General features: G+C 71.6%; 51 protein-coding genes and 1 pseudogene (1 of these 52 running past the window's edge). 32 read left to right on the top strand and 20 right to left on the bottom strand.

What is annotated here, in order from left to right; translation table 11 throughout:
- From MXD62_RS03585 to pcrA, 3 genes and pseudogenes are all read left to right on the top strand, one after another.
- Window positions 1-308, top strand: a pseudogene (locus MXD62_RS03585) (hypothetical protein); the annotation flags it as partial.
- Between the two features lie 730 nt (window positions 309-1038).
- Window positions 1039-2475: a pyridoxal-phosphate dependent enzyme gene (locus MXD62_RS03580; protein WP_248827984.1), complete on the top strand. Its 1437-nt coding sequence runs from the start codon at window positions 1039-1041 to the stop codon at window positions 2473-2475.
- A gap of 173 nt (window positions 2476-2648) precedes the next feature.
- On the top strand, window positions 2649-5204 hold the full coding sequence (gene pcrA / locus MXD62_RS03575) for a DNA helicase PcrA (RefSeq protein ID WP_248827983.1): 2556 nt from the start codon (window positions 2649-2651) through the stop codon (window positions 5202-5204).
- A gap of 43 nt (window positions 5205-5247) precedes the next feature.
- Here pcrA and MXD62_RS03570 read toward each other — a convergent pair whose 3' ends face one another.
- On the bottom strand, window positions 5248-6420 hold the full coding sequence (locus MXD62_RS03570; RefSeq protein ID WP_248827982.1) for an FAD-dependent oxidoreductase: 1173 nt from the start codon (window positions 6418-6420) through the stop codon (window positions 5248-5250).
- Between the two features lie 151 nt (window positions 6421-6571).
- Between MXD62_RS03570 and MXD62_RS03565 the strand changes: the two genes are divergently transcribed.
- Complete coding sequence (locus MXD62_RS03565) at window positions 6572-7237, top strand: TetR/AcrR family transcriptional regulator (RefSeq protein WP_248827981.1); 666 nt, start codon at window positions 6572-6574, stop codon at window positions 7235-7237.
- Window positions 7238-7277: 40 nt separating this feature from the next.
- On the opposite strand, the gene MXD62_RS03560 is transcribed toward MXD62_RS03565, so the two are convergent.
- The 3 genes from MXD62_RS03560 to MXD62_RS03550 all read right to left on the bottom strand — a co-directional run bounded on the left by MXD62_RS03560 (window position 7278) and on the right by MXD62_RS03550 (window position 10766).
- A complete protein-coding gene (locus MXD62_RS03560; protein WP_248827980.1) occupies window positions 7278-8132 on the bottom strand; it encodes a M23 family metallopeptidase in 855 nt (284 codons plus the stop codon).
- A 110-nt stretch (window positions 8133-8242) separates the two neighbouring features.
- Window positions 8243-9184, bottom strand: coding sequence for an alpha/beta fold hydrolase (locus MXD62_RS03555; protein ID WP_248827979.1), 942 nt, complete (start codon window positions 9182-9184; stop codon window positions 8243-8245).
- On the bottom strand, window positions 9171-10766 hold the full coding sequence (locus tag MXD62_RS03550) for a carboxyl transferase domain-containing protein (RefSeq protein ID WP_248827978.1): 1596 nt from the start codon (window positions 10764-10766) through the stop codon (window positions 9171-9173). Before MXD62_RS03550 ends, MXD62_RS03555 begins: the two co-directional genes overlap by 14 nt.
- A gap of 267 nt (window positions 10767-11033) precedes the next feature.
- On the opposite strand from MXD62_RS03550, the gene MXD62_RS03545 reads away from it, so the two are divergent.
- The 6 genes from MXD62_RS03545 to MXD62_RS03520 all read left to right on the top strand — a co-directional run bounded on the left by MXD62_RS03545 (window position 11034) and on the right by MXD62_RS03520 (window position 18421).
- Window positions 11034-12731, top strand: a complete 1698-nt coding sequence (locus MXD62_RS03545) for a protein kinase (RefSeq protein WP_248827977.1) — start codon at window positions 11034-11036, stop codon at window positions 12729-12731.
- Between the two features lie 466 nt (window positions 12732-13197).
- Entirely contained in the window at window positions 13198-14364 is a 1167-nt protein-coding gene (sucC, locus tag MXD62_RS03540; protein WP_071066100.1) for an ADP-forming succinate--CoA ligase subunit beta, read from the top strand.
- A 22-nt stretch (window positions 14365-14386) separates the two neighbouring features.
- On the top strand, window positions 14387-15259 hold the full coding sequence (sucD, locus tag MXD62_RS03535; protein ID WP_248827976.1) for a succinate--CoA ligase subunit alpha: 873 nt from the start codon (window positions 14387-14389) through the stop codon (window positions 15257-15259).
- Window positions 15260-15469: 210 nt separating this feature from the next.
- On the top strand, window positions 15470-16165 hold the full coding sequence (locus tag MXD62_RS03530; protein ID WP_248827975.1) for a hypothetical protein: 696 nt from the start codon (window positions 15470-15472) through the stop codon (window positions 16163-16165).
- Window positions 16166-16208: 43 nt separating this feature from the next.
- Window positions 16209-16838 carry a hypothetical protein gene (locus tag MXD62_RS39605; RefSeq protein ID WP_248827974.1) on the top strand — a complete coding sequence of 210 codons (630 nt, stop codon included), beginning with the start codon at window positions 16209-16211 and terminating at the stop codon, window positions 16836-16838.
- Window positions 16839-17002: 164 nt separating this feature from the next.
- Window positions 17003-18421 (top strand): DUF6350 family protein, encoded by a 1419-nt coding sequence (locus MXD62_RS03520; RefSeq protein ID WP_248827973.1) that lies wholly within the window; start codon window positions 17003-17005, stop codon window positions 18419-18421.
- Here MXD62_RS03520 and MXD62_RS03515 read toward each other — a convergent pair.
- Window positions 18322-18885 carry a hypothetical protein gene (locus MXD62_RS03515; RefSeq protein ID WP_248827972.1) on the bottom strand — a complete coding sequence of 188 codons (564 nt, stop codon included), beginning with the start codon at window positions 18883-18885 and terminating at the stop codon, window positions 18322-18324. The two genes, MXD62_RS03520 and MXD62_RS03515, sit on opposite strands and share 100 nt — an antisense overlap.
- 171 nt (window positions 18886-19056) lie before the next feature.
- Here MXD62_RS03515 and MXD62_RS03510 point away from each other — a divergent pair, with 171 nt between their 5' ends.
- Window positions 19057-19743 (top strand): helix-turn-helix domain-containing protein, encoded by a 687-nt coding sequence (locus MXD62_RS03510; RefSeq protein WP_248827971.1) that lies wholly within the window; start codon window positions 19057-19059, stop codon window positions 19741-19743.
- A gap of 167 nt (window positions 19744-19910) precedes the next feature.
- Window positions 19911-22388: a bifunctional phosphoribosylaminoimidazolecarboxamide formyltransferase/IMP cyclohydrolase gene (gene purH / locus MXD62_RS03505; protein WP_248827970.1), complete on the top strand. Its 2478-nt coding sequence runs from the start codon at window positions 19911-19913 to the stop codon at window positions 22386-22388.
- 136 nt (window positions 22389-22524) lie between these two features.
- Here the strand turns inward: purH and MXD62_RS03500 are convergent, their stop codons facing one another.
- A complete protein-coding gene (locus tag MXD62_RS03500; protein ID WP_018505057.1) occupies window positions 22525-22845 on the bottom strand; it encodes a hypothetical protein in 321 nt (106 codons plus the stop codon).
- 282 nt (window positions 22846-23127) lie between these two features.
- A complete protein-coding gene (locus tag MXD62_RS03495; protein WP_248827969.1) occupies window positions 23128-23829 on the bottom strand; it encodes an FHA domain-containing protein in 702 nt (233 codons plus the stop codon).
- A gap of 337 nt (window positions 23830-24166) precedes the next feature.
- Here MXD62_RS03495 and MXD62_RS39065 point away from each other — a divergent pair, with 337 nt between their 5' ends.
- From MXD62_RS39065 to mdh, 3 genes are all read left to right on the top strand, one after another.
- Window positions 24167-25132, top strand: a complete 966-nt coding sequence (locus MXD62_RS39065; protein WP_248827968.1) for a DUF3017 domain-containing protein — start codon at window positions 24167-24169, stop codon at window positions 25130-25132.
- Window positions 25133-25330: 198 nt separating this feature from the next.
- Entirely contained in the window at window positions 25331-25537 is a 207-nt protein-coding gene (locus tag MXD62_RS03485; protein ID WP_071066092.1) for a hypothetical protein, read from the top strand.
- 8 nt (window positions 25538-25545) lie between these two features.
- On the top strand, window positions 25546-26478 hold the full coding sequence (mdh, locus tag MXD62_RS03480) for a malate dehydrogenase (protein ID WP_071066091.1): 933 nt from the start codon (window positions 25546-25548) through the stop codon (window positions 26476-26478).
- A gap of 183 nt (window positions 26479-26661) precedes the next feature.
- Here the strand turns inward: mdh and MXD62_RS03475 are convergent, their stop codons facing one another.
- Window positions 26662-27885: an NAD(P)/FAD-dependent oxidoreductase gene (locus MXD62_RS03475; protein ID WP_248827995.1), complete on the bottom strand. Its 1224-nt coding sequence runs from the start codon at window positions 27883-27885 to the stop codon at window positions 26662-26664.
- Between the two features lie 69 nt (window positions 27886-27954).
- Here MXD62_RS03475 and MXD62_RS03470 point away from each other — a divergent pair, with 69 nt between their 5' ends.
- From MXD62_RS03470 to MXD62_RS03460, 3 genes are all read left to right on the top strand, one after another.
- Window positions 27955-28833 carry a serine hydrolase gene (locus MXD62_RS03470; protein WP_248827994.1) on the top strand — a complete coding sequence of 293 codons (879 nt, stop codon included), beginning with the start codon at window positions 27955-27957 and terminating at the stop codon, window positions 28831-28833.
- A 203-nt stretch (window positions 28834-29036) separates the two neighbouring features.
- The gene (locus MXD62_RS03465) at window positions 29037-29567 is read left to right on the top strand and encodes a 2'-5' RNA ligase family protein (RefSeq protein ID WP_248827967.1); all 531 of its coding nucleotides are present in this window, start codon (window positions 29037-29039) and stop codon (window positions 29565-29567) included.
- Window positions 29564-30727, top strand: a complete 1164-nt coding sequence (locus MXD62_RS03460; RefSeq protein WP_248827966.1) for a YihY/virulence factor BrkB family protein — start codon at window positions 29564-29566, stop codon at window positions 30725-30727. Before MXD62_RS03465 ends, MXD62_RS03460 begins: the two co-directional genes overlap by 4 nt.
- An 81-nt stretch (window positions 30728-30808) precedes the next feature.
- On the opposite strand, the gene MXD62_RS03455 is transcribed toward MXD62_RS03460, so the two are convergent.
- Window positions 30809-32731, bottom strand: a complete 1923-nt coding sequence (locus MXD62_RS03455; RefSeq protein WP_248827965.1) for a D-alanyl-D-alanine carboxypeptidase family protein — start codon at window positions 32729-32731, stop codon at window positions 30809-30811.
- Window positions 32732-32776: 45 nt separating this feature from the next.
- Window positions 32777-33667, bottom strand: a complete 891-nt coding sequence (locus MXD62_RS03450; RefSeq protein WP_248827964.1) for a DUF1003 domain-containing protein — start codon at window positions 33665-33667, stop codon at window positions 32777-32779.
- A 548-nt stretch (window positions 33668-34215) separates the two neighbouring features.
- Here MXD62_RS03450 and MXD62_RS03445 point away from each other — a divergent pair.
- Window positions 34216-35421 carry a putative zinc-binding metallopeptidase gene (locus MXD62_RS03445; protein ID WP_248827963.1) on the top strand — a complete coding sequence of 402 codons (1206 nt, stop codon included), beginning with the start codon at window positions 34216-34218 and terminating at the stop codon, window positions 35419-35421.
- Between the two features lie 76 nt (window positions 35422-35497).
- Here MXD62_RS03445 and MXD62_RS03440 read toward each other — a convergent pair whose 3' ends face one another.
- The gene (locus MXD62_RS03440; protein WP_020463405.1) at window positions 35498-36595 is read right to left on the bottom strand and encodes a glycerol dehydrogenase; all 1098 of its coding nucleotides are present in this window, start codon (window positions 36593-36595) and stop codon (window positions 35498-35500) included.
- A gap of 216 nt (window positions 36596-36811) precedes the next feature.
- On the opposite strand from MXD62_RS03440, the gene MXD62_RS03435 reads away from it, so the two are divergent.
- A complete protein-coding gene (locus tag MXD62_RS03435; RefSeq protein WP_248827962.1) occupies window positions 36812-37201 on the top strand; it encodes a GPP34 family phosphoprotein in 390 nt (129 codons plus the stop codon).
- Here the strand turns inward: MXD62_RS03435 and MXD62_RS03430 are convergent.
- Window positions 37174-37869: a MerR family transcriptional regulator gene (locus MXD62_RS03430; protein WP_285223939.1), complete on the bottom strand. Its 696-nt coding sequence runs from the start codon at window positions 37867-37869 to the stop codon at window positions 37174-37176. The genes MXD62_RS03435 and MXD62_RS03430 overlap by 28 nt on opposite strands.
- A gap of 307 nt (window positions 37870-38176) precedes the next feature.
- Between MXD62_RS03430 and MXD62_RS03425 the strand changes: the two genes are divergently transcribed.
- Window positions 38177-38398: a type II toxin-antitoxin system HicB family antitoxin gene (locus MXD62_RS03425; RefSeq protein ID WP_248827960.1), complete on the top strand. Its 222-nt coding sequence runs from the start codon at window positions 38177-38179 to the stop codon at window positions 38396-38398.
- Window positions 38395-38622: a type II toxin-antitoxin system HicA family toxin gene (locus MXD62_RS03420; protein ID WP_248827959.1), complete on the top strand. Its 228-nt coding sequence runs from the start codon at window positions 38395-38397 to the stop codon at window positions 38620-38622. Before MXD62_RS03425 ends, MXD62_RS03420 begins: the two co-directional genes overlap by 4 nt.
- A 203-nt stretch (window positions 38623-38825) precedes the next feature.
- On the opposite strand, the gene MXD62_RS03415 is transcribed toward MXD62_RS03420, so the two are convergent.
- A complete protein-coding gene (locus MXD62_RS03415) occupies window positions 38826-39311 on the bottom strand; it encodes a carboxymuconolactone decarboxylase family protein (protein WP_018501429.1) in 486 nt (161 codons plus the stop codon).
- 330 nt (window positions 39312-39641) lie between these two features.
- On the opposite strand from MXD62_RS03415, the gene MXD62_RS03410 reads away from it, so the two are divergent.
- The 3 genes from MXD62_RS03410 to MXD62_RS03400 all read left to right on the top strand — a co-directional run bounded on the left by MXD62_RS03410 (window position 39642) and on the right by MXD62_RS03400 (window position 43085).
- Window positions 39642-40580, top strand: coding sequence for an RNA polymerase sigma-70 factor (locus MXD62_RS03410; protein ID WP_368862304.1), 939 nt, complete (start codon window positions 39642-39644; stop codon window positions 40578-40580).
- A 365-nt stretch (window positions 40581-40945) separates the two neighbouring features.
- The gene (locus MXD62_RS03405; RefSeq protein WP_248827957.1) at window positions 40946-41221 is read left to right on the top strand and encodes an SCO4848 family membrane protein; all 276 of its coding nucleotides are present in this window, start codon (window positions 40946-40948) and stop codon (window positions 41219-41221) included.
- A 997-nt stretch (window positions 41222-42218) separates the two neighbouring features.
- Window positions 42219-43085 (top strand): nucleotidyltransferase, encoded by an 867-nt coding sequence (locus MXD62_RS03400; protein ID WP_248827956.1) that lies wholly within the window; start codon window positions 42219-42221, stop codon window positions 43083-43085.
- Window positions 43086-43106: 21 nt separating this feature from the next.
- Here the strand turns inward: MXD62_RS03400 and MXD62_RS40030 are convergent, their stop codons facing one another.
- The 5 genes from MXD62_RS40030 to MXD62_RS03380 form a co-directional block, all read right to left on the bottom strand.
- Window positions 43107-44030 carry an S-4TM family putative pore-forming effector gene (locus MXD62_RS40030; protein WP_368862308.1) on the bottom strand — a complete coding sequence of 308 codons (924 nt, stop codon included), beginning with the start codon at window positions 44028-44030 and terminating at the stop codon, window positions 43107-43109.
- 79 nt (window positions 44031-44109) lie between these two features.
- Window positions 44110-44817, bottom strand: coding sequence for a creatininase family protein (locus MXD62_RS03395; protein ID WP_248827955.1), 708 nt, complete (start codon window positions 44815-44817; stop codon window positions 44110-44112).
- A 9-nt stretch (window positions 44818-44826) separates the two neighbouring features.
- A complete protein-coding gene (locus MXD62_RS03390; RefSeq protein WP_248827954.1) occupies window positions 44827-46110 on the bottom strand; it encodes a hypothetical protein in 1284 nt (427 codons plus the stop codon).
- A gap of 200 nt (window positions 46111-46310) precedes the next feature.
- Window positions 46311-47696 (bottom strand): replication initiator, encoded by a 1386-nt coding sequence (locus tag MXD62_RS03385; RefSeq protein ID WP_248827953.1) that lies wholly within the window; start codon window positions 47694-47696, stop codon window positions 46311-46313.
- Window positions 47693-47908 carry a hypothetical protein gene (locus tag MXD62_RS03380; protein WP_248827952.1) on the bottom strand — a complete coding sequence of 72 codons (216 nt, stop codon included), beginning with the start codon at window positions 47906-47908 and terminating at the stop codon, window positions 47693-47695. Before MXD62_RS03380 ends, MXD62_RS03385 begins: the two co-directional genes overlap by 4 nt.
- A gap of 516 nt (window positions 47909-48424) precedes the next feature.
- Between MXD62_RS03380 and MXD62_RS03375 the strand changes: the two genes are divergently transcribed.
- Window positions 48425-48649 carry a hypothetical protein gene (locus tag MXD62_RS03375; protein WP_248827951.1) on the top strand — a complete coding sequence of 75 codons (225 nt, stop codon included), beginning with the start codon at window positions 48425-48427 and terminating at the stop codon, window positions 48647-48649.
- Window positions 48646-49098 carry a hypothetical protein gene (locus tag MXD62_RS03370; RefSeq protein ID WP_248827950.1) on the top strand — a complete coding sequence of 151 codons (453 nt, stop codon included), beginning with the start codon at window positions 48646-48648 and terminating at the stop codon, window positions 49096-49098. Before MXD62_RS03375 ends, MXD62_RS03370 begins: the two co-directional genes overlap by 4 nt.
- 62 nt (window positions 49099-49160) lie before the next feature.
- On the opposite strand, the gene MXD62_RS03365 is transcribed toward MXD62_RS03370, so the two are convergent.
- A complete protein-coding gene (locus MXD62_RS03365) occupies window positions 49161-50660 on the bottom strand; it encodes a recombinase family protein (protein ID WP_248827949.1) in 1500 nt (499 codons plus the stop codon).
- 33 nt (window positions 50661-50693) lie between these two features.
- On the opposite strand from MXD62_RS03365, the gene MXD62_RS03360 reads away from it, so the two are divergent.
- From MXD62_RS03360 to MXD62_RS03340, 5 genes are all read left to right on the top strand, one after another.
- Complete coding sequence (locus MXD62_RS03360; protein ID WP_248827948.1) at window positions 50694-50906, top strand: SCO4848 family membrane protein; 213 nt, start codon at window positions 50694-50696, stop codon at window positions 50904-50906.
- Window positions 50907-51615: 709 nt separating this feature from the next.
- A complete protein-coding gene (locus tag MXD62_RS03355) occupies window positions 51616-52038 on the top strand; it encodes a hypothetical protein (RefSeq protein ID WP_248827947.1) in 423 nt (140 codons plus the stop codon).
- Window positions 52039-52130: 92 nt separating this feature from the next.
- Window positions 52131-52583, top strand: a complete 453-nt coding sequence (locus tag MXD62_RS03350; protein ID WP_248827946.1) for a helix-turn-helix domain-containing protein — start codon at window positions 52131-52133, stop codon at window positions 52581-52583.
- 39 nt (window positions 52584-52622) lie between these two features.
- Window positions 52623-53051, top strand: coding sequence for a VOC family protein (locus MXD62_RS03345; RefSeq protein ID WP_248827945.1), 429 nt, complete (start codon window positions 52623-52625; stop codon window positions 53049-53051).
- A 100-nt stretch (window positions 53052-53151) separates the two neighbouring features.
- Window positions 53152-55386, top strand: a complete 2235-nt coding sequence (locus tag MXD62_RS03340; protein WP_248827944.1) for a RecQ family ATP-dependent DNA helicase — start codon at window positions 53152-53154, stop codon at window positions 55384-55386.
- A 123-nt stretch (window positions 55387-55509) separates the two neighbouring features.
- On the opposite strand, the gene MXD62_RS03335 is transcribed toward MXD62_RS03340, so the two are convergent.
- Window positions 55510-56761, bottom strand: the 3' portion of a protein-coding gene (locus tag MXD62_RS03335; RefSeq protein WP_248827943.1) for a lysine N(6)-hydroxylase/L-ornithine N(5)-oxygenase family protein. It continues 140 nt past the right edge of the window; the window shows 1252 of its 1392 coding nt (coding positions 141-1392); its start codon lies beyond the right edge, outside the window; the stop codon is at window positions 55510-55512.

Here is a 56761-nt window from a genome sequence, read left to right as displayed (position 1 = left end):
CCGGCCGCCCCGGGTGCGACCGCCGCACCAGTGCTTGCGGGGCGCTCGGCCGCCGAGGGCCCCCCGGCGGCGTTGTCGGCGGGCTACAGGGCATCGTGCCCGCCCCGTGGGTACCGGGGCCCGCCCGGGCCCGGGCCCCCGCCCCCGCCCACGGCGCCGTGCCGTGCTACGGGCCGTCCGCGCTACGGGGTGGGCGGCCCGGCCGGCGTCCGTCGTCGGCCGTCCGCCAGGGCGTCAGCCGCCTGCCGGAGCGTCCGCCGGGACGTCCTACCAGGCTCTCCGTCGCCCGTCGGGGTGGCGTTGCGTGATTTGTGTCCGGGTATTGCCGTGAGATGGTGTCGGGTGCTGATTCGCCTCCTGGGGAATCGCGTCAGCCACCCGTCAGAAAGTTGCTGGTGCCTGCGCGGGGCGGGTCGTATTGCGCCCGTCGGCGGTTGTCCGCGCACGCCGGTGCCCTTCCCGTGCACCGGCCCGGCGGCATCGAGATGCGCCGCCCGTTCCGGGCGGACATGTCGTCACATCTGGTCGGACTTCGTGCTCCCGCATCTCGCCAGACGCCATTCGCTGCCGTTCCCGGTGGCACCGCACCGGTGACTTCCCGGGCGACTTCCGTACCCGTCGAGATCTCTTGCGGGACATTCTTGTTGGCGGGTTGTGGGCCGTACGTCTTGTTTGTGGAGCAAAAAGACGGCGAACGCCACCCGAATCGGGGCATTTAGGGTGTTCCCGTGCGTGGTTGACGGGTCGTCGGCGCCGCGCCCGCCGGTGATCTCCCCGGCGCCGCGGACCGTGGAAGCCGGGCGGCCGGTGCGCCGCTACACCTGCCGCTGCGGTGGTTCCCCGGTGGAGGGGCCGGTTTGACTACGCCCGAGCCACGGAGCACGCTGGATGAGTGCCGCAGCACCTCATGGTGATTACGTAGGCGCGTGACCGTCCTCGAACGGGTCGCGCGCCCAGCCCTTCCGCCCTACGGCGGGGGGCTTTTTTGTTTGCCGCGGCCACAGCGAGGTGGCCGCCGAGCCACCCAGGAGATCTTCGATGACATCACCATCCGTGAGCGGGCCCTCGGCTACCGGCGCCTCGCCGTCCCGGGTGGGCGACACGGCTGACGCTGACGACACGGGAGATCGCGAGGCCGTGGCAGCCCCGGCCGTAACTCCGGTCACCCCGGCCGCCGCCCGGGTCGGAGCGCGGCCGGGGCTGCTGCGGCCAGGCAGCGCGCGCAGGGCGTCCACGCGACGCACGTTCGGCCCCCGAGCGGCCGTGTCCGGCCGGGAAGCAGGATGCCGCCCAGGCAACGGCACCCCGCTGCCGCCCGATGCCACGGTGCCGGCAGGAACGCTGGCTGCTGAGGCGCTGGCTGCTGAGGCGCTGTCGGTCGGCGCGCTGGCGGTCGACGTCGCCGACGTGGTGGCCGCCGCCGACGGGCTGCGGGGGGTCGCCCGGCGCACCCGGGTCGTGGCCGACGCCGACCTGACCCGGCTCACCGGCTCGCCGGTCTGGCTCAAGTGCGAACACGAGCAGCACACCGGTTCGTTCAAGCTGCGCGGCGCATATCACCGAATCGCGGCCGCTGGCCCGCGCGCCCGCGAGCGGGGGGTCGTGGCCGCGAGCGCGGGTAACCACGCGCAGGGCGTCGCCTTCGCCGCGGCCCGGTTCGGCGTCGAAGCGACGATCTTCGTGCCGGAGAGCGCCAACCCGTCGAAGGTCGCCAGCACCCGGCGTTGGGGCGCCCGGGTCGAGTACGTCCCGGGCGGGGTCGACGCGGCGCTCGCGGCGGCGGCCGCGTTCGCGAACGAGGGCGGCCGGCTGCTGGTCCATCCCTTCGACGACGCCGCCGTCATCGCCGGGCAGGGGACGATCGGGCTGGAACTGCTCGAGCAGGTCCCGAACCTCGCCACCGTCATCGTCGGAGTCGGCGGTGGTGGTCTCCTGTGTGGCCTTGCCGTAGCGATCAAGGGCCTGCGCCCGGACGTCCGCGTCATCGGCGTCCAGTCCGCCGCCGCGCCGGCCTTCGCCACATCCTTCCGCACCGGTCGCCGCGTCACGGTGCCCCCGGGCAGCGCCGGCACGACGGAGGCGGTCGGCCAGCCGGGAACCGCCGCCGGCACCATCGCCGACGGGATGGCCGTGGCCGCGCCCGGGCGGCTCACCCTCGAGCTCGCCACCCGTCTCGTCGACGACGTCGTCACGGTCGACGAGAGTGCGTTCTGGGAGGCGATGGTCCTGCTGCGCCGGTCGGGCCAGCGGGTGGAGCCCGCGGGCGCGGCGGGTGTCGCCGCGTTGCTGCGGACCCCCCGGCTCGCGGTCGGGCCCACCGCGGTGGTGATCTCCGGCGGCAACCTCGACCCGGCCGTCGACGCCAGGGTCGCCGCACTCGCCGGTGCTGGTGCTGGTGCTCTCAGCGCTGCCGGTACCGGCACCGTCGGTGCCGACCCGGCCGGCTCGGCCGCGGGCCGTCGGACGGTTGCCTGACCGACCACGGCACCGACCGGCGGGCCTGTGCCCGGAGGTTGGGGCAGGCGAGACCCGGCCGCGAGGGCTCGGGCGGGGCATGGAAGTGTCGGACCCGCCCGGCAGCATGGCGTGGCGGTCGGCGTGGCCGCGGCGCCGGGTGGTTGGCCCGTCGAACGTACGATCGAGGTCTGATGAGCACTCTTTTCGACGACACCTTCGGCCCCGGGGCCCTGGTCGACGGCGGTGCCCCGGCCGGCTCCGGCGACGGCCCCGAGCCGCACGGTGATCTTCCCGGCGGCGGTCGGGCGTCCCGTGGGGCCTTCGGCCCGGCGGTGCTCGAGCCGGGCGGCGCCACCCGCGCCCGGGCGCCCAGGCTCGACCCGGACGAGCTGCTCGAGGGGCTCAACCCGCAGCAGCGTGCCGCGGTGGTGCATGCCGGCTCGCCGTTGCTGGTCGTCGCGGGTGCCGGGTCCGGCAAGACCCGCGTGCTCACGCACCGGATCGCGTACCTGCTCGCGGCGCGCGGCGCGCGGCCCGGCGAGATCCTCGCGATCACCTTCACCAACAAGGCCGCCGGCGAGATGAAGGAGCGCGTCGAGGCGATCGTGGGCGGCCGCGCCCGGGCGATGTGGGTGAGCACCTTCCACTCCGCCTGCGTGCGCATCCTGCGCTCGGAGGCGAGCCGGCTCGGCTTCGGCTCCTCCTTCTCGATCTACGACGCGGCGGACGCCCAGCGCCTCATCACGCTGGTCACCAGGGATCTCGACCTCGATCCGAAGCGGCACACGGCCCGTGGGCTCGCCGCGGCGATCAGTGCGCTGAAGAACGAGCTGGTCGACTGGGAGACGGCCCGGGACAGGGCCACGAACCACATCGAGCGCACGGTCGCCGAGGTCTACGCCGCCTACCAGCAGCGCCTGACCCAGGCGAACGCGCTGGACTTCGACGACCTGATCATGACCACGGTCAACCTGCTACAGGCGTTCCCGGACGTCGCCGAGCACTACCGGCGCCGGTTCCGCCACGTCCTGGTGGACGAGTACCAGGACACCAACCACGCCCAGTACGTGCTCATCCGTGAGCTCGTGGGCCGCTCGGTGTCCTCGGCTGACGAGCCGGCTGCGGGCTCCGGCGAGGCTGTGTACTCCGGCGGTTCCGCGGAGCCCGACGGGGCGGGGTGGCCCGCGAAGGCGGTGCCGCCGTCGGGTGCCGTTCCGCCCGCGGAGCTGTGCGTCGTCGGTGACGCGGACCAGTCGATCTACGCCTTCCGTGGCGCGAACATCCGCAACATCGTCGAGTTCGAGCAGGACTTCCCGAACGCGGCGGTCATCCTGCTGGAGCAGAACTACCGCTCCACGCAGACGATCCTCTCCGCGGCGAACGCGGTCATCGCCCGCAACGCCCAGCGCAAGCCCAAGCGCCTGTGGTCGGACGCCGGTGACGGCGAGCGGATCGTCGGCTTCGTCGCCGACAACGAGCACGACGAGGCCGCGTTCGTCGCGGAGGAGATCGACCGCCTCGGCGACGAGAACCTGGCCAGGCCGGCGGACGTCGCCGTCTTCTACCGGACGAACGCGCAGAGCCGCGTGTTCGAGGAGATCTTCATCCGGGTCGGCCTGCCGTACCGGGTCGTCGGCGGCGTCCGGTTCTACGAGCGCCGCGAGATCCGTGATCTTCTCGCCTACCTGCGGGTGTTGGTGAACCCGACGGACACGGTGAACCTGCGGCGCATCCTGAACGTTCCGCGGCGCGGCATCGGTGACCGCGCGGAGGCGATGGTCTCGGCCTTCGCCGAGCGGGAGCGGATCGCCTTCTCCGAGGCGCTCACCCGGGTGGACGGGGTGCCCGGCGTGGCGACCAGGTCGGCCCGCTCGATCCGAGATTTCGTCGCCCTCCTGGAGGGCCTGCGCGAGCAGCTGCCCGCTGGCCCGCTGGCCGTGATCGAGGCGACGCTGGAACGGACGGGCTACCTCTCGGAGCTGGTCGCGGAGGACACCATCGAGGCACAGGGCCGGGTGGAGAACCTGCGCGAACTCGTCGGGGTCGTCCAGGAGTTCACCGAGCGGCGCCCGGACGGCACCCTCGCCGAGTTCCTGGAGCAGGTGGCGCTCGTCGCCGACGCCGACCAGATACCCGACGACGACGGCTCGGACGGCGTGGTCACGCTGATGACCCTGCACAGCGCGAAGGGCCTCGAGTTCCCCGTCGTGTTCCTGACCGGGCTCGAGGACGGTGTCTTCCCGCACATGCGCACGCTTGGTGACCCGACCGGGCTGGAGGAGGAACGCCGGCTCGCCTACGTGGGCGTCACCCGGGCCCGTGCGAGGCTGTACCTCACCAGGTGCCAGGTACGCAGTGCCTGGGGGCAGCCGGCCTACAACCCGCCGTCCCGGTTCCTGGGGGAGGTGCCGGACTCGCTCGTGGAGTGGCGGCGGCTGCCCGAGCCTGCCCCGGCCGCGGGCGGTGGGCGGTTCTCCGGCGGTGGGTCGGCGGGCGCGGGCAACGGTTCCGGTGGGTCCGGCGGGAAGCTGCCGAGCTCCCCGTTCGGGGCGAAGCCCGGCCGCCCGGCGGCGCGTCCGATCATCGAGCTGACCCCCGGCGACCGTGTCACCCACGACACGTTCGGTCTCGGTGTGGTCGTCACGACGAGCGGGGTGGGGGACTCGCGCCAGGCCAAGGTCGACTTCGGCGCCGAGACCGGCACGAAGGACCTCCTCCTGCGCTACGCCCCGGTCGAGAAGCTCTAGCCCGGAGGTCTGGCGGCGCGGCGGCGTGGGGCGTGGGGCGTGGTCAGCCCGCCTCGGCTGTCGCCGACGCCGCGGTCGGCAGGCTACCGAGGTCGTAGTCGTAGAGCCAGCCGGTCGCCCGTTCGTACATCCGCGGGAAGACGATCGGCATGATCAGGTCACGCAGCCGGGCGGCCACCGGGCCCGCGGTCTTGGCATCGCGGTTCGCGATGGCGGCCTTCACCATTTTCCCGAGCCGGTCGCCGCGCAGCCGGTCGTAGACCGCCAGTGCGTCGCTCGTAGTGGTCCGCCGGCCGAGCTCCTGCGCGAGGACGACGGCGTCCTCCAGCGCCATCGACGCGCCCTGCCCGGCGCCCACAGGATGGGCTGCGTCGCCGATCAGGACGATCCGGCCGTCATGGTGACCACGCACGAGCGGCAGGGTGTGCAGGAGTGTGCCGCCGTGCACGCGGGTCGTCGCGCGCAGGACGGCGACGGCCCGCTGCTCGGTGCCGAAGATCTCGGCCAGATCGTCGACCCCCACCGTGCGCGGGTCGGGCGGGGTCCGTGCCGAGACCTGAGCTGACCACCAGACCCCGCCGTCCGGCGCCGGCACGTGGAGGAAGGCACCCCGCCGTCCGAAGATCATGTTGAACGCGTCGGGTTCGATGTCAAGGCCGTGGGACTCGCCCGACACGGTGTAGAGCCCGGCGTACCCGGGTTCCGGCGCGGTGGGGTGCAGGAGCCGCCGGGTGGCGGACCAGATCCCGTCCGCGCCGACGATCAGGTCGGCGACGTCGGCGGCGTGGAGCCGCTCGAGCGCGGTGGTGTCGAGTCGTTCGCCGGTGCGGATCCGCGCGCCCAGCCGCGCCGCCTCGGTGCGGAGCACGGAGACGAGGTCGGCGCGCATGAGGGTGACGCTGTGCAGGGGATCGCCCGAGCGGCGGCCGCGGGGCACGTCGCCGAGCAGCCGGCCACCACCGGACCACATCCGCTGCCGCTCGACGGCACGGCCCGCGGCCTGGACCGGGGGCAGGCAACCCAGCGCGTCCAGCGCGCGCAACCCGTTGGCGGCCAGGCTCACGAACGAGCCGACGGGGCCGGCCGGCTCCGCGTGCGCCTCGTACACGGTGACCGCCGCGCCGGCCTGCGTCAGCGCGATCGCGCTCGCGGCACCTGCCACGCCGCCGCCGACCACCACCACCCGCATCCGGCCTGTGCCGTTCGCGTGACTCATGCCGCACTCCTTGGACCAGGGGATCCGACCAGTCGCCGAACCTGAATTCGTCGAATCTATTTTTACTGAACTGCAACTCACTGAAACTTAGTTCAGCGAATGTGGGCTCAGTATGGTTGCCCGGGGCACGCAGGGTCAAGGAGGGTGCGACATGGGCGTTCGCAGGGAGCGGGCGGCACGGACCGAGGTCGCGCTGAAGGAGGCGGCCCGGCAGCTGTTCGTGGAACGCGGCTACCTCAACACCAAGATCACGGACATCACCGCCGCCGCGGGCCGCTCGGCGGGCTCGTTCTACGAGCACTTCAGTAGTAAGGAGAACCTGCTGCAGGCCCTGCTGGCCGACATGCACGGGCAGGCGGGCGAGGCGATGGCGGACGGGGCGATGCCGGGCGCGGGGGAGGAATCGGGGGATGGCACGGAGCATCCCCGCGAGCACGACCTCACCGACCGCGCGCAGATGCGTGCGCACCTGGCCGTGGCCTGGCGAGTGATGCGGGCCAACCTGCCGGTCGTGGTCGCGCTGTACGAGTCGGCCATCACCCGGGGGGTCCGGTCGGACGCCCTGTGGGAGCAGCTCGTCCAGGACACGGCCGTGCTGCGCGAGCACCTGGAGTACCTGCGGGACCGCGGCCACCGGCTGCCCGGCGAGCCGGTTCTCGTCGCCGCGGCGATGGGGGCGCTGCTGTCGACGCTGGCCTACGCCCTGCTTCCGTCGAACGAGGCCGGCTTCTCCGACGAGGAAGTCGTCGGCACGCTCACCGAGCTGTTGCTCGCCGGTGTGCGGGGCGAGTCGCCAGAGGCCGGTGACCCGAGCTAGCGGCTCGGCCTCGGCGGCTCGCCCCGCACCAGGCTCGGTCTCAGTAGTGGACGCCGTGACCGGCGAGCCAGGTCAGCGGGTCGACCTTCGTCCCGTACTGGCCGTTGAGGCGGACCTCGAAGTGCAGGTGCGGACCGGTGGACTTGCCGGTGTTGCCCTCCAGGCCGATCTGCTCGCCGGTGGCGACCTCCTGCCCGAGTCGCACGTCGATGCGCGACAGGTGGCCGTAGCTGGTCACCACGTTGTTCTCGTGCATGATCTGCACAAAATTGCCGTATCCCGACTCCCAGCCGGCGTAGATGACGGTGCCGCGGTGCGCCGCGTGGATCGGCGTCCCGTGCGCCGCGCCGAAGTCCACGCCGATGTGACGGTTGGCGCCGCCGAATCCCTGGGTGATCCGTGCCTCGATCGGGCGGACCCACCGGGCGGCCTCCAGCCGCTCGGTCTCGGCGGCGGTCTCCGCGGCGTGCTGGCTCAACGTGGCCGCGGCCTCGCGGGCCACGATCTGGTCGGTGACCTGCAGGTAGGTGCTCAGCCGGCGTTGGGCCTCGGCGGCCTCGCCGTCGGGGGCCCCGGCGGAGAGATCGTCCGTTCCGTCGGCGGAGATGACGTTGACCGTTCCCGGCGCGGTACCGCTCGGGCCGGCGGACGCGCCGAGCACAGCGCCGGTCGGACGGATCTCGGGCGACGTGGAGGTCTCCGAGTGCGCCACCCCGGTACTGTTGATCATGACAAGCCCGATGGTGGACGCCACCGCGGTGGCGACACCCGTGCGCCGTAGCTGGACGGCGGTGAAACCCGATCTACCGAACGCGGACGAGTCCTGCTCGTCGGAGGATCCAGCATTCCGGCGGCGGCGTGCTCCGTGTTCGGATCTCGGGAACTGCGGTCGCATCAACACGCACTCCCATGGTCGCAAGGCATCCGCCGGACAAACCGGTCGGGGAGGGGGACCTCTAAACCGATGAGGAGGCTACACCGTGCGATTCGGACAGATGCCCCTAGCTAGCCACAAAGATGTGGCACTTTCGTGGTGGTCTGTGACGGTTGGCGACCACCGGCGGAGTCCGTGGCCAGCCTGCGGGCGATCATGTGCGCCACCCCGCTGCTGAACGGCAGGCCGTGGTGCCCCGCCCCGTCGACGACCACGTTCTCGGTCACCAGGTCGGGATGGGTGAGCGCCGCCTCGCCCGGGCGGACCACCGTGTCGAGGCCGCCCGCGACGGCGATGAAGCGGGTCCGGACGCCGGGAGCCGGCTCGACGAGCTCCCTCAGCAGCGGTGAACCGGGGCGGAGCTGGCTGACGAGCCGGTAGGAGACGGCCTTCGGAACCAGGCAGGCCAGCCGGGTGCCGTTGTGTGGCGTCGCCAGCGTGACCAGGGTCTGCACGTGGTCGCCGCCGCCGAGCCGCTGCACGTAGTAGCGGGCCACCAGGCCGCCGAGCGAGTGGGCGACGATGTGCACGCCGGTGTCGCCGTGGCGGCCGGCGACCTGCTCGACGGTCTCGGCGAGCTGCGCCGCGGCCGCCTGGACGCTCGTCGCGAACAGCGGGATGTCCACCGAGGTCACAGTCGTGAAGCCGCGGCGGCGCAGGGAGCGTTCCAGCCGGGCGAACACGGACCGGTTGTCGACGAGGCCGTGCACCAGCAGGATCGGCGTCCCGGCCGCCATCGGGTCGCCGATGAGCAGGCCGCGTTGCAATGGTGTCAGGCCGGCGAGCCGGTAGCGGTCGGCGAGTCCGTCGTCGTCGCGGCGTCGGCGCGGCAGTGCCGCGGCCGGGTAGAGCGCGGCGTGGGTGGCCAGGCAGGCGGCCTCGACCACGAGGCCCTTCACGCCGTCGAGCTGGGCGCCGCCGATCCGGGTGAACAGCCGAGTGTCGATGACCGTCCCCTTCGTGGCGACCTGTCTACCGTGGCAGGTTGGGTCAACGACGTTACAGAAAGCCACCCAATCCTGTCGACCATTTTGCCCTTCGTTGGCTAAGGCGGACATCGTTGTCGCGCATCGTCAGCTCGGTCAGCGCCTCGGTCACCCGGTGTGCCAGGCCGGTCGGACCGGCGTCGCGCGGCGCGAGGACGTCGTCGGCGAAACCCAGGCTGACCAGGTCTGACGGGCGCAGCCCCGCGGTGTCCGCGGCCTGCTCGACGCTGATCCGGAGCGTGGTGGCCGTGCCCTCGGGTGACAGCGCCGTGACGTAACTGTCCGGCGACATCAGGACCACATCGGTACAGCACGCCGCCAGCGCCCCACCCGAGCCGCCCTCGCCGACGATCACGGAGAGCGTCGGCGACGCGCAGCCGAGCACCTCCGCCATCGCCGCGCCGATCTCGGCCGCGATGCCACCCGCCTCGGCCGCTGGCCCGCACTCCGCCCCCGGGGTGTCGACCAGCGTGACGAGTGGCAGGCCGAGCCGGCTGGCGAGGCCCGCGGCCCGCACGAGCAGCCGGTACCCGGCCGGCCCCGGCGCGCCGCCGCGTTCGGCCGCCAGCGCGACCCCCACGGCGCGCGGCCCGAGCCCGCCTGCGCCGGGTTCACCGCCCGCGCTCAATTCCCCGCCCGCGCTGTGTTCCCCGTCGGCGACAGGCGTCCCGGCCAGCCGGCCGACCCGGGCACGCACCGTGCGGTCCGGGCCGGTCAGGTCCACCCCGGAGGGGAACAGGCTGTCCAGGATGTCGCCCGCATGCCTGCGCTGGCCGGTGCGGGCGGCGAGGACCTGCTCCCACCCGCCGCGGGCCGGCGCCGGCCCACTCCCCGCCTGGCTGGCGTCAGCCCGGCTGTTGTCGGCCCGGCTGTTGTCGGCGATGCCGGCCCGGTCGCCATCGGCGTCTGTCCTGGCGAGCCGGTCGGGTGTGCGCGCGGCGGGCAGGACACGGGCGGGAACGGCGACCGCGTCCAGCGCGCGCCGCAGCCACGAGGCGACGGCGGCTGGCGCGACGGCCGCGTCCACCAGCCCGGCGGCGTGGGCGGCCGCCGCCGTGTGGCTGGCGCCGGCCGGGGGAGCCTCGCCGGTGACCGCGGCCACCACCCGGGGCCCGGCGAACCCCACCGTCGCGCCCAGCACGGCGCACCGCAGATCGGCGCGGGAGCCCACGGTGACCCACATCCCGCCGGTGGTCGGCTGGTCCGAGACGGCGACATGGGGGAGGCCCGCCGCGGCGACCTCGGCGAGCGCGAGGGACACCCGGGCCAGCCCCACCAGCCCGGCCACGCCCTCCTGCAGCCGCGTCCCGCCGCTGCGCACGAGTGACACCAGCGGGCGCCGCCCGGCGACGGCCGCGGCCGCCGCGTCCGCGAACGCGCCCGCGTCGGCCTCCCCGAAGCTGCCCCCGTTGACCGCGAAGTCCCAGACCGCGACGACGGCGTCCACGCCCTCGACCGGGCCGGTGCCCCACCACAGCGCGGGACGTCCGTCGTAGCCCGGCCAGCCGAGGCGGTTGGGCGCGCCGGCGACGGCGGGCCGGCGGATGACATCGGCCAGGACGGCGGCCCGCCAGTCCCGGGTCGTGGCGGTGGAATCGCGCTCAGCCATGCCTACAGATCCTCGCCGCGATCGGCTCCGGCAGTGCTGTGACGTGTGGGATCGCTCGTCCGCCCGCCCCGGTCACCGTCGGCCCGCCACGGCCGGCCGGTCTGCCCGTTCCCGCCGGGGTCCTGAATCGTCCCGGACGCCGGCAGATGCGGTTACGTTGTCGCCCGCTGTCGCTGACCCGTCGGCCGTGCGTCATAAGGTGCGGAATAGTCTTGTGTGCTCTGTTCGTGGAGCGGTCACACGGCGCCCGGCCGGCCGAGGGGAGTCATGCTCACACCGCTGACGGACGACGACCCGAGACAGGTCGGCCGGTACCGGCTCCACAATCGGATCGGTGCCGGCGGGATGGGCACCGTCTACCTCGGCTTCGCCCCTGGCTCCGAACCGGTCGCGGTGAAGGTGGCCGCCGCCGAGCTGTCCGAGGACGACGAGTTCCGGTCCCGCTTCGAGCGCGAGGTCCGGGCCGCGCTGCGGGTCCGGGGCGGTGCCGTGGCCAGCGTGCTGGACGCGGACACGAGCGCCGCCCAGCCGTGGATGGTGACCGAGTACGTCGAGGGCGTCAGCCTGGCCGACGCCGTCCGCCGCCGGGGGCGGCTGGAGGCGCACCTCGTGCGCGGGCTGGCTGTCGGACTCGCCGACGCGCTGGTCGCGATCCACGCGGCGGGCGTCGTCCACCGCGACCTGAAGCCGTCGAACATCCTGCTCGCCTGGGACGGCCCCAAGGTCATCGACTTCGGCATCGCGCAGCTCACCGACAGCGCCACCCTGACCAGGACCGGTCATGTCATCGGCACCCTGGCGTGGATGGCGCCGGAGCAGATGCGCGGCGAACCGGCCGGCACCGCGGCGGACGTCTTCGCCTGGGCGAGCTGCGTCACCTACGCCACGACCGGTCGCCACCCGTTCCACGCCGACGCCCCCGACCTGCTGGCGCAGCGCGTCCAGCGCGACGAGCCCGACCTCGACGCGGTTCCGCCCTACCTGCGCGGCCTGGTCGGCCAGGCACTGGCCAAGGCACCGCGCGAGCGACCGGGGGCGTCCGGCCTGCTGGCCGCGCTCGTCGGGCATGAGGTACACGGCGTCACCGACGCCGACGCGGCCGCGGGGTCCGTCCTCGAGCAGACCTGGACGGGGCCGTCGCCGGCGTTCGGCACGCCGCCGGCCGTGGCCGCGCGCCCTCCCGCCCGGCCGGCTTCGAGCGGGCCGTCGCGTTCCAGCCCGTCCGGATGGGCCAACTCGCCGGGGCCCGCCTGGCTGCCGGGGGTCTCTCCGGCGCCGGGACCGCCCGCGGCGCCCACCCCGCCCGCGACGCCCGGGCCGTCGTCGGCACCGGGGCCGTCGTTGCCGTCGCCACCCACCGCGTCGGGCCCGCTGGGTCCACCGCCGCCGGCCTCGGCGTTCCGCGCGACCTCCGGTCCCGGTCTCGCGCGGCGCGGCCCGGGCGGCCCCGGCGGCGAATCCACGTACCGCCCGGCTGACCCGATGCCGCCGGCCGCTCCGCCCGACCCGCGATCGTGGCCGGCGCGGGGAGCGGCGGCGTCCGGGCGGCCGGCGGCCGGCGCTGATCCGGCGCAGCCGCCCTATCAGCCCGGACGTACCTCCGCGGGGCCGGCACCGTTCCCGGTACCGAGCGGGTACGCCCAGGCGCGGCCGGGACAGCCGGGAGCCGAGGCGGCCCGGCCGCCGGCCCCCGGCAGCCGCGCGTCGCCCGCCCGCCGCGCCGGTCAGGGTCCCGGGCCCTTCGAGCGGTGGAACACCTGCGCGCTGCTGTCGCTGGCCCTGGGCATCCTGTGGATCTTTGGCCTCGGCAGCGTCGCGGCGGTGGCACTGGGCCATGTCGGGCGGCTGCAGATCCGGCGCCGGGGCCAGCGGGGCTCGCTCGCCGCGACGGTGGGCATCGGCCTGGGGTGGCTCGGCATCGCCACGACCGCGGTGATCGCGGCCCTGGTGCGGCTCATTCTCTGAGGAACTTCTCCGCGGAGCGGAAGGGCTCTCGCGGCGCGTACCTCCTCCGTGAGCTGATCAGTGTTCCCCGTGATTGTGTGAGATCGGACATATCCGAGTGTGCCGTCGCGGTGGGAAACCGAGGCCGGTGCGCCCGCGCGCGGGCCTGGTAACGGTCCGCCACGGGGCGTGTTGCCCCGCGGTGTCTCTGCGGTTGCCGGTCTCGCGGGCCGTCCCGGACACGAAATGAAGCGAAACCCGCACTCCTGACGAGGGTTCCGCGCGAAGTGCCGCTGGCACGAAAGCGCGCCGGCCGGCCCGGCGGACGGGTGCGCGGCGGGGGTGCGGGGCCGGGCGGTGCCCGTGGAGGAGGTGACGGGGATCAACTCTGGGTCACCGGCCGGCGCCGAGCGTCCCAACGGCCTCGTCAGTAGGCTCGCAGGCGTTCTGTGCATCCCCTGACCGACCGCATCCGACTGGACGGACCGTGGATCTCTTCGAATACCAGGCGAAGAAGCTTTTCGCCGAACATGGCGTACCGGTACCCACCGGGAAGATTGCCACAACCCCCCAACAGGCACGTGAGATCGCGACCGAGCTCGGCGGCAAGGTGGTCGTCAAGGCTCAGGTCAAGGCCGGAGGCCGCGGCAAGGCCGGCGGCGTGAAGGTCGCCGACGGGCCCGACGACGCGTTCGAGAAGGCGTCGGCGATCCTGGGGATGGACATCAAGGGCCACACGGTCCACTCCGTCCTCGTCGAGCAGGCCAGCAACATCGCGGAGGAGTACTACGCCTCCTTCCTGCTCGACCGGGCGAACCGCACGTTCCTCGCGATGGCCTCCCGTGAGGGCGGCATGGAGATCGAGGAGGTCGCGGCCACCAACCCGGAGGCGCTCGCGCGCATCCACATCGACCCGCTGACCGGCGTGGACGCGGCCAAGGCCCGAGAGATCGCCGTCGCCGCCAAACTGCCCGAGGCCGCCCTCGAGGGTGCGTCCGTGCTGCTGGTGAAGCTGTGGGAGGTGTTCGTCAAGGCCGACGCCACGCTGGTCGAGGTGAACCCGCTCATCCTGACCGGCGACGGCAAGGTCATCGCGCTCGACGGCAAGGTGACCCTGGACGAGAACGCGGATTTCCGGCACCCGGAGAACGCCGAGCTCGTCGACGTCGCCGCGGTCGACCCGCTGGAGCAGAAGGCCAAGGAGAAGGGCCTCAACTACGTCAAGCTCGAGGGCCAGGTCGGGATCATCGGCAACGGTGCCGGCCTCGTCATGTCGACGCTGGACGTCGTGACCTACGCCGGTGAGGAGTTCGGTGGCCAGCGGCCGGCGAACTTCCTCGACATCGGCGGTGGCGCCTCGGCCGAGGTGATGGCGAACGGCCTGTCGATCATCCTGAGCGACCCGTCCGTGAAGAGCGTCTTCGTCAACATCTTCGGCGGGATCACGGCCTGTGACGCCGTCGCGAACGGCATCGTCCAGGCGCTCGCCATCGTCGGGGACGTCAGCACCCCGCTGGTGGTGCGTCTCGACGGCAACAACGCCGAGGAGGGCCGCCGGATCCTGAAGGAGGCCAACCTCCCGGTGGTCAAGCCGGTGGACACGATGGACGGCGCAGCGAAGCTCGCCGCCGAGCTCGCCGCGGCCGCGGCCTGACCTGGGTCGGAGGACACAACCGATGGCTATCTGGCTTGACGAGAACAGCCGCGTGGTGGTGCAGGGCATCACCGGTGGCGAGGGCAGCAAGCACACCCGGCGGATGCTGGCGGCGGGCACCAAGGTCGTCGCCGGCGTGAACGCGCGCAAGGTCGGCCAGCAGGTCGAGGGGGTCCCTGTCTTCGGCTCGGTGGCCGACGCCATGGCCGAGACCGGTGCCAACGTCTCGGCGATCTTCGTTCCGCCGAGGTTCACCAAGGATGCCGCGATCGAGGCGGTCGACGCCGCGATCGCGCTCGCCGTCGTCATCACCGAGGGCGTGCCGGTGCACGACACGACCGAGTTCTTCGCCTACTCGCAGTCCAAGGGCACGACCCGGATCATCGGGCCGAACTGCCCCGGAATCGCCAGCCCGGGCGTCTCCAACGCCGGCATCATCCCCGCCGACATCACGCCGGGCGGGCGGATCGGCCTGGTCAGCAAGAGCGGCACGCTGACCTACCAGATGATGTACGAGCTGCGCGAGTTCGGTTTCTCCACCTGCGTCGGCATCGGCGGTGACCCGGTCATCGGGACCACGCACATCGACGCCCTCGACGCGTTCCAGGCCGACCCGGGCACCGACGCGATCGTCATGATCGGTGAGATCGGCGGTGACGCCGAGGAGCGCGCCGCGGCCCACATCGACGCGCACGTGACGAAGCCCGTCGTGGGTTACGTCGCCGGGTTCACCGCTCCGGAAGGCAAGACCATGGGCCACGCCGGCGCGATCGTCTCGGGCTCCTCGGGCACCGCGCAGGCCAAGAAGGAGGCCCTCGAGAAGGCCGGTGTGCGGGTCGGCAAGACCCCAACCGAAACGGCGCGACTGATGGCTGACATCATGCGTTCGTTGTAGCTCTGTTCGCGGGGGGTCTTCCTCTGACCTGGGGGAAGGCCCCCGCGTCAGGCGGTCCAGGAGTTCTTTGGGTCGTTGGGGCGGGGACGCGGACGCGAACGCTTTCCGTCTTGCGGCGTTGCTGTAAGACTCCTGATGCGGTCAGGGTGGGCTGTGGGACGATGGTCGGCCCACCCGACCGACCGACCTGACGAAGTGGGGACAGCTATCGTGGTACAGATCGGTGGTCGTAACGTCGCGACCAACGACGTCGGGGTCATCGCCGCCGGCGCCGTGGCGTTCATCTTCAGCTTCCTGTCGTGGTTCTCGGTCAAGGGCGACTTCTTCGGCTCGTCCTATTCCGACAGCGCGAGCGTATGGAACACCGACCTCGGTGGCTGGTTCTGGGGGTGGCTCGCCATCCTCCTTCTCCTCGCGGTCGCGGGGCTGACCGCGGCGCTGACGTTCGTCGCCAATCTCCGGCTCCCGACGCTCCCGGTCCCGCTTCCGATGATCATGGCGGGTGCGTCCGGCCTCGCCGTCCTGCTGATTTTGATCCGTTGGATCGCCTACCCTTCGATTCCCGACGGTTTCGAGGGTGGCGCTTCGTACGGTTTGTTCATCGGTCTGATCGCGGCCATCGCGCAGACGGCGTTCGGGGTGCTGAACCTCCGCTCCGGTTCTGGTGTCGCGGGCCAGCCGCCGCAGCCCGGTGGCTGGCCGGGGCAGGGGCAGCCCCCGTACGGCCAGCCGCCCGCCGGGTACGGCCAGCCCTACGGCCAGCAGCCGCCCGCCGGGTACGGCCAGCAGCCGCCGGCCGGGTACGGGCAGCAGCCGCCGGCCGGTGGTTACGGGCAGCAGCCGCCCACGGGCGGGTACGGCCAGCCGCCGCAGGGCGGTTACGGCCAGCCGCCGTCGGACCGCTAGATCCCCTCACCGGACGACGTCCGGTGACGGAGGGAGAGAGCCAGTGGCGCCACCCGCTGGCCGGTTCGCCGGCCGCCCGGTCACGTACGGGCTTGCGGCTGGTGGCGCGCTGGTCCTCATCTCAGGGTTCCGCCCCTGGTTCGCCCCGGCGGACGCCGCCTACGGGACGTCGTCCGCCGGCTGGGACGCCGGTCCGGCCGGGCGCCTCGCGCTGGTCCTCGGCCTGCTGCTGACCGCCGGCGTTCTCCTTCCCCTGATCATCCGACGTGTCCCGGTGTTGTCTCGTGTTGAGGGCCGGATGCTCGGCTGGGCCCACCGCCGTCACCACGACGTACGCGGATGGGCCACGGCGCGACTCGCGCGCGCGCCGCGTGGTCCCCATGGCGCCGGCGGATTCGGCGGCCTCGCGGCCCGGGTGGCGCTGCGGGTCGCCGACACGCCGCCCGCCCGGCTGACCGCCGCCGTCGCCGTTGCCGTCGCCGGCGCGGCCGTGACGGCGATCCTGATCGGGTGGATGACGGCGCCGGCCATGGCCGATCCCGTCCTGCCGGCCGGCGGCCATCCGGCGATGCCCGGTGTGGCGCGGGACGGGCTGTTCGCCGGCCTCGCGGGCACAACGGTCGAACTCGTCGCCTGCGCGTGGGCGCTGCGCCGCGCGCGAGCCGAGGGTTAGCGCTCAGGTGGGGGCGGCGGCGGTCGGGATCGTACCGGCGTGGCCGGCCGGAGTGGTGCGACCGGCGTGTCCTGTTACCGACCTGGATCGTTCTCGTATATCTCGGCGTGTTGTCTCGGAAGTGGTCCTCCGTCCGTGCGAGCCTGCCGGGCGTGGGTGCTCCCGTGCGAAACTCCGGCGCGTTCACCGGGGCCGTCCGCGGGCGTGAGCCCGCCGCGGACGCAGCCGGCACCGCCGACGCCGAGCAGGCCGCCGGCGGGCCGCCGCGGGCCTGGCGGCGACTCGGCCGCCCGGTCGTCAGCGCCGTCACGACCAGCGCCGTGGGGCTGGTCGTCATCGAGCTCGTCGTGCTCGTCGTGTGGGGAACGGACACCAGCTCGTCCGCCGGCCCGGACACCGCGGCACGGATCGGCGCGGATCTGTGGCTGCTCGCGCACGGCGCCACCATCCACCTGCCCGGCGGGACCGTCGACTTCCTCCCGGTGGGGCTGGCGCTGCTTCCCCTCCTCGCGGCGACGACCGCCGCGCACCGCCTGGCGACCGGCAATCTCGAGCGGCTGCCGCCCGCGCGGGGTTTGCGCCCGGCCGGCCCGCGTCCGTCGAGCCTGCGCCCGGGCCGGTCAGCGCGGGCCGGGACACCGCCGCCCTGGCGAGCGCTGGGCCGCGATGTCGCACTCGTCGCCGTCACCCAGACGGTCTTCGTCCTGCTGGTCGCGCTCGTCGTGTCGGCGCCGGCCGCGCGCCCGGATCTGCTCACCGTCGTCGTCGGCGCGCTGTCGTTCAGCGTGACCGGCGCGTCGGTCGGAGCCCTCTCCGGCTACGGCGCGCTGCGGTCGGTCTGGCGTGCCCTGCCCGGCATGGTCAGGGTGCCCGTCGCGGCCGCGTTCACCTCGTTCACCGCGCTGCTGGGCGCGTCCGCCTTCGGGGTCGCGCTGGTCCTGGCCGCGACCCTGCCCGAGATCGCCGCGGCCGACCGCGGCCTGGGCACCGGCGTGGTCGGCGGCGTCGGGCTGGCCGCCGTCCAGCTCGCGGTGCTTCCCAACCTGGTCATCTGGGCGCTGGCGTACACGCTCGGCCCGGGTTTCGGTACCGGCGGCGGCTTCGTCCGGCCGGACGCGGTGCACCCGGCGATGCTGCCTGACCTGCCGGTCTTCGCCGCGCTGCCGCCTGGCCCGCTGCCCCGGCCCGGCTGGCTCGTGCTGGCGCTGGTGCCCGTCGTCGCCGGGATCATGCTGGCGGTGTCGGTGCGCCGCTGCGCCGGGCAGATCAGCCACCGGCGCCGACTGGCGGCGGTGCTTGCCGCGGCGGGGCTCAGCGGGGTGCTGATGATGCTCGCCGCGCACCTGTCGGCCGGCCGGCTGGGCGACGCGTCCGGCCGTTTCGGGCCGACGGGATGGTCGGTGGGGCTGGCGGCCGCGGGAGAGCTGGCCGTGGTGGGCGTCGTGGTGTGCTGCCTGGCCGAGATGGTGGCGCGGCGTGCCGGTCAGCCGTTCGAGGTCGGCTCGGTGCGCAGCGCTTCGCTGAAGCGGCGGCTGCACTCGTCGAGCGCCTGGGGCGACCGGGCCTCGCGCCGGCATTCCTGATAGCGGTGCAGGTCGTCGCCGTGCCGTTCGTAGAAGGCCCACGTCCCGCCGGCGACGGTGACCGCGACCAGCAGTGAGAGGGCGCCGAGCGCCAGCCCGGCCGTGCCCATGCCGCCGCCGGTCCCGCCTCGGCGGGCGTGGGCGCGGGCCCGCATTCCCGTCACGATGGCGGCGATCCCGACGGCGCCGCCGACGACCGCGATGCTGGTGACCAGCGCGACCACCCCGAGGGTCAGCGAGATCCGCCCGGTTCGGCGCCCGGGCACCGGCTCCCGGCCGGGCCGGCCGGCACCGCGGCCGTACCGAGCGGCCAGGCGGTCCGCGAACGGGCCGGCCGGTGCCGGCCCTGTTGCCTCGCTGTGACCCGAGGGAGGGTGTGCGGCTGGCTCGGTGAAGCCGGCGGAGCCCCGGGCACGGTCCTGGCGGGAGTCCTGGTCGGAGTCCTGGTGGGAGTGGTCGGACACGGTTCCTGCGCCTCCCGGCCGCCTGCCGGCCGGCTCCGGACTCGGTTCCGCGGCCGGCCGTGGATGTTCTCGGACGACATCGTAGGAGCCGGGCGGGCGTGACCCGTGCCGGACCGGAATGTCGGCCCCGTCCGTTACGGTCTCCCCGATTGATCAACCGTGGGAGGGTGCATGCCGAGCACGTCGAAGGCGCTGCGGGTCGAGGCGACCCGGCTGCGCGCCCTGGGCTGGACATACCAGCGCATCGCCCTGGAGCTGCGCCTACGCCGTCGCCTCAACGCGCGCGTCGCGTACCGCCTGGCCCATGGCTGGACGCAGGAGGAGGTCGCTCGGCGCTGGAACGAGCGCTGGCCCGGGCCGGGCGCGGCCAAGACGGGCAAGACGATCTCGTACTGGGAGATCTGGCCGGCCCGCGGCGGCCGAGCCCCCTCAGCGCGCACACTGGCCAGGCTCGCGGCGCTCTACCATTGCCGCCCCGGCGACCTGCTCGACGGAACGGATCACGACGACCTGGACGAGCTCCCCGGGCGGATGCCGTCCGAGCGTGGCCTCCGCCGTGGTCTGAGCCGGTATCGCCACCAGGATCAGGGCTCCTTCGCTCCCGCGGGCGAGGAGCGGGAGCCGCTGGCCGCGCCGACCGGCGGCTTCACCGAGCCGGCCGGCGCCCCGCGCCCCGCGTCGCCGTGCGCCGCATCCCCGTCCCTCGGGTCCCCGTGCGCCGGCGAGTGTGCCGATCCCTACTGCGGCGGGTGCCACGGGGGCGACGACGGGAACACCGACTGGGTGCGCGCGCCGGTCATGGTGATGATGCATCAGGACGCCCCCGGGGCGCCCCTCGTCCCGAGCCGCGCGGCATGACACCCGGGCCGGGCCGCGGGCGAGCGTGGTGCGCGCCGTGCTTGTCCGGCGTGTCGTGAGCCACCGGGTCAGTACATTCGGACAGTTGCCGCCGTGGGTCGTGTCCGCGCGCGGCCGAGTTCTCGACCGGTCCGGTGCCGGCCGGCCGACCACCCACGGAGGGTCCTGTGCCCGCTCGCCTAGTCGTCCTCGCCTCGGGGGCCGGCACCACCCTGCAGGCTGTCCTCGAAGCCTGCGCGGACCCGGCCTTCGGCGCGCGGGTCGTCGCGGTCGGCACCGACCGGCCGGACACGGGTGCGCAGCGGCGCGCGGAGGCGGTCGGCGTACCGGTGTTCACGGTGCGGCTCGAGGAATGCGCCGATCGCGCCGCCTTCAACGACGCGACCGCCGCGCGGATCGCCGAGCACACGCCGGACCTGCTCGTCCTCGCCGGGTACATGAAGGTTCTCGGCAGCCAGGTGATCGGCCGGTTCCCCACGGTGAACACCCATCCCTCGCTGCTCCCGGCCTTCCCGGGCGCCCACGCCGTGCGCGACGCGCTCGCCGCCGGCGTCCGGGTCAGCGGGGTGACCGTGCACTGGGTCGACGAAGGCGTCGACACCGGTCCGGTGATCGACCAGGCGGCCGTCCCGGTCGAGCCCACGGATGACGAGGACGCGCTGCGGGCACGCATCCAGGCGGTGGAACGGCGGCTGTTCGTGGCCGTCATCGGTCGTGTCGTCCGGCGGGAGCTCCCGCTGGCGGGCGCACACGCGGGTAGTACAGGAACGGGGGAGGCGGCGATCGGCCCGGTGCTCGCTGCCGGCCCGAGCGCCGGCCGTGATCAGGTGGAACCCGCCCGCGCGGGCGGTGGGCCGGCGCTCGCCGGCCCTGCCGGCGGGAGCCATTCCGGTGGGGTCCACGCAGAGAAACATCATGCCGACGGAGGCATCGTGGAAGGTTCAGGAGGGGTCATGGCGGGGGAGTCGAGCACGGGCGCGGGGCCTGGTGACACGAGCGGGGTCGCGGGTGTGGCAGGTGGGGCAGGCGCGGCCCCGGCCGGCGGCCGGCCGGCCGAGGGCTCGGCGGAGCTGGTGGCGACGGGCCACCGGAGGTTGCGCCGGGCCCTGGTGAGCGTCTACGACAAGGCCGGTCTGGAGGAGCTCGCCGCCGCGTTCGTCGAGGCGGGGGTCGAGGTGGTCTCCACCGGTTCGACGGCCGAGGTCCTGGCCCGCCACGGTGTGGCGGTCACCCCGGTCAGCACGGTCACCGGCTTCCCGGAGGTGCTCGGCGGCCGGGTCAAGACGCTGCACCCGCGAGTGCACGCAGGTCTGCTGGCGGACCTGCGCAACGCCGAGCACGCCGCCGTCCTGGCGGAGCTCGACATCGAGCCGTTCGACCTGCTCGTTGTAAACCTCTACCCGTTCCGCGAGACCGTCGCCTCGGGCGCGACCGAGGACGAGGCGATCGAGCAGATCGACATCGGCGGGCCGGCCATGCTGCGGGCGGCGGCGAAGAACCACGCCTCGGTCGCCGTGGTGGTGTCGCCGCAGGACTACGGCGACCTGGCCGCGGCCGTTCGCGGGTCCGGCTACGACCTCCCCGCCCGGCGCCGGCTGGCGGCCCGCGCCTTCGCGCACACCGCGTCCTACGACGCGGCGGTCGCCTCCTGGTTCGCCAGCGCGCTGGCCCCCGACGACACCGCCCGCGAGACCGGCTGGCCGGACGTCCTCGCGGCCCAGTGGCACCGGTCCAGCGTCCTGCGGTACGGCGAGAACCCGCACCAGCGCGCCGCGCTGTACGTGGGCGAGGACGGCAGCCCCGGGCTCGCGTCCGCGCGCCAGCTCCACGGCAAGCCGATGTCCTACAACAACTACACCGACACCGACGCGGCCTGGCGGTCGGTGTTCGACTTCGCGGACCCGGCCGTCGCGGTGATCAAGCATGCCAACCCGTGCGGCATCGCCGTCGGTGCCACCGTCGCCGAGGCGCACCGCAAGGCCCACGCCTGCGACCCGGTGTCGGCGTTCGGCGGCGTGATCGCGGTGAACCGCCCGGTGAGTGCGGAGCTCGCCGAGCAGATCGCGGAGATCTTCACCGAGGTCGTCGTGGCGCCCGACTACGAGCCCGGGGCCGTCGAGATCCTCGCCCGCAAGCCGTCGATCCGCCTGCTCGTCTGCGCGCCGCCGACCCACTCACGCGGGGTCGAGATGCGCCAGGTCAGCGGTGGGATGCTGCTGCAGTCACGGGACGCGCTCGACACCCCCGGCGACCACCCGTCGGGCTGGACGCTCGAGGCCGGCGCCCCGGTCGACGACAGCACCCTCACCGACCTCGGCTTCGCCTGGCGCGCGGTTCGCTCGGTGAAGTCGAACGCGATCCTGCTCGCCGCGGACAACGCGACCGTCGGGGTCGGCATGGGGCAGGTCAACCGGGTGGACGCGGCGCGTCTCGCCGTGACCCGCGCCGGCGACCGGGCGAAGGGCTCGGTGGCCGCCAGCGACGCGTTCTTCCCGTTCCCCGACGGCTTCCAGGTCCTCGCCGACGCGGGGGTGCGGGCGGTTGTCGAGCCGGGTGGCTCGGTGCGCGACGATCTCGTGATCGCGGCCGCGCGGGAGTCCGGTGTCGCGCTGTACTTCACCGGTGTCCGGCACTTCGCCCACTGAGCGCCGCCCACCGGGCGTGGTCCGCCAGCACGTCGCACGGGAGCGTCGGCGCTGACGCCCGGCGCACCGGCGCCGTCACCCCGCGGGGATCGACATCGGTCCCCGCGGGGTGATCAGGTTGCGCTGCCCACCCCGGTCAGGAGGTGGAGCCGACCTCCGCCGCGGCGGTACCGCGGCGGCTGACGGTCGGGCTGCCGTTCGAGGCGGCGCCGTTCGGCGACACCGGGGTCGTACCGCCCGGGAGGTCCGCGGTCGGCACGTACCGCTGCGCGACCCAGTCGAGCGCCTCTCGCCAGCTCGCTCCGTAGAGGACGGAGATCCGGTCGGCGGTCTGGCGCGCGAGCGCCTGCACGAAGACCCGGTCGTCGCTGTCGAGATGACGCGCGTCGCCGAAGGTCTCCCACGCCCGGAACATCAGTTCCTGAAGCTTCTTGCTGTGCGGCGAATCGTCTGCCACGTCGAACTCCCTACCATTTGGGGACCGCGGCGGCAGTCTCCCCTAGTCGCGCACGACGTGTGCACTCGGGGGGTCTATCCCGTTGGTGGTGGAGTGTGTCGATGCCCTCCAATGTGGATGCTCCGGGATGTGTCCGTAGTGTTGGCGGTCCGGGGTTCGGGAGGAGAAGTCCTTGTGGCGAGGGGTATCCTCCGATTCCGTGGTCGGCCGGGTCGATTTCGAGACGGAGTGATCCCGTTGTGTCCCAGGTGTCCGGCTCGATCGCGGGGTGCCTCGAACGGGTCAGCCCGGTGGAGCCATCGCATCGTCCATCGGCCGCACCACACCGAGCCGGACAGCCTCGTTGGCGAGGCGCCCGCGGCGGTTCGGTCCGGGCGCGATCCCGAACTTGCGGTACAGGCGGAGCAGGTGCTGTTTGACCGCCCCCTCGGTGACGACGAGGTCCCGGGCGATCTCCCGCGCCGAGCGGGGCATCACGAAGACCCCCGGCTCGGTCAGCGGCCGGCACAGGGCGCGCAGCACGTCCCACTCGCGGCGCGTCAGGTCGGGCGGGTCGGGGATGCGCATCCCGGCGGTGGTGCCGGCCAGGCCCTCCAGGCCGGTGAGGCCCGGTGGCTCCTCGCCCCGGACGCCGTTTCCGTTCGGCGACAGCGTCTGGTCCGCGAGGCGGGCAGGCTCCTCCGCCACCAGGGCGGGCCGCTCGTCCAGGACCCGCACCCCCGCCGCCCCGAACCGGACGACGTCGCCGTCCGCGAGCACCTTGCGGCCGACGAGGCGCCCGTTCACCCGGGTGCCGTTGCGCGACAGCCCGAGATCGGCCACGTACACGTACGGCCCGCGACGGACGATCTCGGCATGCAGCCGGGAGACGCTGGCGTCCGGGAGCGAGACGTGCACGCCCGGCCCGCGACCCACGGTGGTCACATCCTCGGTCAGCTCGACGACCTCACCTGTCCGTTCGATCCGCAGACTCGGCCCGTCCACTGTCGGGTACCTCCCCCTTCCAACGCCGGAGCACGCGGCTGCGCAGCTCCGGCCGGTTGTCCAGAACTCCTCGATCAATCCCCGGTGGCGAGCCTGATAACACCACCAGGCGATGTGGCCCTTCACCGGCCACGATGTCCCCGGTCGTCCCGGCTCCGTGCGGGATGAGCGCGGCGGTGCCCGCGGGCCGCGCGCGACCCCGTGGACCGGCGGTCCAGGCCGGCCTGGGCGGCGGGCGGCTGCCCGCCGGGTGACGGCCGGCGCCTACTGTGTGGCCTCAGTAGCCCGCGCGCGGGGGATACGCGCGCGGGGGCGGGCCTGAGGAGGCGGAGAGCAGGTGACCGAGACGGTCCCGGGTGCGTGGGGTCGGCCTGATCGGGAGCGTGGCGCGCGCGCCGGTGGCGCCCGGCGGGTCGAGGGACGGCACTCCGAGTGGCCTTCCGAGATCCAGGCCGGGGAACCGTCCGAACCGGACTCCGGGCGGTGGCGCTCCGAGGAGGCGGCCGACCCCGGCTCCGAGCGGGACACCGGGCAGTGGCCCCCGCCCGCGTGGCCACCGCAGGCGTGGCGCCCGGAGCCCGCGGCCCCGCGGCGCGGCCGCCCGGACCACGAGCGCCTGGACCACGAGCGCCCGGATCACGGATGGCCGGAGCGTGGGCGACCGGACCATGGCAGGCCAGGGCACGGCCGCCAGGCCGGCGAGCGACCGGGCCGTGAAGGGCCGGGCTGGGGACGTCCGGCGGACGGCGGCGCGGACCGGGGCTCGGACCGGCGGCAGCGGCGGGAGCCCTCGCAGGGCTGGCCGCCGCCGGGAGAGGGCCCGCCGGCGGGCCCATGGGCGCAGCCGCACCACACCGACGGCCCTGGCGTCGCGGACCATCGCCTCGACCACTCACGTGCCGGCGATCCGCTCACTGAACGTCAGCTCGCCAGTTCCGCTGATCCCGCGGGTGCCGAAGGTCGGCCCGTCCCCGAGCCGGGAGCCGGTGGTGGCGCGGGCCGGCGGTCCCGCCGCCGGTCGGCGGGATCGGCGACCGGCGGCCGCCTCGGCCGGGTCGTCTTCGGTGGCATCCTCGGCGGTGTCGCGCTGGGCCTGCTCTTCGTCTCACAGGACTACTGGCGGCGGGGGTTGCTCACGGCGGGCGGTGTCCTTCTTGTGGCCGCCCTACTGCGGCTGTGCCTTCCCACCCGGCAGGTGGGAATGCTCGCCGTGCGGGGCCGGGTCTTCGACACCGTGACCCTCGTCGTGCTGGGCACGGCTGTGATCGTGCTCACCTCCACCGTGCCGTCCAGCGGTGGCTGACGCGACCCGTCCACCGAAAGCGGCTGTTGGGGTCACGGTCTGGCACGACGCCGCCGGCGAACGCCGTGCGCGGCTGCGCGCGGCCGGCCCGAGCGGGCGTGGCGCACGTCGCCGACCCGTGCCCTGGATCCGACTCGCGCGATAGCCTCGGCTGGTCATCGGACAACCGTGCACAGATGAGCGGGGCGAAGCGCGCCTATGGCGAACCGTCACGTAGCCCTGATCCTCGGCGGCGGCACCGGGCCCGAGCTGACCGATGCTCCCCTGTGGGGTGGCCAGCCCGTCGCCGAAGAGATCGCCAGGAGGGCACGTCGGTCACCTGCGACCACAACGCCGGCGCCTGAAGACCCCGCCGTGGGCACCGCCGAGATCGTCGACGCGATCATCGCGATACTGGGGAGCTGATCAGTCCAATGCCCGGAAAAGTCACTGTCGTCGGGGCCGGTTTCTACGGCTCGACGACCGCGCAGCGACTTGCTGAGTACAACATCTTCGACACGGTCGTCATCATCGACATCGTCGAGGGCAAGCCGCAGGGCCAGGCGCTCGACCTCAATCAGTCCCGGTCGATCGAGGGCTTCGAGACCAAGGTTGTCGGGACCAACGACTACGCCGACACCGCCGGTTCCGACGTGGTCGTCATCACCGCCGGCCTGCCCCGCAAGCCGGGCATGAGCCGGATGGACCTCATCGAGGTCAATGCCAAGATCGTCCGTCAGGTGTCGGAGAGCATCGCGAAGACGTCGCCGGACGCGGTCGTCGTCGTGGTCTCCAACCCGCTCGACGAGATGACCGCGCTCGCCGCGAACGTGCTGGGCTTCCCGCGCTCGCGGGTGCTCGGCCAGGCGGGCATGCTCGACACCGCCCGCTTCACCGACTTCGTCGCGGAGACGCTGAACGTGCCGGTCGCGTCGGTGAAGACCCTGACGCTGGGCTCGCACGGCGACACGATGGTCCCGGTGCCCTCGCAGTGCACCGTCGACGGCAAGCCGTTGAGCGACCTCCTCCCGGCGGACAAGATCGAGGAGCTGGTCAACCGGACCCGCAACGGCGGCGCGGAGGTCGTCGCGCTGCTCAAGACCGGTTCGGCCTACTACGCTCCGTCCGCGGCGGCGGCCCGCATGGTCAAGGCGGTCGCCGAGGACTCCGGCGCCGTCATGCCGGTCTGTGCCTGGGTGCAGGGCGAGTTCGGCATCTCCGACGTCTACCTCGGCGTGCCCGCGCAGATCGGCGCCGGGGGCGTGAAGAAGGTTGTCGAGATCGACCTGACCGGCTCCGAGCTCGCCGCGCTCAAGACGGCCGCCGAGGCCGTGCGCGCCAAGCAGGCGGACGTCGCCAGCCTGTAGCGGCGGCGACCAGCCGATAGCCGACCAGCCGGTAGCGTTCGCTCCGCCGGCCCACGCACCCACAGGACGCGCTCGGACCCCGGGAACCTCCGGGACCGCCGAGCCTGTGGGCCCGCTGGGCCGGCGGGGTGAGCGTGGGCCGGCGGGTGAGTTGGGGCGAGCGTGGGCGAGTTCGGGGTGGGCTCAGCGCGCCGCGGTGAACACACGCCGCAGCCCGAGCCGGGCCAGTGACCCGGCCGGGATCGTTCCCTTACCCAGCCCGATCTCGACGAGGCTGTCGTACAGCTCGGTGCGGCGGCTGGCGGAGCGGACCGCGGCGTCCATCAGCGGGCGGTGGCGGCCGGCGAGCCCGGCGAGCAGCGACGTGTGCCGCAGGTGCCTGCCCAGCTCGCCGTCCAGGGCACGTCGGTAGGCCCGCCCGGCGGCCGGGCCCGGATCGGTGATCGCCGCCTGGCCGGCCAGCGATCCCGACAGCAGCGCGTAGTAGATGCCCTCGCCGGTCAACGGATTGATCAGCGACGCGGCGTCCCCGGCGAGGAGCACGGGGCCGTCCGGCAGCCGTGGGCGGTGCGTGGACAGCGGCAGGTGGTGCGCGCGCAGGGTGCCCTCGTAGGCGGGGGTGTCCGGCAGCAGCCGGGCCAGCGTCCCGTGCAGGACGGCCTTCGGTGTCGTGCCCGCCGCGCGCAGCCGCGAGCGGAGCATGCCGTACCCGATGTTGGCCCGGCCGTCCCCGATCGGGAACGACCAGGCGTAGGCCGGCCAGCCCTCGTCCGTCATCTCGATGAGCTGCTCGGGCGGGCGGTCGTCCTTGGGCGCGTCCGCGTAGGCACGGACGGCGATCGCCAGACCCTCGGGCGGGTTCGGTGCGATGCCCAGCGCCCGGCGCACGGTCGAGTTCGCGCCGTCCGCGCCGACGACGACCCGTGCGCGCAGCACGCCGCCGTCCACCGTCACCACCGGCTCGCCCCCGCCGTCGGCGGTGACCTCCAGCGAGCGCACCCGCCGCCGGAGGAACTCGGCGCCGCGGGCGCGCGCGGCGGCGACGAGGCGGGCGTCGAAGACCTCCCGCGGGATCACGTGCGTCGCCCGCTCGGACGGCGTGGCGACCTCGGCACCGCCAGGCGTGCGCAGGCGCATCCGGTCCACCGGGCGGTACCCGCTGGTCGCGTCGGTGATGCCCAGTGCGCGCAGGACGTCCACGCCGTGCGGTGCGATGCCGTCCCCGCAGGTCTTGTCGCGGGGGAAGTCCGCGGCGTCGACGATCACGACCCGGGCGTCGGGCCGCAGCTGCAGCGCCCGCAGCGCAGCCGCGCTGCCCGCCGGGCCGCCGCCCACCACGAGCAGGTCTACCGGCGGCCCGTTCCCGGTGCCGGGAACGGCGGCGTGGACGGGGCTGGGTGCGTGGATGGGCACGCCAGCCAGTGTGGCAGCCGGCGTCCCGGCACCGGTCGGCCGGCGGTTCGTAGAGTGCCGGACATGGATGCGCTCAGGCAGCTGGACACATGGCCCGTGCGGACGGCCGCGGCCGTCGTGCTGCGGTCGCCGGGCACGGGCGGTGCCGGTGGTGCGCCTGGGGCCGGTGGCCCCCGTGCCGTGGCCACCCAGGTCGGCGTGGCAGGCGATCCGGCGGTCCGGTTCCGGCTCGCGTCGGTCTCCAAGCTGATGAGCGCCTACGCGGTGCTCATCGCGATCGAGGAGGGTGCCCTGGCGCTGGACGAGCCGGCCGGCCCGGAGTCGTCGACGGTGGCGCATCTGCTCGCGCACGCCTCCGGTCTCGCGTTCTCGGGCGATCGGGTGATGGCCCGCCCGGGCACCCGCCGCATCTACTCGAACACCGGTTTCGAGGAGCTCGGGCGTCATCTCGAGCGGGTCACGGACATCCCCTTCGATGTTTACCTGGCGGAGGCCGTTTTCCGGCCGCTGGGAATGGGGACGGCCGTCCTCGAAGGTTCGCCGGCGCATGCGGTGACGGCGACGCTGGCGGATGTCGGCGCGTTCGCCGCGGAACTGCTGGCGCCGAGCCTGGTCTCCGCGGCCACGTTCGCCGCGGCGACCTCGGTCGCCTTTCCGGGCCTTGCGGGGGTGCTTCCGGGTTTCGGCGCGCAGCACCCGAACGACTGGGGCCTCGGGTTCGAGATACGCGGAACCAAGAGCCCGCATTGGACGGGTGCCACCAACAGCCCTGCGACTTTCGGTCATTTCGGGCGCTCGGGAACCTTCGTCTGGGTCGACCCAGCGGTGAACGTCGCGTGCGTAGTACTGACCGATCGGGATTTCGGCGACTGGGCGGGCGCGGCCTGGCCGGCTCTGTCCGCGGACGTCCTGGCCGAGCTCGCGGTGGTCGGGACGTCCTGACCGCCGTCGGGTCCCCGTGGCCCGGCCCGCCGGTGTCGCCGTCCGTTGGTGTGCGGTCGCGCAGCGATGTCAACCCTGGTCCGGAGAAGACAGCGTGGTCTCGTGGGCCATGATGGCGCCATGGTTGGTCGGCAGAGCTCGTCCCGCGACCGCTGGTCGGCCCTTCCGTGGCCCGGCCGGATCCGCGTGACGTGAAGGACTCCGTGCGGTCCATAGGCGTGGCGATCGGTGTTCCGGAACCTTTCCGGACCGAGCTCCAGGACTGGCGGGAACGGCTCGGTGATCCGAATGCGGCCCTCATCGTGCCGCATGTCACGCTGCTCGGCCCGACCGAAGTGCCCGCCTCCCAGCTCCCCGCCGTCGAGCGTCACCTGACGGAGGTCGCCGGAGGCGCCGAGCCGTTCGTGATCCATCTGCGTGGTTCCGGCACCTTCCGGCCGCTGTCCGCGGTGGTGTTCGTGACCCTCGCCATGGGAATCTCCTGCTGCGAACTTCTGGAGAAGGCCGTCCGGTCTGGTCCGTTGGACCGCCCCATGCGCTTCTCGTACCACCCGCATGTCACGGTCGCGCACGATGTCGACGAGGAGTCGCTGGACCGTGCCTTTGAGTTGCTGGCCGAATATCGGGCGCAGTTCGAGGTGACAGGTTTCGGGCTCTACGAACGCGGCGATGACTGCGCCTGGCGCCAGTTGCGTCATTTTCCCTTCGCGGGCGGGGGTGGCAGACCGAGGTGACAGGACCACGGGAAGCGGTGAAGGCAGGCGTGGGAACGGTGAGCGGCGCCGCGGGCGCGGTGCGGCGCCGTCGCCCGTTCATCGACCACACGGTGCGCGCGTACGGTCGCTATACGTCGGACGGCGGTGACCGGCTCGCCGCGTCCACGACATATTTCGCTTTCCTGTCCTTCTTCCCGATCGTGGCGCTGGTCTTCTCGATCGCCGGGTTCGTCGTGGACGCCTATCCCGACGCCCAGGCCAAGCTCACCGAACAGATCAACGACTATCTGCCCGGCCTGGCCGACAAACTGGACGTCTCGACCATCGGCCATGCGAAGGTCGGCGCCGGTCTGATCGGTCTCGCCGGTCTCCTCCTGGCCGGGCTGGCCTGGGTCTCGGCGCTGCGCGACAGCATCCGGCTCGTCTGGCACCAGAGCCTGGAGACCGGCAACTTCATCGTGCAGCGCCTGCGGGACATCGCGATCCTCACCGGTCTCGGCCTGACCCTGCTCGCCTCGCTCGTCGTCACCAGCCTGGCGACGTCCGCGACCGGGGTGTTCCTGCGCTGGGTCGGGCTGGAGGGGAGCACGGCCGCCGCCTGGGCCACCGGGCTGCTCGCGCTCATGGTCGCGCTCGCCATCGACGCCGCCGTGTTCGTCTACATCTTCTGGCGGTTGCCGGAGCGCACCAACCGGCAGCGGGTGCTGCGCGCGGCCGCGCTGGGCGCGGTGGGCATCGAGCTGCTCAAGCTGATCGGGACCTGGCTGGTCGGCCAGACCACGTCCAACCCGGTCTACGGCATCTTCGCGGTCATGGTCGGCCTGCTCATCTGGATCAACATCGTGATGCGCTGGATACTGTTCGTCGCCGCCTGGGCGGTGACGGCACCGTACGCGTCGGACGTCCACCCGTCCGGTACCGCCCCGGCCGACCCGGCGGGCCCCGACCTTGCCGGGGCGGACGGGCCCGGGCCGGAGGGGGACCGCGTTGCCCCCGAGCCGCCGGCTGCCCGTGTCGAGCCGCCGGCCGTCCGGTCCGCGCGATCCGGGCGTGACGACCGGAGCACCCACGACGATCACGATGGCCACGGCGGCGAGGACGGCCGCTCCTGGCGACCGCGATGGCCCTGGCGGCGCGGCGCGGAGCGCCCGGCGGACCGGGCGCCGGTCGGGCGCTGACCGGCGCGCCACGCCTCAGGGGCCACGCGGCCTCAGAGCGAGGCGGCCTCAGGGCTGGGGGAGCTCGGGGACTGAGCGGGCTCAGGGGCGGGGCGAGCGGGCCGTGCCGAACGGTGGGGTGTCGGTGCGGGACGAGTCGGTCCGGCTCCGCCCCGGTTCGGGGTGCAGCGAGGGCAGACCAACGAGGTGGCGCTGGCCGTCGGCGCCGGCGCGCGGCCGGGGAGCCGACGCGGCGGAGCGGGTCGCCTGGTACTCCTCGACGACGTTCTGCCGCTCCCGGCGGGCCCGCGCCGCCGCGCCGTCCCGCCGCGTCCTGTCGGTGCCTCTTCGGTGGCCTCTTCTCCCCGGAACTCCTCCTGGGGCCGTGGAGCGTCCGCGCCGTCCGCCGGACTGCCCGAGGCCCGCTGCATCCCACCGGCCCGCGCTGCCGCTGCCGGAGCGGGTGGTGCGCCCGGTGGCCCTCCCGGCCACGCCGCGCCGGCGACGGACCCGCCCGAACACGGTGAGGGCCGTCACGACGACCGTGACGGCGAGGGCCGTCCAGGTGACGGCGCCCACGCCTCCGGCGTCGCCGGTGGTGGCCCGCCCGGGTGGGCTGCCGCCGTCCTGTCCGGCGCCGTGGCTGTCGGAGCGCCCGGCGCGCTCGCCGGTGCCACCCGGTGCGGCGCCGGGGGCCACGGCCCCACCGGCGGTGGTCGGGTCGCCTGGTGTCACGTCGGAGGGCCCGGCGAGCCGACCCACCGGGCGGACGTCGGCCGCGTGCGCGAAGCCCCAGTCGAGCAGCGCCCGCGCGTCCGTCCCGTAAGCCGGCGCCGTGCGCAGTAGCGAGACGATGAGCGTCCGGTCGTTCCTGGTCGCCGCGCCGACGAACGTCGCCCCGGCGGCGACCGTGTAGCCGTTCTTGATGCCGATGGTGCCCTCGTAACTGCCGATGAGGGTGTTGTGGTTCGCGATCTCGAAGCGTTCGTCGCCGCGGCCCGGCAGCGATGCACGCGGGATGGTCAGGTAGCCGCGCACGATGGGGTCGTTGAGCGCTGCCCGCCCGATCACCGCCAGGTCGTGGGCCGTCGTGTGCTGACCGGGGGCGTCGAGGCCGGTGGGATCGCCCGCGACGGTCTCCGACGCGCCGAGCGAGGCCGCGAGCCGGTTCATCCGGTCCAGTACGGCCTTCCGGCCGCCGGCCGCCTCCACCAGCGCGACCGTGGCGTCGTTGCCGCTCGCGATCAGCATCGCCGTCGCGAGGTCGCGCACGGTGTAGCGGACGCCGGGGACGAGCCCGACCCGGGTGCCGTCCACCTGGGCGGCCTGGTCGCTGATAGTCACCTCACGGTCTGGCGGGAGCCCGGGGAGCACGGTCAGCGCGGTGAGCATCTTCATCGTGCTCGCCGGCAGGTCCGGGAGGTGCGCGTTGTGCGCCGCGAGGATCGCGCCGCTGCCGGCGTCCGCGACGAGCCACGCCTCGGCGGTGATGCCGGCCGGCGGCGGCACGGCGGTCTCCGTGGCGCCTGTGGCCTCCGTGGTGTCCGCCCGGCCGGTGGCGCCCGCCGTGCCAGTTGTGCCTGCTGTGCTGGTAGTACCGGCGGACGTGCCCGCCGCCGTTCCGCCGGCGCTCGCCGGGCTGGCCTCGTCCGCGGTGGACGATGTCGTACCGGCGGACGCCGTCCCGGACGCCCCGGTCGCCGCCGAGGCCGCGGCGAGCGGCTCGACGGCGAGGGCACCGGCCGGGAGCGTGCCGGCGGTCAGCGGGTGGGCGGGCGGCCTCCCGGCAGGCAGCGGATCGGCCCCGGCCATGGCAGCTGACGGTGGTGCGGTGCCCAGAACGAGGACCAGGGCCGAGGCCAGCCCCACCGCGGCGCCCACCACCCGGCGGAAACGCTCGGGCGGATCGGTACGTCGCGGATCGGGGTGGTGCGGGTCGGGCGGGGTGAGACCCTCCCGAGCGTCCTCATCGGTGCGGCGCTCGAGCGGGCCGGGTCGGGGTCGACGCGTCCGGCCGGCATGCACCTACCGAACGTTACCGGTCGATCTTCATCCGGTGAGTTTGTCGTGTCACGTGTCTCGGATTCGTGCTCGCGTCGGTCGGATGGGTACCTTTCGTCCGGCCCGCGAACCACTTCGCGCCGGGACGAGAAGATGGCCCTGTGTGGCTGCCCCGTCCGGGGAGAGCGCGCCCGGTGCCGGGACGACGACCAGAGCCGGCTCCGGGACGGTCGCGGTGTCCTGACCCGCGTGATCCGCCGGCGCATCCGCCGACGCCGTCGGGTGCGTGTGTGCGGGCTCGTCCACTGTCAGTGTCGCGACTGTTGACGTACCGGGTACGGACGGCCAGGCCACGCCGCCGCGCGCGGGGCGCTGCGCCGACCCGTTCGGGGTGGCCGCGAGGGGGTGCGCCGCCGGTGCCGTGGGCTGGAGCACCATGCGGAGCAACGCCTCGATGTCACCACGCAGTGACTCGAGCTGGTTCGTCAGCTCACCGCGCACGTACTGCCGTGTGGCGGCGTCGCTCTGGGCGAGGCGCAGCGCCGCCACCTCGCGGGTCAGGAACTCGGTGTCCTCACGCATCCGGATGGCCGCCGCCCGGTCCTCCGCGAGCGAGGCGCGGTCCCGGTCGTCCTGCCGGTTCTGCGCGAGGAGGATCAGCGGGGCGGCGTAGGCCGCCTGGGTCGAGAACGCCAGGTTCAGCAGAATGAACGGGTAGGGATCCCAGCGCATGAGCGGCAATGCGATGTTGAGCGCGATCCAGACGATCACCACACAGGTCTGGATGGCCAGGTAGCGGCCGGTACCGAGGAAGCGCGCGATGGTCTCGGCGCCGCGGCTGATCGTCTCGCGGTCCACCCGGCCCGCGATCAGTGGAGATCGGCCGGCGACCGGGATGTCGAGCCGGTCCGATCTGGTTCCCCGGCGTGCCGCGAGACGGCTGGCGGTGTTGATGCTCATAGGAGGTCCCCTCCGCGCTCGGCCGTCGCGAACGGACGGAGCCGATACGCACTTCAGAGCAGGCTGCGCGGGAGAAATCCCATCGCGGCCCGGGTCGACACGTCGCTGATCGACCGCACCTGCCGGAAAGGAACCCGGGAGATCACCTGACCCCGGGCGTCATGGACGCGGGCTGGACTGACTGGCCGTGCCGGCCGCCATGAGGAGGGGCGGCCGCGCCGACGGAACCATCCGCCGCGGACCGATCGTCAGCCGGCGTCCACCAGCAGGAAGCGGCTGTTACTGGAGCACCCGCCAGGACTCACAGCGGCCACCTCCTCTGGTCGGCCTCCGTAGAGGATCCAAATGTTGTTGTCAAGGATAGCCGCCCCTTGCGATTGTTCCGCTATGGGGTCGTCCGTGACCTGTGTCGCGCCGCCGTCACATGCTGTCGTGCCGCCGGTGATCTCGCCTGGTAGCCGGCCCCGCGGGCGGTTCCCACCGCGTGGGTCGGGTAGTGGATGGCGGGATCACCAGACCGCGCGGACTCCTCTCGAAACGGATCACTCATGCTGGCTTTCGGTTGTGCCTACTGTGGCCAGCTTGTGTTCTTCGAGAACTCGACGTGTCTGCGCTGCGGGTCGGCGCTGGGAGTGGCACCATCCGCGCGACGCCTGATCACCCTCGTCGACGCCGGCGACGGACTGTTCCGGGAGCGGCTAGCGGTGGCCGACGAGGCGGCGGCTCTCGCCGCCGAGATCACCGCGCCCGCCGGGCCCCCCGGAGCCGGGACCCCGGGAGGAGACCGGTCCGTCCCGGCCGGGCCACAGCAGCCACGGTACCGGCGGTGCGGCAACATGGAACTCACCGGCTGCAACTGGCTCGTCGAGCTTGCCCCCGGCGCGGCCGGCCCGCCACCCGGGCAACTGTGCGCCTCCTGCCGGCTCACCCGCACCCGCCCCAACGACGCGGACACGTCCGCCGCCGAGCTGTTCGTGCGAGCGGAGGCGGCCAAGCGACGTCTGGTCTTCCAGCTCCTCGACCTCGGGCTGCCGGTCGTCTCCTACGCCGACGACCCCCACGGGGGGCTGGCGTTCGACCTACTCAGCAGCACCTACGAGAACGTCGTGACGGGCCACGGCGACGGGGTGATCACCCTGGATCTCGCCGAATCCGACGACGCGCACCGGGAGAGCATCCGCGCGCGCCTCGGCGAGCCGTACCGGACGCTGCTCGGCCACTTCCGGCACGAGACGGGCCACTACTACTGGCCCAGGCTCGTCGGGGCAGAACCGGCCGTGACCGGACGATTCCGCCAGCTCTTCGGCGACGATCGCGCCGACTACGATGAATCCCTCGAACGCCACTACAAGGAGGGGGCGCCGGGGGCCTGGAGCGAGCGGTACGTCAGCGCCTACGCCACGATGCACCCGTGGGAGGACTGGGCCGAGACCTTCGCCCACTACCTGCACATCATGGACACCCTGCAGACCGCCGCCGAGTACGGCCTGCGCACCGACGGCCCGGACCCGAGGCGCTTCGGTGTCGACCTGGAACGCTTCGTCGCCCGCCCGGCGCCCCTGCCGCCCGCCGCCCGCCGTGCCACGGCCGGCTTCGACGAGATCGCGGCCCAGTGGCTCCCGCTCACCTACGCCCTCAACGCGGTCAACCGCAGCATGGGCTTCGATGATCTCTACCCGTTCGTCCTGACGTCCACCGTGCTGGACAAGCTGAGCTTCGTCCACGACCTCGCGACGGCCCGCGCCACGCGGTGACGGCCCGCGCCGTCGTTACAGCCGCATGGACGTGACGGCTCTCGTCGGCGGGCCGGCCACCGCGGTGACACTCGGGTCAGCGGCTGGCCCGACCGGCGGCGTCGGCTGCCAGGATCGCGTCGACGATCATCGGCGGGTCGAGGTCGAAGGGCTCGTTGTGGGCCGTCTCCCCGTCGGCGAGCGCCCGGACGGCGATGCCGCGCAGCAGCTCGATCGGCGGATCCGCCAGCCCCACCTGGGCGAGTGTGCGCGGCAGCCCCACCCCGCCGCAGAACGCGAGCACCTCGGCCAGCTCCTCCTCCGGCCGTCCCTCGACCACGAGCTGGACGATCAGCCCGAACGCGACCTTCTCGCCGTGCAGATACCGGTGGGTCTCCGCGGCCACGGTCAGGCCGTTGTGCACCGAGTGCGCCACGGCCAGCCCACCCGACTCGAAGCCCAGCCCCGACAGCAGCGTGTTCGCCTCGACGACCCGCTCCAGGGCCGGTGTCACCGCGCCGGCGCGCACCGCGCGGATCGCCGCCGCCGCGTCGTCGAACAGGATGCGTCGGCACAACTCGGCCAGCGCGCCGGCCGTCGCCGTCTGCGCGCCGTCGAGCTGGTTGGCCCGCCGGGCCTCGCCGACGGTACGGGCCTCGTACCAGGTGGCGAGCGCGTCGCCGATCCCGGCGACCAGCAGGCGGGCCGGCGCCGCGGCGACCGCGGTGGTGTCGACCAGGACCAGATCCGGGTTGCGCGGGTAGAACAGGTACCGCTCGAACGTCCCGTCCTGGGAGTACACGACGGACAACGCGCTGCACGGCGCGTCGCTGGACGCGGTCGTCGGGCAGGTCACCACCGGCAGGTCGAGCGCGGCGGCCGCCGCGCGGGCGGTGTCGAGCACCTTCCCGCCACCGGCACCGACGATCACCGTCGCCTCCGGGTCACGCGCCGCCGAGACGACCCGGTCGATCTCCTGGTCGCTGCACTCGCCGCCGAACAGGTGCACGGAGTAGGGGATGCCCGCGCCGTCCAGGCTCGTCCGCCAGGTGTCCTCGAGCAGGCGCAGCGGGGCCCCGCTCGTCACGATGACCGCCGGGCCGGTCAGGCCGAGGCGGGCCATCTCCGGCCCGAGCGCGGCGGTGGCATCCCGACCCTGGACATATCGACCCGGCGACCCGAACACGGCGAGCATGGACGGTTACGGTAGCGGTTCCGCCGGGCTGCGCCAGCATGTCCGCTCCGTGTCCGCTCCCCGGTGCGCGATCGAAACGCCGGCGGCTGGGTAGGCCCGGAGCTGGCAGGACAGACATGTCACGTCGAGACACCTCGCGCGGCGCGGCTCGCGTGCCCATCGGCCGACCGCTGTCGGCGTCGCGTGGTCCGCGGTCTCGGCGGGGAGGAGGCCGGCGTGCTGCTCGCGGAGGAACTGCTGCTACTCGCACTGGACCCGGAGAAGGGGAAGCCGGTCAACTCGTCCCGCGCGGCGGTGACAGTCGGGATGAGCGGCGCGCTGATCGCCGAGCTCGCCCTCGACGGCCGCGTCGAGCTGGACGGCGAACGGTTCGTCCCGTTCGGGCTCGCGGCGGGGCACCCGCTGCTGGCCGAGGCCAGCCGCCACCTTGACCGCATGCGTGCGGACAGGAAGGTGAAGCGCGCCGCCGACCAGATCCGCGCGCTGGACAAGGCGCTCGGCGGCACCTGGGACAGGGTGGTCGGTGGCCTGGTCGAGAGGTTCTCCGTCGAGGCTGATTCGGGCGTTACGCGCGGCGGTCACGGCATTGGGAGCAGACGGAGGTAGGACCAGGCCCGTTCGCTGATCGCTCCATGCGTGGCGGCCTCGGCGCCACGACGGTCAAGTTTGGCGACGATCGCGGCCTGGACGTCCGGGTCGCCCGCCGCCATCTCACCAAGCAGCCGGTGCCACTGCCGGACAGCATCCTTCGCCTCATCGCTCGTCAGGGCGGCACCTGTCTCGACCAGCGTGCGGACCGTGGTGTCCAGTTCACGCGCCCGTCCCGTCCAGTCCGCCAACGCGGTGCTCGAGTGGCGAGCCTTGAGTCGCTGGAGCTGCTCCGGCGTGAAGGTGGAACCAGTCATGATCTCCTCCAGTGCGGTGAGAACGCTGTCGTTGTCAGCGTGTTCGGCTGTTCTGATCCGGCGGCGAGCCAGCTCGAGATCGGCAATCCGGTCGTCGAGTTCGCGACGTCGGACGCGGATCAGGGCGGCCAGCAGGGCGTCGTCGCCGTCGATGACCTCGCCGACTTCGGCGAGCGAGAGGCCGACCATCTGGAGCGCGAGGACATGCCGGACGCGGACCGCGTCGCTCGGCCGGTAACGGCGGTGACCGCTCGCCGTGCGCGTGGCACGCACGAGCCCGATGGCGTCGTAGTGGCGCAGCGAACGCACGCTGACTCCGACGGAGCTCGCGAGTTGCCCGATTGTCCATGTCTCGGCAGGCGGGTGCATGCGTGCGACGGTAGAACCTGACACAGCGAGAGGATCAAGTCGATTTCTGTGGACACGCTGGAAGCGCGTCAGCCTGGTTCCTGATCGCGGCTAACCGTGAATGTGAACGATCTGGCCGAATTTGTAGAACATTCACTTATGACCTAGGTACTCCAGCGAGTCGGGGGTGGCCTTGTGTCTCTCGTGTGTACTCGGGCCATTGGAGATCGTTTCTGCTCGTATGGTCGACAGGGGACTGGTTGATCATGTCGAGGAGGTGGCGGTGAGCGCTTCGCCAGGTGTGGCAGGGACGGCTAGGCTGATCTCCATGGAGCGAGCGGCGCGGCTGACGGCTGTCGTCACGCACGAGGGCGACTGGTACGTGGCGCGGGCTCTGGAGGTCGAAGTGACCAGCCAGGGAACCAGCGTCGAGGAGTCGCTGGCGAATCTTCGCGAGGCGCTGGAGCTGTACTTCGAGGACCAGCCGTTCCCCGTCACCACCGCGGACGGTCCCATCGTCGCTCCGCTGGACATCCGCCTCTCGGCGTGACACCCGCGCTGCCTCGGGTCTCCGGGGCGAAGGTGGTGAAGGCTCTGGGGCGTGCCGACTTCGAGGAGGTCGCCACGCGTGGCTCGCACTGCAAGCTGCGGCACAAGGAGAACGCCCGGGTCGTGATCGTCCCGCTTCACCGGGAGCTGGCGACAGGAACCCTCGCCTCTGTTCTGCGTCAGGCGGGCATCGAGGCGGAGGAGCTTAGGACGTTGCTCACCTGAGCTGCGCGTGGTTCCGGGTGCAAGCTGGACGGGTGACTCTGTCGAAGCGTGCGTCCTGGTTTCTGATCGCGGTGGGTGTGTGGACGTGGGCGATCTGGCCGAATTTGTAGAACATTCCCTATGACCTAGGTACTGGTCGGGTGTCGTAGCCACTGGGCGCGGCGGCCCGGCCGGGGGATGAACCCCGGCCGGGGCACCCCCGGTCAGCTCGCGAAGCTGGCGGCCATGCCGGGTTCGTAGCCACCCGCTGGGTTGCGCACGATCACGTTCATCCGGTTGGCCGCGTTGATCAGGCCGAGGAGGCAGACGAGGGCCGCGATCTGGTCGTCGTCGTAGTGCTTGCGGATCTGGGCCCAGGTCTCGTCGGATACGCCGAGGTGGGCGTCGGCGAGCCGGGTTCCCTCTTCGGCGAGTGCCAGCGCGGCTCGCTCGGCCTCGGTGAATACGTCTGCCTCGCGCCAGGCGGCGACCAGGTTGAGTCGGGTGGAGGTCTCACCGGCAGCCGCGGCCTCCTTGGTGTGCATGTCGACGCAGAAGCCGCAGCCGTTGATCTGGCTGGCCCGCAGCGACACCAGCTCCTGGGTGGGCTTTGGCAGCGACGACTGGTGGATCACCAGGCTGGCGCTCGCGAACCGCTTGCCGAACCTGGTGGCGAGCTCGTTGCCGAACATGTTGAATCGGGCGTCCATGATGTCGTCCTCACTCGTGGTGTTGCGTGCTGCCGCACTGGACGAACACCAGATGCCAGCGACCCCAGCCCCCGTGACGACGTGGCCTTATGACCTGGACCACATATCACTCCGACCGTCGGCTCGCGATTGGCGGATCAGCCGCCATCGGCCGCGGTCGCGACCGGCCCAGTCGGACGTCCATCGGCGATATCCGGCCCCGCTGTCCACGCTGCCGTCCCGTCGTCGCGTGACGGGGCAGCCGACGGCGGAAGGGCTGCCTGGGTGTCACAAACCGGCGGGGTCTGGCGTCTCATGGATGGTCCAGCCGCGCGTGAATAGGAGTTATCCATGGCCGGTACTTCGCCGATGACGCCCGCCGCTGTGAGGCCCATGAAGGAGGACGCCTGTCCAGACCCCGCTACCGGGGTGTTCCTCGCCCACCGCAACCTGCTGTTCACGGTCGCCTACGAGATGCTCGGCTCGGCCGTGGACGCGGAGGACATCCTCCAGGAGAGCTGGCTGCGCTGGGCAGGCGTCGATCTCGCCACCGTGCGGGACCAGCGGGCGTACCTGGTGCAGATCACCACTCGTCAGGCGCTGAATCGACTGCGCACGCTTGGCCGGCGCAGGGAGTCCTACGTCGGCCCCTGGCTGCCAGAGCCATTGCTGACCGCGCCCGACGTGGCCGAGGACGTCGCGTTGGCCGACAGCGTCTCCATGGCGATGCTGCTGGTGCTGGAAACGCTTCGGCCGACCGAGCGGGCCGTGTTTGTGCTGCGCGAGGTATTCGACTTCGGGTACGACGAGATCGCGGCAGCCGTCGACAAGAGCCCGGCCACGGTCCGCCAGATCGCTCACCGGGCGCGGGCGCATGTCGCCGCGCGCCGTCCTTGTGCGGTCGTCTCCGCAGCCGAGACCCGAGGCGCGCTCGACGCGTTCCAGCGGGCGGTCGAGACCGGCGATCTGCAGAACCTGCTGGACATCCTCGCCCCGGACATCGTCCTGCTGGGTGACGGCGGCGGGGTCAAACAGGCCGTGTTGCGCCCGGTCGTCGGAGCGGGCAAGGTAGCCCGGCTGCTAGCCGCCGGGCTGGGCAGGATCGACGCTGTTATGTCGCTGCAGCAGGTACAGGTCAACGGCTACCCGGCGCTGATCCTCCGGCTCGACGGCGAGATCGACAGCGTCGTGGCGGTACGCATCGACGACGGCCTCATCACCGGGCTCTATGCCGTCCGCAACCCCGAGAAGCTGTCGCGCATCGAGCGGGAAACCGCCCTTCGCCGCTGAACGCGGCCAGCGAGTGCGGACAGGTCCAGCCTCACGCGCACTCGGTTTCGGCTGCGGATCCACTGTTCGACACCGCCGTCGAGGTGCCCGGCGACACGCAGTAGATCATGGTGGACAACGTGTCCGAACTCGCGCCCCACACGGAGACCATGGCTAGCGGCCGGTGCGAGGCTGGTGGGGTGACTCTGTCGAAGCGTGCGTCCTGGTTCCTGATCGCGGTGGGTGTGTGGACGTGGGCGATCTGGCCGAACTTGTAGAACATTCACCTATGACCTAGGTACTGGCTCCGCCGGGTGTGTCCAGCTCCACGCTGTGTGACGGGTCTCGGTCGGCTCGTCCGGTCGGCTGGGTGCGAAGCTGGAGGGGTGACCCTCTCGAAGCGTGCGTCCTGGTTCTTGATCGCTGTCGGCGTCTGGACGTGGGCCATCTGGCCAAATTTCCTTCGGAACGTGTGGAAGGATGATCGTTCCTGGGATGACGGCCCGACCGGCTTCTTCACGGTCCACCTGGTCCTGACCGTCGCTTCGCTCGCCATCGGCTCCGTCGTCGGCTGGCTCGGCATCCGCGGGGCGCGTGCGGACCGTCCCGTCGCCTCGGGTGATGCTGCCTCGGCTGACCGCTTGATCAGTTCAGGTCGCTGACGCTTCCGGCACGCGGCAGCCTCGAAATGCTCAGATCGTCCGGGCCGTCGCCGCGCTGGCCTTGGCGGTGCCTCCCGTTTCTTCCTCCCTTTCCCGGTCAGCGCCTTCGTCTGCGCGGGGCACCGGTCGGGTCAAGGGTGGCGTAGCCAGTCCGTAGGACCGCCCGGAGGGCGCCCTTGACGCGGTCGGTACCCCGTCAGATCATCCGGCGCCCGGCCCGGGAATGGGTACTTGACGTCTGCAGGGCCGCCGGCTCCATGCTCGGCCACCGAGATTCCGGCGCCTCGACACATGATGATCATTCGGTAACTCGCTGTAACGATTTCGCGAGTCGATGATCATAGGCTGGAGTGCCTGTGGATAAGCGGACCACAACTTGTGGGGCCTCTGTGGATTACGAGGCACAAGCTGTGGACAAACTACAGCCGTGTGACTCTGCTGCTTCGTCGTGTACTCTGTGTCCAGAGCGTGACAAGACCCCGGCGGAGCGCCGAGGTTGGCGCCCACCGGGGTCCCGTCTGCATTTGGCGATGCCTACGAGACTTTACAGGAAGAGGTCTGCCCAGCGTGGCTGATCGCCTCCATCGGTTCGGTGCCCAGGGCTCGGACAGGAGGTGACTGCGTTGGTGAAGACAGCTAGGTCGGGGAATTCCAGCTCTTACGTCAGGCCAGTACCGTCCGAAGGGCGGAGGCCGACCGAGGGATGCGGGCGACCTCTGACACCTCGTCCGGCTTAGGGCCTTGGACCGACGGAGAATACGAGCGCAGAGGATAAATTCCATGCTCGCTCTCTGGATACCGGAGCCCAACTTTGTGGGCTCCGGTCACTAACCAGGTCGCAATCTGGCTTGCGATAGTCCTGATAATGCCGTCGGCGTGAAATATCGGGTGAAAATCGGCAAGCGCGACCTAAAATTGTTCGTGTTCTTGGGGGCGCAACTTTTTGCGATTTCCCGAGGCTGCTATCAATCGCGCTCTCGATCGGATTTGACGACGCATGCCCACTACTCCTGACGCCGCATTTTCCATCTACCTTGCGGCGAAGACGCCGAGCCAGACTGAACGGGATAATGCACGGCGCCACAGAGGCTCCGTCGAGAGATGCCTTCTTTCCCGGCTGGATGCTGTTTCCATGAGAGAGACGGGATCACTTCGGCATGGAACGGCAGTCAGAGGCCACTGCGACGGCGACTACTTTCTGTGGCTGAAGCTGCCTAGACCATCCGCGGATCGCGCCTTGGAGATCGTGCGTAATTCACTCAAAGTATCTTTCCCGAGAAGCTCTGTCAGAGTGAGTCGTCCGGCCGTAAAAATCACATTCTCTGACGACGGCGGAAAGATGGAGATTGTCCCGGCTTACTACAGCTCAGTGATTAACGGTTACGATGCTTTTGATATTCCTGACCCTTCGACTGGTGGCTGGATGAAATCGAGCCCCAGCAATCATCTCGAGTATGTAAACGAGGTAAATGCGAGAGTCGATGGGGCGAAAAGCTTTGCGCGCCTCCTGAAGGCGTGGAAATACTACAATAATGTGCCGATTAGCAGTTTCTATCTAGAGATGCGTGCAGCAAAATGGGCCGATGACCACAAGCCGCTGTTGAACTATTGGGATCTTGTAACTTGCCTAGAATACCTTGCAAGCTGCAGGTTGGCGGCAATGAATGATCCCGCCGGTGCTGCGCTCGGACGCATACATCCGTGCAGCACTGAGACCTACCGTGGGATTGCGATTTCCAAGGTGGAACTAGCTGCGACCCGGGCGCGACGTGCGCTCGACGCCGCACGAGATGGAAGGAATGCTACAGCTTTTTCAACCTGGAAGATCATGCTTGGGCCCGACTTCCCAACCTATACAGGATAATTTGACTTCTCTTGCTGCCGGCTATAGATCGAGTAGACGTGTTCTAAGTTGTTCGGAGTCTGCTCGGGCAGCAGTTTCATCCTGACTTCTCGACTTCCAGTAGATCTTTTGCGGTACCCGCTCAGGGTGATCTCTCAGTGAGAATATTCGGCGCTGGACTGTTTCGCAGTACGTCATCAGGACTCTGCTTTGCTCGGGGCTTGGCGGATCTGGAAACTGTTCGCTGATTTTGTCGCTTACCGATAGTGCCAAGCGTTGTTTTGTCGAGGCGATATCGTTGTGCTTGTACGCGCTTCGGATGCAAAGCCACAAAGCTGCAGTCGATGGCGCGAACCACCGGGCGAGAAGGTGAAAGGTAGTCCAGTTTTCCGCGAGAGCTACCGCTACCCCTCCCGCACACCAAGCAAGCGTCAACCGCCAAAGCATTGATGCCCAGCGACTTCGGTTCAATTCATCCCAGACCAAGTTTTCTCGCTGGCAGATTAGGATCGCGTACGGTAGTGGAAGGTCTCGCACATTCACATACCAGTCAACTTTGCTTTGACGGTCACCTTTAAATAGACTCGATAGCCGCGCAACCTCGCCGTCTGTCGGGCGGTTTCCGAGATCTGCTGTCCATGGAAGTTGAAAAAGATCTCGGTCGAATCGCTCCTGCATGCGCGTCGCGAGATTGGTCCATTTTTTACTATATCGCGACAGCCAAAGTTCAACGATTCCGATCCAGGTAAAGCTCGCAATGGCAAGCCATGGCGCTAGTGAATGGGCTGCCGCGGAAGCGAGGGATCCGAGAGCAAGGAATGCGGCTACTCCGCCTTGGGCGGCCTGGGCCTTCTGTGAGCGTGAATGTGCGACGTGTGCGGCGCACAAAGTATTAACGCCATCTTCTTTGGATTGAATCTCGTTGATATTCTGCGTGTTGAGCACGCTGCCCCCGTGTCCTTGCATGATCTCTTTGCGTGCCTGAATAGCTCGGATCTTTGGTTTGCGGCGGTGTGGCCACCGCTGATCCGTGTAAAGAATGTGATTACTTAAGTAGGTCAAGATGAGATTTGAATGCATTGCTGAGATTGGTTAGTAGGGAGCGTCCCTTGGTGGCAGTAGCGAGTGAAGGTCGACCGATTACGCCAGTCGGCGTGTAGGCGGGCATCCCTGCCACGAGTAGGTGTGGGCGCTCGCCCGCCGAGTGGTCGCCGGTTTTATAGACCTCTCTAACCTGTTCGGGTGCGGCGTGCAGGAGAACGGAGACCTCAAGTTCTCCAGCGTGCATGTCTTCCGAATGGTTGGTCTCCAGACCTGCGGCTTCACGGGCCCGAGTCCAGTCGGCCTTGCCGGGGAACAGGGCCATCCGCGGCCCGCCGATGTTCGCTTCCTGAACGATGTTGGAGAGCACGTAGTTGCCGCCGTGTCCGTTCGCGATGACTAGCCGGTCTACCCGAGAGGCGCTTAGGGACGTTGCAATGTCGTCGATCAGGGCAATGAGGGTGCGGGCGCTGATACTCACCGTGCCGGGGTAGGCGGCGTGCTCGTGGGAGCAGGAGAACGTGATCGGCGGGAGCAGGAGAAGGTCATAGTCGTCGGCGATGCGGCGCGCGATGGCCGACGCGATGAGGGTGTCCGTCGTCAGCGGCAGGAAGTCGCCGTGTTGCTCGAAGCTTCCGACTGGGAGGACGGCGATTCGGGCGCCGAGTGCTCGCACATCCTCGGTGGTGGCCGTAGTGACGAGAGAGTCCACGTGATCAGCCTACGGTCGTCCGTCGGCGCGGGTAGCCGGTGGCAAGGTCGTGAGTGCTTCGGCCAGTGTGCGGACCTCGTCGGTCTTCCGCCAGCGGCCGAGCCAGCCGGGTAGTCGGTGCAGCTCGTCGGCGGCTCGGGCGGAACCTGTGTCGGCGACGATCGGGATTGCCTCCGTCGCGATGGCACAGGCGCGGGTGGGTTCACGGTGGGCTGCGTAGGCGTTGGCGAGTCGGGCGAGATGCAGGCCGCGGTCACGCTCGAACTCGGCGGGCCAATCGGTCAGGCAGTCCTCGTAGGCCGTGATTGCCTCGCGGGTCCGACCGAGGATGAGCCAGCAGTCGGCGGCCTCCAGCTCGACGTACGCCGGAGTGCAGTAGCCGGTCAGGGTGCGTTCGGCCTCGCCGAGGTCGTCGGTGACGGCGGCGTTGTGGCGGGCCTCGTCGAGCGCGTGGGAGCAGGCGGTGGCGTCTCCTGCAAGGGCGTGGCCACGGGCGATCTGCCGGTAGGCCAGGGCTCGTGTGCGGGGGCTGATGGTCTCGGAGCGGCGTAGTGCGGCCTGGGCGAGTCCGAGGGTTGCTCGTCGGTCCCGGCGGGCGGCGGCGTGGTGGCTCTTGCGGGTCAGGACGTAGGAGATCATCAGGGTGTCGTCGGCTTCGGTCGCCCACTCCAGGGCTCGGTCCGACCAGTGCGCGGCGACGCGGTCGTCGCCTGCATCCTGGTGAAGCCAGCCGGCGAACTCGGCGAACGATGATCCGACCTGGAGGACGCGGGTCCGGGTGGGTCCGTCTGCCACGGCCAACAGGCGGCCGATGAAATCGAGCTGGACGGCGGCCGTGGCCATGAGGTGGCGTGGGCCCATCATGTTGTCCAGTCGGGCGTACTGGGCGAGCGTGCCGTGAAGCGCGTCGACGGCAGCGGGGTTGACCCGGCGCGGCGGATCGACGGGGCTCGTCGGTGTTCCGAGAGGCCCGACAGGCTGACTTCCTTCCGGTCCGCCTTCGCCGGAGACGCCGAGTAGCCGGCGGGCGTCCGTTGGCATGTCGAGGCCGTCCGCGATGCGGGTGAAGACCTGCTGTTCCTCGACGCGCCGTTTGCGTCGCACGATCTTGCTGATGTCGGGCTGGGCGATGCCGACTCGTTGGCCGATCGCGGTCTGGCTGGCGTTCGCGTGCTTGCTGTAGAGCAGAAAGAACGTTGCCATGTCCCGGGCGCGCAGTGCTTCACGTACGTCCGCCCGGGTCCAGAAGGCGGCGGGCGTCTCCTGAGCGCGGGTCGGCCCGTTCTGGCTCATTCGGCCTCCGCACGACGGATGCGGACCAACACCGGAGTGCCCGATTCTATGCGCAGCGTGTCCGGACTGTGGCTGTTGGCGCTGGTGGGAACGACGCGCCCGGCGAGCACGGCCCTCCAGGGCCGCGCACAGGCGGCCGCGCGGCGTTCCCACCAGCGGACTCCCGGCCGAAGGCCGGGCTTGACCAAGTAGAGAAGGTTCTAACCGGCGAGATCCTCCGGCGTGTCGACTCCGGCGATGAGGGCCTGTCCCAGGGTGTAGCCGCTGCCGGCGTATCGCCACCGGCCGACCTTCACGGTCTGCTCGTCGCCTGGGGCGGGGAGACCTCGAAGTGCGCGGGCGTTCTCGGCGCGTTCCGCGGACCGTGCTCCGCGCAGTGCGCCCAGGGTCGTGGAGTACCTCCGGCTCCGGGTGCCGAAGTGTCCGCGGAACCCGAGCATGTGCGCCCAGCGGCGAAGGTTCAGGTCGGAGTGTTCCGGAATCCCGCCGAGCCTCCAACAGGCTTGGATCATCGACCGGGCGTGGTTGGTGACGTCCAGGCGCTCGATGTCGGCGGCGGCCCGGATGCGGTGGTGCACGGTCCCGCTGACCTCGGCGCCTTTCGTCGCGTACTTCGCGATGTAGCCGGCGACCTTCTCGTCTGCCGTCCAGTCGTCGGATGCGGTGGTCAGAACGGCGCGGGTGTCGAGCTGGTCTCCCCATCGCAGTGTCCGGCCGGGTTCGGCGTCGTCGGGCCCGCCCGGGACGGATAGCCGGACTTCTGCGGCGGCTCGGCGGACGGCCTCGTCGAGTACGGCCAGGGTCGCCCATCCTGGAGGCAGCTCCGATCCGCCGTCCGGCCCGTCGAGACGGATGAGGGCGTGCAGGTGGACCAGCCCGCGGGCCTGGAACTCGGCGACCTTCGCGAACGACACCCGTAGTTCCCGGGAGAGGCGGGTGCGGCTGATGCCCGCCTGGTCGGCCAGCCGGCGGCGCAGGTAGATCGTGAACCGTTGCCAGAGCAGGCCGACGTGGGCGTTCCACAGCACGGCGCCGTCATAGTCGAAGCAGTCGGCGCACAGGGGCTGTCCGATCAGCGGGTCACCGGGCTCGTGCCGCTCGTCGCACCACTGCGGGCGGCTGTGCGCGCAGGCCGGTCGCTGCCTTCGGGGGCGGCAGGGGAGTAGCCGGCCGTTCCGTTCCCGGCGGGCATGCACCGGGCCGAAGGAAGGCGCGGTGAGCGTGACGAACAGGCGGGGATGCAGACGGACGGATTCGGGCACGCCCTTCCCACCGATGAGACCGGCGCGGATCAGGTGGAAGGTGTCGGCCTGGTAGATCCGGGAGCAGGCGGGGCAGACGGCGGCCCGCCGGTTCCCGCATGCGGTGAGCAGATAGCCGGTGGGCTCGTCCGTCGTCGAATACCGGTCGATGACCTCGCCGGTTCCCGTGTGGACGGTGAGCGCGTCACCGATGAGGCGTACCGGACGGGCGCAGCCGTGCACGCCCTTGGCGATCGCGGTCCAGCGGGCGAAGTCCGGGCCGTTCGCGTGGGTCAGGACCTCCCGCATGGCGGGGGTGAGGGTGGGGTAGCCGTCGCCGGTCATGCGGCGTCACGCAGGTTCGCCGCATCCCGCGTCTGCGCGGCGGTTGCCTCCGCGTCGATCCTCGACGGGGCGAGCTGGGCGGTGTCCTCATCGGCCTCGGGGAGGAATCGCACTCCGAGGATGAGTGAGACGCGGCGCCACTTTGCCTCCGACCACTGCGGCGAGCGTGCCGCCTGGCGGCGTCCCCATTCACGAGCGTCCACCTGGTCCACGGACCGGGTCTCCTTCCGTGCGAACGGAAGGACTGCGCAACCACAGGCAGACAGCCCGGAACCCTGCACCGGGCTGCTGCGGAGTGGTTGCGGCTACTCGTCTGGGTGGCGCGGGCTATGGCCCGTATCTCTGTGAATGGGGATCTTCCCCGTGCCCCGATGGGACCCGCGCCTGGGGCTGCCGCCGTGCTCGATTTTTGGTTTGTGTCCACGTCCTGAAAGACGTGCACCCCGCGGGACTGCGTCAGTCCGGTTCGACCGTAGGCGGAGCATCGCTGGTGTGCCCATGGCGAGTCGCCATGGTTTCTCGCCATGGATCAGGGCGGGGCGCACGCGGCATTCTGCCTTCACCGCGGCACGGCGAACCTCCGAGCGGGTGCCCATCCCGGGCCACACACGACCCGCTCGCCGGCGGACCGTGCCGCGCCGTCTCCGGTGCCGGGCGAGTCGACCTGAGTCCTCGTCCGGCACCGGGCCACGCCGCATGCCTCGCCTGCCGGCGAAGGAAGGCAGACCATGACCTGTCTCGCTGCCGATCAACCACCGCCGCTCTACGGCCTAGTCGTCTTCGACGGCCCCGGCCGCGCTGTGAAGGCCGTCATGGTCGTCTTCGAGAACGCGCACGCGGCCGATGCGCACGCTCGCCGGGTCGGCCTCGGTGACTACGCGGTGGCGCCGCTGTCGTTCTGCCTCGACCGCTCGGCCCTCACCCTCACTGCTGGTCAGGGGTGTACGTCATGACGGAAACCACGCCATCCGTGATGCAGGTTGGACTCCCGGATGGCGCTGAGCGGACCGTCGCGGCGGCCTACCGGGCGTACGTGATGGACCTGCTCGAACAGGATGCCGAGTACGACGAACTGCCGGAGGGCGATCCGCCGTTACTCGTCAGCGACTACCGCCGCGCGCTGATCGCACTGCTCGCGCTTGACCCGGTTCCGCTGCTGCTGGCGGAACCGCTGCTGATGACCGGACGGGGAGTGGTGACCCCCGGTGAGGCGATGGCGTTCATGGCTGGGCAACAGGCTGCACTCGACGCCATGGCCGTGGAGATCGGGGAGGCATGGCGTCCCGGGCTGCTCGCGGGCAGGCGTGGGCGCTGGACCCATCGGCTCCGCTTCGACCGCCACAACACGGCCGACGAAGGTGAGGACGGGCCGGCGGACCCGGCCTCACAGGCGGCAGGCTGACCGGCGGCGAGCTGACCGCCGCTGATCGGCGGCGGATCGACCAGTGGCGAACTGACCGGGAGCTACTCCCGCCAGATCGGCTCCAGCAGGTCCGGGTTGAACGTGCCCCGGGCGCCGCGTCCCTTGCCGGCCGGATGCACGATCACGGCGTGCAGGGCCTCGCGGACGTAGGCGCGCTTCTGGGACAGGTCGATCTCGTCGGCCTCCCACCGGCGGCGGACGTCCGTGATGTCCATCCGGGCTCTGCTGGCGGCAGCCTCGTGGCGGTTGCGGTCCCGGGTCAGTTCGCGGGCACGCTCCTCCAGCTCCCGGACGGTCGTGAAGAACAGGCCGTCTGAGATCTGGTCGGCCTGCCACTGCGACCGCAGAACTCCGATCTTCGTGGTGACCCGGTCCAACTCGGGCTGGCCGGTCCACGGTCCCAGATCGGCGGCGACGGCCTGCCGCTGTTCCAGCTTCGCCAACACGGCCTCGGTGATGAACTCGTCCACCTTGTCGCCCCGGCGGCCGAGTCCGCTGCATCCGCCCTGGGCCGCGGGGATGCAGAAGTACATGTGCCCGGCGCAGTCGCGTTGCTGCTTCACCCTGAGCCGCGCGTTGCACAGGGTGCCGTCCGGGCGTGGTCGTCCGCACCGGAGCACGCCCGTGAGCAGGTAGCGGTGTTCCCAGTGGTCACCGGCGAGCATGTCCCCGGGTGCACCGTCCGACCCGATCCGGCGGCCGGCGCGGGCGGTCAGAATCGCCTCGACGGCGCGCCACTGCTCGGGCGTGACGATCGGCTCCCACCGGCCGATGACCGGGTTCCCCGCGGCGTCGGTGACTAGCTCGCCGTTGTGCTTCCGCCAGCCGCACAGGCGTGGGTTCCCGAGCACCTGCCGCAGGCCGACGATGGTCCAGCGGTTGCCCTTCGCGGTGACGACACCGCGGTCGTTCCACTCCCGCACCATGGAGTTGATCGACCGTCCGGCGATGAACTGGTCCACGGCGGTGGCCACCAACGGGGCCTCGGCTGGCTCCAGGGTGAGCTTGTCGGCCTGCCAGCCGAACGGGCGCTGTGATCCGACCGGGATGCCCAGCTCGGCCCGTGCCCGGTGCGAACGACGAACCCGGCGGCGCACCTTCCGGGACTCGATCTTCGCGAACGCCACCCCGACAAGGCCCATGCCTTCGACGTCCTCGGAGTAGAGGTCCTTGCGGCCTCGGGCGTCGGCGTAGACGCGGCCGTCCTCGGCGGTGAGCGCGTCGACGAACCGCTCGTAGTCGCCGGAGCGGCGGGCCAACCGGTCCTCGGCGACGACCACGACACCCTGCACGGCGGTCCCGTCCGGGAGGCGCCCGGCCTTCACCGCCTTCAGCATCGCCTCGAAGCCGTCGCGGATGACCTCGGCCTTGCTGGCCGAGCGGTCGTTGTCGGTGAACTCGTGGACGACGGTCCAGCCGAGCCGGGCGGACGTCTCGCGGTTGACCTTGTGCTGGTCGGCGACGCCGTGGGCGTCCCCGGCCTTGTCGTAGCTGATCCGGGCGTAGGACACCACCGAGACCACATGCTCCATGCCGGACATCCTGACCCCTCCGTGAACCTAGGTCATAGGTGAATGTCTGGATTCCTCCGGAACATCTGGAAAGATGATCGTTCCTGGGATGACGGTCCGACCAGCTTCTTTACGGTCCACCTGGTCCTGACCGTTGCTTCCCTCGCCATCGGCTCCGTTGTCGGCTGGCTCGGGATCCGAGGAACGCGCGCGGGCGGTCCCCGCGCCACCGATGATGTTGCCTCCTCTGATCAATTGATCAACTCTGGCCGCTGATACCGGGTCCTGCGGCCGGGTGGGCACGATCGGCGGTTGCGGAGTGGGCCCGTGGATTCGGATCTGTCAGCGCGGAGGGCGCCGGGTTGCCCCGGCGGCCGCGTAGCCGGTCTCGCGGCTGAGTTCGTCCGGTTCGGTGGTTGACCCTCGCGGGGGGACCAGACCTCGATCACCTCAGGTGGCGTGAGGGTCGAGGTGGCATCGGGCGTCGGCCGGGGCGGCAGGCCGCTGGCAGGGGCTGGAGGTGGCGGGGCTGACAGTGCGCTCGGCGTGCGGGCGAACGTGCAACTGCCACCGCCGCCCCGCCACGAGTTCCTGCGGTCGATGACCTGAGGTGTTCTGCGCGTGTGGGTCCGCCTGGGGCTGGGTGCGGTTGTCGAACACCCCGGCGGAGTGGGCGAACAGTGCCCCGGTGCCGACGATGAGTACTGGCACGGGCAGCAGCGCGAGCCAGCCGCTCGGCCTCGCCCCGTGCTTCCGGGTCGGCGCCGCCGTGGACGCCCCATCCTGAGGAGAACGTCACGCGAGTCGGCTTCCAACAGGCGGAGACCGTCGGTGAACCGCACCATGATCCCGCCGAGGAAAGCGCCAGCGCGGGCGAGGCGCAGAACTTACAGCGCTGGGACGTATGACCTGGACTATCCGCGGGCAAAAGGCGGCGAGGTGGGGATGCTCTATTGTCTCCTCCGGATGATCCGGGGGAGATGTCGTGCGGGTTCGTAGCGCCGTTGTGTGTGGGGTCGCGCTGATATCGCTGGCCGGATGTGGCTCGACCGGGGACGGGGAGACCAGGATTCCCGCCGGTCCGACCTCCGCGGCGGGCCCGTTTGAGGCGTTCCAGCGGCGAGCCGAGGTGGCCGCGTTCGTGGCCGCGTTCCGTACGACGTTCCCGGCCCTGGCCGATGGCCGGTCAGATGAGGCCATCGCATCGGACGTGACTCATGTCTGTCTGGACGACCTGCGGGATCCGTCCACCGGTCAGCCCACGCCCGATGGGGAAGCTGCCGCCCTGCGGCGCATACCGGGCAGGTTCGAGCGGAACGGGATCACCCCGGACTGGACCACGTCGAGGACGATCCTGGCGCTGGCCAGTGGCACAGCGTGCAGCCCGGTTGAGGTCGACGGGAGCTAGGCCGGTGCGATCCCATCAGCGTCCTGAGCCACAGGCCGCACCCTCGTCCGCCTGCTGTCTGACGAATCGGCCGCGACCCTAGTATCAGCGGTGTGACCAGGACGGGTGCCCGGCCGGTGGCTGCCGAGCTGCTGCCGCATCTGCGCCGGGCCCGCGATCACATTGATCGGCACTACCGGGAGCCGCTCGATCTCGACGTGCTCGCCCGGGTCGCCCAGGTGTCGAAGTTCCACCTGGTTCGCAGCTTCGAGGCGGCCTACGGGGAGACCCCGATCCGGTACGTCACGCGGCGCCGGATCGAGCGTGCGCAGGATCTGCTGCGGCACGCGAACCTCACGGTCACCGAGATCTGCGTGATGGTGGGCTTCGCGAGCCTCGGGTCCTTCTCGGCGCGTTTCACCCAGCTGGTCGGTGAAAGCCCTACCGCGTACCGGAGCCGCTGGGCGGCCCGCGGTGGCCCGCACGTACCGGGGTGCTACCTGTTCATGCGCGGCGCGATGGACCTGCGGTGTACCTCCGACACGACCTCGGACGGCGCAATCTGAGAGAAGCGTTCCCGCGGCCGCGCGGCGTACGGTTCCCACATGATCACAAATATCGCGCTGGTCACGATCTACTGCCTTGACCAGGACAAGGCCCGGGACTTCTACGTCGATGTGCTCGGTTTCGAACCGCGCACGGACGTCTCGATGGGCGGCGAGTTCCGCTGGGTCACGATCGGCCATCCCAGCCAGCCCGAGCTGGAGGCGACCCTGATGGTCCCGGGGCCGCCGCTGGACGCGGACGCCGCCGACTTCGTCCGCCGGCAGCTGGGCAAGGGGCAGATGGGCGGGCTCGGGCTGCGGGTCGACGACTGCCGCAAGACCTTCGAGGAGCTGAGCGCGAAGGGTGTCGAGTTCCTGCAGGAGCCCGCCGACCGCCCCTACGGGGTGGAGGCCGTGCTGCGCGACAACTCCGGCAACTGGCTGGTCCTGGTCGAGCCGAAGACCTTCAGCCCGGAGGACTTCGCCTGACGACCCGCCGCTCGCCGGTGCCGCTCCCGGCGCCCGTGCCGTGGGCGGTCCCGACGGCCGTGGGTCGGGAGCTGTCGGGGGTGTCAGGTAGACAGAGGGCATGGCGGATCAGGCGACGGTCAGCGGGACGCTGCGCGATCGGGCGGAGGAGCTGCTCCGGGCTCTGGCCGGGCCGGGCGCGGTCCTGCGTGACGACCAGTGGCAGGCGATCGACGCGCTCGTCAGCGGGCGGCGGCGGGTGCTGCTCGTCCAGCGCACGGGCTGGGGGAAGTCCGCGGTGTACTTCCTCGCCACGGCGCTGCTGCGCGGTCTCGGCGGCTCGGACCCGGGCGGCTCGGACCCAGGTGACTCGGACCCAGGTGACTCGGGTTCAAGCGGTCCGAGGCCGGGCGGCGGTCCGGTGGCCCGGGTGGGGCCCACGGTGATCGTCTCTCCGCTGCTGGCGCTGATCCGCAACCAGGCGGCCGCGGCGGCACGGGTGGGCATCCGGGCCGGGGAGATCCATTCGGGGAACCTCACGGAGTGGGACGAGGTCTACGCCGCGCTGCGGGCGGGGGAGCTGGACCTGCTGCTCGTCGGCCCGGAGCGGCTGAACAACCCGACCTTCCGCGACGAGTACCTCCCGGAGCTCGCGGCCACGACGGGACTGCTCGTCGTCGACGAGGCGCACTGCATCTCCGACTGGGGCCACGACTTCCGTCCGGACTACCGCCGGCTGCGGTCACTGATCGGCGGGCTGCGGCCGGACGTGCCCGTGCTCGCGACGACCGCCACGGCCAACGCGCGGGTGGTCGAGGACGTCAGCGAGCAGCTCGGGGCCGGCTCCACGAGCGCGGAGACCGTGGTCCTGCGGGGGTCTCTCGACCGGGAGAGCCTCCGGCTGGCGGTCGTGTCGCTTCCCGCGGCCGAGCAGCGGTTCGGCTGGCTGGCCGACCATCTCGGCGAGCTGCCCGGCTCCGGGATCATCTACACGCTCACCAAGCCGGGCGCGGAGGAGCTGACCGCGTTCCTGCGCGGCCAGGGCCACGAGGTGACGACCTACCACGGCGGCACGGAGCCGGCCGAGCGCATCGCCGCCGAGGAGGACCTGCTCGGCAACCGGGTGAAGGCGCTGGTGGCGACGAGCGCTCTCGGGATGGGCTTCGACAAGCCCGATCTCGGGTTCGTCGTCCACGTCGGTGCGCCGAACTCGCCGATCGCCTACTACCAGCAGATCGGGCGGGCCGGGCGTGCGGTGGAGTCCGCCGAGGTCGTCCTGCTGCCCGCCACCGAGGACCGTGACATCTGGCGGTACTTCGCCGACACGTCGTTTCCCCCGGAGCCGGTCGCCCGGCAGGTGCTGGACGTCCTGGCCCAGGCCGGGCGGACGATGTCGACGCAGGCACTGCTCGCCGCCGTCGACCTGGGGCACTCCCGGCTCGAGCAGATGCTGAAGGTGCTCGACGCGGACGGCGTCGTCCGGCGGGTCAAGGGCGGCTGGGAGGCGACGGGCGAGTCGTGGGTCTACGACGCCGAGCGCTTCCGCCGCGTCGCCGCCGCGCGGGCCCGCGAGCAGCAGGCGATGCTCGACTACATCGCCACGCCGTCCTGCCGGATGGAGTTCCTGCGCCACGCGCTCGACGATCCGTACGCGGTGCCGTGCGGCCGGTGTGACCGGTGCACCGGCCGGGTGTGGTCCACCGAGGTCTCCTCCCGGTCGCGGGACAGCGCCCGCGAGGAGCTGCGCCGGACGGGCGTGCCCGTTGAGCCGCGCCGGATGTGGCCGACGGGCATGCGCACGCTGGGGGTCGCCGCGTCCGGCCGGATTCCCGCGTCGGTCACCGCCGAGCCCGGCCGCGTGGTCGCACGGCTCAACGACCTGGGCTGGGGCAACCGGTTGCGCCAGCTGCTCGCCCCTCCTCCCGCGGCCCTGGACGGCCCCGTCCCCGACGACCTGTTCGAGGCGGTGGTGCGGACCCTGACCGAGTGGCGGTGGGAGCGGCGCCCGGCGGCGGTGGTGACCGTGGCGTCCAGGACACGCCCGCGCCTGGTGGCGGACCTCGGTGAACGGATCGCGGGGGTCGGGCGGCTGCCGTTGCTGGGGCAGCTCCCTCGCGTGGCCGGCGGGCCCGCGGCCGGCCGGGTGCACAACAGCGCCCACCGCCTCGCCGGCCTGTGGTCGGCCTTCGAGGTGCCACCGCCCCTCGCCGGCCCGCTCGCCGAGCTGACCGGGCCGGTACTGCTCGTCGACGACCTGATCGTCACGGGCTGGACGATGACCGTCGCGGCCAGGGCGCTGCGCCAGGCCGGCGCGCCGGGCGTGCTGCCGTTCGCCCTCGCCGTCGAGACCGGCTGAGCGGGCGCCACGGTGTCGGGATCACGGTGTCGGGATTCACGGTGGCCGGGGGTCACCGCGCCGGGGATCACCGCGCCGGTTGGCGAGCAGCCTCCTTCCGGGTGGGCCGCGGCGCGGTGCGGATCAGCTCTGCGGCCGGGCGTTCGACCGCGGGTCGAGGTACCCCGACCCGGCGATCCCCGAGGGGACCGGGGCGAGGGGAACCTCGAGCTCCTGGCGGTCGAGAACCGATGTGAGGATCTCGCCGGCCCGGACGGAGATGTTCGACAGCAGGGATGAGGAGATCCCATGGGAGTACTCGCTCGCACCGGGCACGTAGACGCCGGCGGTGGTCCCCGCGACGGTGTCGATGCTGTAGTCGCGGCCGACCTGAAGCTGGCCGTCCTCGGCGGTGAGGCAGGCCTCCGCCAGCGCGCCGAGCAGGCGCCGCGGATCGCGGGCGTGGTATCCGGTCGCGAGCACGACGGTGTCCGCGTCCACGGTGCGCTTCTCGCCGGTCGGCAGGTACCGGATGTGCACCCGGACGCCGTCCGACAGTCTCTCGAAGGATTCGGCCCGGGAGGCGCGTAGGAAGTGCAGCCGCCGGGGGCCGCGCACCTTTTCCTGATACGCGCGGCGGTACAGCTCGTCGATGAGGTCCATGTCCACGGCCGAGTAGTTCGTGCCACGGTGGTAGCCGAGCAGCATGGCGCGGACGCTTTCGGGCGCGTGGTAGAACTCGTCGACGGCGTCCGGGTCGAAGATCTGGTTGACGAAGCCGCTGTTGTCCGCCGGGCTGAAGCCGTAGCGGGAGAACACGGAGAAGACCTCGGCCTGCGGGAAACGGGTGTGCAGGTGCTCGGTCACCTCGGCGGCGCTCTGGCCGGCCCCGACCACGACGAACCGGCCGCGCGGTGTCGAGGGCATTCGCGCGAGGCGGTGCAGCAGCTCGTGGTTGTGCCAGGTCCGGTCGTCTATCTCGACACCGTCGGGCAGTCTCGGCTCCAGCCCGGCCGCGATGACGACGTTGCGGGCGCGGCGCACGACCGTCCGGTCCGGGTCTCCCCGGTGCCGGCTGATCACGTCGACGTAGGCGATCTCGCCCTCGTGGGTCACCGGTCGCAGGTCCACCACCTCGGTGTCGTACTCGACGAGGTCGTCGAGCCGGCCCGCGGCCCATTCCAGGTAGTCGTGGTATTCGGAGCGCAGCGGATACATCGTCTTGTGGTTGATGAAGTCCACCAGGCGGTTCCTGGAATGGAGAAACGAGAGAAAGGTGAAGCTGCTCGACGGATTGCGCAGGGTCACCAGGTCCTTCAGGTAGGACACCTGCATGGTCGCTCCGTCGAGGAGCATCCCCCGGTGCCATCCGAAACGCACCTGGCGTTCAAGGAAG

It is taken from the genome of Frankia sp. Mgl5 (assembly GCF_023242985.1).
Classification (GTDB): domain Bacteria; phylum Actinomycetota; class Actinomycetes; order Frankiales; family Frankiaceae; genus Parafrankia; species Parafrankia soli.
The sequence above is the reverse complement of the archived record's forward strand: the minus strand, read 5'-3'. Positions and strand labels throughout refer to the sequence as shown.

What these genes read in the sequence shown, in the direction of transcription:
- MXD62_RS03565 (WP_248827981.1), top strand. Translation starts at nt 6,572, where the DNA reads ATGGGCGTTCGCAGGGAGCGGGCGGCACGGACCGAGGTCGCGCTGAAG.
- MXD62_RS03485 (WP_071066092.1), top strand. Translation starts at nt 25,331, where the DNA reads ATGGCGAACCGTCACGTAGCCCTGATCCTCGGCGGCGGCACCGGGCCC.
- MXD62_RS03450 (WP_248827964.1), bottom strand. Translation starts at nt 33,667, where the DNA reads ATGAGCATCAACACCGCCAGCCGTCTCGCGGCACGCCGGGGAACCAGA.
- MXD62_RS03370 (WP_248827950.1), top strand. Translation starts at nt 48,646, where the DNA reads ATGACGGAAACCACGCCATCCGTGATGCAGGTTGGACTCCCGGATGGC.
- MXD62_RS03365 (WP_248827949.1), bottom strand. Translation starts at nt 50,660, where the DNA reads ATGTCCGGCATGGAGCATGTGGTCTCGGTGGTGTCCTACGCCCGGATC.
- MXD62_RS03510 (WP_248827971.1), top strand. Translation starts at nt 19,057, where the DNA reads ATGCCGAGCACGTCGAAGGCGCTGCGGGTCGAGGCGACCCGGCTGCGC.
- MXD62_RS03570 (WP_248827982.1), bottom strand. Translation starts at nt 6,420, where the DNA reads ATGAGTCACGCGAACGGCACAGGCCGGATGCGGGTGGTGGTGGTCGGC.
- pcrA (WP_248827983.1), top strand. Translation starts at nt 2,649, where the DNA reads ATGAGCACTCTTTTCGACGACACCTTCGGCCCCGGGGCCCTGGTCGAC.
- MXD62_RS03385 (WP_248827953.1), bottom strand. Translation starts at nt 47,696, where the DNA reads ATGACCGGCGACGGCTACCCCACCCTCACCCCCGCCATGCGGGAGGTC.
- MXD62_RS03470 (WP_248827994.1), top strand. Translation starts at nt 27,955, where the DNA reads ATGGATGCGCTCAGGCAGCTGGACACATGGCCCGTGCGGACGGCCGCG.
- MXD62_RS40030 (WP_368862308.1), bottom strand. Translation starts at nt 44,030, where the DNA reads ATGCAAGGACACGGGGGCAGCGTGCTCAACACGCAGAATATCAACGAG.
- MXD62_RS03410 (WP_368862304.1), top strand. Translation starts at nt 39,642, where the DNA reads ATGGCCGGTACTTCGCCGATGACGCCCGCCGCTGTGAGGCCCATGAAG.
- MXD62_RS03545 (WP_248827977.1), top strand. Translation starts at nt 11,034, where the DNA reads ATGCTCACACCGCTGACGGACGACGACCCGAGACAGGTCGGCCGGTAC.
- MXD62_RS03360 (WP_248827948.1), top strand. Translation starts at nt 50,694, where the DNA reads ATGTCTGGATTCCTCCGGAACATCTGGAAAGATGATCGTTCCTGGGAT.
- mdh (WP_071066091.1), top strand. Translation starts at nt 25,546, where the DNA reads ATGCCCGGAAAAGTCACTGTCGTCGGGGCCGGTTTCTACGGCTCGACG.
- MXD62_RS03550 (WP_248827978.1), bottom strand. Translation starts at nt 10,766, where the DNA reads ATGGCTGAGCGCGATTCCACCGCCACGACCCGGGACTGGCGGGCCGCC.
- MXD62_RS03390 (WP_248827954.1), bottom strand. Translation starts at nt 46,110, where the DNA reads ATGAGCCAGAACGGGCCGACCCGCGCTCAGGAGACGCCCGCCGCCTTC.
- MXD62_RS03345 (WP_248827945.1), top strand. Translation starts at nt 52,623, where the DNA reads ATGATCACAAATATCGCGCTGGTCACGATCTACTGCCTTGACCAGGAC.
- MXD62_RS03400 (WP_248827956.1), top strand. Translation starts at nt 42,219, where the DNA reads ATGCCCACTACTCCTGACGCCGCATTTTCCATCTACCTTGCGGCGAAG.
- MXD62_RS03425 (WP_248827960.1), top strand. Translation starts at nt 38,177, where the DNA reads ATGGAGCGAGCGGCGCGGCTGACGGCTGTCGTCACGCACGAGGGCGAC.
- MXD62_RS03560 (WP_248827980.1), bottom strand. Translation starts at nt 8,132, where the DNA reads ATGCGACCGCAGTTCCCGAGATCCGAACACGGAGCACGCCGCCGCCGG.
- MXD62_RS03340 (WP_248827944.1), top strand. Translation starts at nt 53,152, where the DNA reads ATGGCGGATCAGGCGACGGTCAGCGGGACGCTGCGCGATCGGGCGGAG.
- sucD (WP_248827976.1), top strand. Translation starts at nt 14,387, where the DNA reads ATGGCTATCTGGCTTGACGAGAACAGCCGCGTGGTGGTGCAGGGCATC.
- MXD62_RS03375 (WP_248827951.1), top strand. Translation starts at nt 48,425, where the DNA reads ATGACCTGTCTCGCTGCCGATCAACCACCGCCGCTCTACGGCCTAGTC.
- MXD62_RS03415 (WP_018501429.1), bottom strand. Translation starts at nt 39,311, where the DNA reads ATGGACGCCCGATTCAACATGTTCGGCAACGAGCTCGCCACCAGGTTC.
- MXD62_RS03445 (WP_248827963.1), top strand. Translation starts at nt 34,216, where the DNA reads ATGCTGGCTTTCGGTTGTGCCTACTGTGGCCAGCTTGTGTTCTTCGAG.
- MXD62_RS03440 (WP_020463405.1), bottom strand. Translation starts at nt 36,595, where the DNA reads ATGCTCGCCGTGTTCGGGTCGCCGGGTCGATATGTCCAGGGTCGGGAT.
- MXD62_RS03580 (WP_248827984.1), top strand. Translation starts at nt 1,039, where the DNA reads ATGACATCACCATCCGTGAGCGGGCCCTCGGCTACCGGCGCCTCGCCG.
- MXD62_RS03430 (WP_285223939.1), bottom strand. Translation starts at nt 37,869, where the DNA reads ATGCACCCGCCTGCCGAGACATGGACAATCGGGCAACTCGCGAGCTCC.